The sequence below is a fragment of the Pseudomonas sp. LJDD11 genome, assembly GCF_024584215.1.
GTDB lineage: Bacteria > Pseudomonadota > Gammaproteobacteria > Pseudomonadales > Pseudomonadaceae > Aquipseudomonas.
Genome location: NZ_JANJFL010000037.1, coordinates 1 through 45,105, shown reverse-complemented (window position 1 = coordinate 45,105; position 45,105 = coordinate 1). Strand labels below are relative to the sequence as shown.

General features: G+C 61.1%; 32 protein-coding genes and 5 pseudogenes. 29 read left to right on the top strand and 8 right to left on the bottom strand.

The window, feature by feature from the left end; all coding sequences use genetic code 11:
- Positions 1-462 (bottom strand): helix-turn-helix domain-containing protein (locus NRB16_RS27120; protein ID WP_257107371.1); only part of this gene is annotated, 462 nt, incomplete at its 3' end.
- A 357-nt stretch (positions 463-819) separates the two neighbouring features.
- Between NRB16_RS27120 and xerD the strand changes: the two genes are divergently transcribed.
- From xerD to NRB16_RS27085, 6 genes and pseudogenes are all read left to right on the top strand, one after another.
- Positions 820-1,716 (top strand): site-specific tyrosine recombinase XerD, encoded by an 897-nt coding sequence (gene xerD / locus NRB16_RS27110; RefSeq protein ID WP_045481337.1) that lies wholly within the window; start codon positions 820-822, stop codon positions 1,714-1,716.
- Positions 1,717-1,839: 123 nt separating this feature from the next.
- Positions 1,840-2,580, top strand: a complete 741-nt coding sequence (dsbC, locus tag NRB16_RS27105; RefSeq protein ID WP_045481334.1) for a bifunctional protein-disulfide isomerase/oxidoreductase DsbC — start codon at positions 1,840-1,842, stop codon at positions 2,578-2,580.
- A gap of 81 nt (positions 2,581-2,661) precedes the next feature.
- Positions 2,662-3,966: a homoserine dehydrogenase gene (locus tag NRB16_RS27100; protein ID WP_045481331.1), complete on the top strand. Its 1,305-nt coding sequence runs from the start codon at positions 2,662-2,664 to the stop codon at positions 3,964-3,966.
- A 105-nt stretch (positions 3,967-4,071) separates the two neighbouring features.
- On the top strand, positions 4,072-5,481 hold the full coding sequence (gene thrC, locus NRB16_RS27095) for a threonine synthase (RefSeq protein WP_045481328.1): 1,410 nt from the start codon (positions 4,072-4,074) through the stop codon (positions 5,479-5,481).
- A gap of 173 nt (positions 5,482-5,654) precedes the next feature.
- Positions 5,655-7,727 (top strand): annotated as a pseudogene (locus NRB16_RS27090) (transporter substrate-binding domain-containing protein); the annotation flags it as partial.
- 239 nt (positions 7,728-7,966) lie between these two features.
- On the top strand, positions 7,967-8,263 hold the full coding sequence (locus NRB16_RS27085; RefSeq protein WP_253142780.1) for a DUF3509 domain-containing protein: 297 nt from the start codon (positions 7,967-7,969) through the stop codon (positions 8,261-8,263).
- Between the two features lie 154 nt (positions 8,264-8,417).
- Here the strand turns inward: NRB16_RS27085 and NRB16_RS27080 are convergent, their stop codons facing one another.
- Positions 8,418-9,254: a TIGR02285 family protein gene (locus NRB16_RS27080; protein WP_373568517.1), complete on the bottom strand. Its 837-nt coding sequence runs from the start codon at positions 9,252-9,254 to the stop codon at positions 8,418-8,420.
- Positions 9,255-9,472: 218 nt separating this feature from the next.
- Between NRB16_RS27080 and NRB16_RS27075 the strand changes: the two genes are divergently transcribed.
- From NRB16_RS27075 to NRB16_RS27060, 4 genes are all read left to right on the top strand, one after another.
- Positions 9,473-10,015, top strand: coding sequence for a YaeQ family protein (locus NRB16_RS27075; protein WP_045481325.1), 543 nt, complete (start codon positions 9,473-9,475; stop codon positions 10,013-10,015).
- Between the two features lie 37 nt (positions 10,016-10,052).
- A complete protein-coding gene (gene recJ / locus NRB16_RS27070; protein ID WP_257107370.1) occupies positions 10,053-11,762 on the top strand; it encodes a single-stranded-DNA-specific exonuclease RecJ in 1,710 nt (569 codons plus the stop codon).
- A 289-nt stretch (positions 11,763-12,051) separates the two neighbouring features.
- Positions 12,052-13,158: an NADH:flavin oxidoreductase/NADH oxidase gene (locus tag NRB16_RS27065; RefSeq protein WP_045481318.1), complete on the top strand. Its 1,107-nt coding sequence runs from the start codon at positions 12,052-12,054 to the stop codon at positions 13,156-13,158.
- Positions 13,159-13,300: 142 nt separating this feature from the next.
- Positions 13,301-13,645 (top strand): MerR family transcriptional regulator, encoded by a 345-nt coding sequence (locus NRB16_RS27060; RefSeq protein ID WP_045481314.1) that lies wholly within the window; start codon positions 13,301-13,303, stop codon positions 13,643-13,645.
- A gap of 32 nt (positions 13,646-13,677) precedes the next feature.
- On the opposite strand, the gene NRB16_RS27055 is transcribed toward NRB16_RS27060, so the two are convergent.
- Positions 13,678-14,742, bottom strand: a complete 1,065-nt coding sequence (locus tag NRB16_RS27055) for a beta-ketoacyl synthase N-terminal-like domain-containing protein (RefSeq protein ID WP_045481310.1) — start codon at positions 14,740-14,742, stop codon at positions 13,678-13,680.
- A gap of 506 nt (positions 14,743-15,248) precedes the next feature.
- On the opposite strand from NRB16_RS27055, the gene NRB16_RS27050 reads away from it, so the two are divergent.
- Complete coding sequence (locus NRB16_RS27050; protein ID WP_045481307.1) at positions 15,249-15,953, top strand: tellurite resistance TerB family protein; 705 nt, start codon at positions 15,249-15,251, stop codon at positions 15,951-15,953.
- Here NRB16_RS27050 and NRB16_RS27045 read toward each other — a convergent pair.
- The gene (locus NRB16_RS27045; RefSeq protein ID WP_257107369.1) at positions 15,916-21,558 is read right to left on the bottom strand and encodes an NEL domain-containing protein; all 5,643 of its coding nucleotides are present in this window, start codon (positions 21,556-21,558) and stop codon (positions 15,916-15,918) included. The genes NRB16_RS27050 and NRB16_RS27045 overlap by 38 nt on opposite strands.
- A 324-nt stretch (positions 21,559-21,882) precedes the next feature.
- Between NRB16_RS27045 and NRB16_RS29890 the strand changes: the two are divergent.
- From NRB16_RS29890 to NRB16_RS26970, 17 genes and pseudogenes are all read left to right on the top strand, one after another.
- Positions 21,883-22,368: pseudogene (locus NRB16_RS29890) on the top strand (MCP four helix bundle domain-containing protein); the annotation flags it as partial.
- Positions 22,342-23,511, top strand: a pseudogene (locus NRB16_RS27040) (methyl-accepting chemotaxis protein); the annotation flags it as partial. The pseudogenes NRB16_RS29890 and NRB16_RS27040, both read left to right, overlap by 27 nt.
- 9 nt (positions 23,512-23,520) lie before the next feature.
- Complete coding sequence (locus NRB16_RS27035; protein ID WP_257107368.1) at positions 23,521-24,045, top strand: chemotaxis protein CheW; 525 nt, start codon at positions 23,521-23,523, stop codon at positions 24,043-24,045.
- A complete protein-coding gene (locus tag NRB16_RS27030; protein ID WP_045481300.1) occupies positions 24,042-25,346 on the top strand; it encodes a CheR family methyltransferase in 1,305 nt (434 codons plus the stop codon). Before NRB16_RS27035 ends, NRB16_RS27030 begins: the two co-directional genes overlap by 4 nt.
- Positions 25,346-26,032, top strand: coding sequence for a chemotaxis protein CheW (locus NRB16_RS27025; protein WP_045481297.1), 687 nt, complete (start codon positions 25,346-25,348; stop codon positions 26,030-26,032). The genes NRB16_RS27030 and NRB16_RS27025 overlap by 1 nt, the downstream gene beginning before the upstream one ends.
- Positions 26,029-26,437 (top strand): annotated as a pseudogene (locus tag NRB16_RS29885) (Hpt domain-containing protein); the annotation flags it as partial. The gene NRB16_RS27025 and the pseudogene NRB16_RS29885, both read left to right, overlap by 4 nt.
- A 77-nt stretch (positions 26,438-26,514) precedes the next feature.
- A pseudogene (locus NRB16_RS27020) lies at positions 26,515-28,449 on the top strand (hybrid sensor histidine kinase/response regulator); the annotation flags it as partial.
- Positions 28,446-29,453, top strand: a complete 1,008-nt coding sequence (locus tag NRB16_RS27015; protein WP_253142775.1) for a chemotaxis response regulator protein-glutamate methylesterase — start codon at positions 28,446-28,448, stop codon at positions 29,451-29,453. The pseudogene NRB16_RS27020 and the gene NRB16_RS27015, both read left to right, overlap by 4 nt.
- Positions 29,454-29,501: 48 nt before the next feature.
- Entirely contained in the window at positions 29,502-30,512 is a 1,011-nt protein-coding gene (locus NRB16_RS27010) for a PleD family two-component system response regulator (protein WP_045481288.1), read from the top strand.
- 215 nt (positions 30,513-30,727) lie between these two features.
- Positions 30,728-31,823 (top strand): peptide chain release factor 2 gene (gene prfB, locus NRB16_RS27005; RefSeq protein ID WP_144403170.1). Its coding sequence is split into 2 segments (ribosomal slippage): positions 30,728-30,799 and positions 30,801-31,823, totalling 1,095 coding nucleotides; the frame shifts between segments, so codons are not numbered across the junction.
- A gap of 90 nt (positions 31,824-31,913) precedes the next feature.
- Positions 31,914-33,416, top strand: a complete 1,503-nt coding sequence (lysS, locus tag NRB16_RS27000) for a lysine--tRNA ligase (protein WP_253115510.1) — start codon at positions 31,914-31,916, stop codon at positions 33,414-33,416.
- Positions 33,417-33,477: 61 nt separating this feature from the next.
- Positions 33,478-34,230, top strand: coding sequence for a TetR/AcrR family transcriptional regulator (locus NRB16_RS26995; RefSeq protein ID WP_373568516.1), 753 nt, complete (start codon positions 33,478-33,480; stop codon positions 34,228-34,230).
- A gap of 102 nt (positions 34,231-34,332) precedes the next feature.
- Positions 34,333-35,610: a flavohemoglobin expression-modulating QEGLA motif protein gene (locus NRB16_RS26990; protein WP_253115514.1), complete on the top strand. Its 1,278-nt coding sequence runs from the start codon at positions 34,333-34,335 to the stop codon at positions 35,608-35,610.
- 53 nt (positions 35,611-35,663) lie between these two features.
- Positions 35,664-36,563 carry an alpha/beta hydrolase gene (locus tag NRB16_RS26985; protein WP_373568515.1) on the top strand — a complete coding sequence of 300 codons (900 nt, stop codon included), beginning with the start codon at positions 35,664-35,666 and terminating at the stop codon, positions 36,561-36,563.
- A gap of 208 nt (positions 36,564-36,771) precedes the next feature.
- Positions 36,772-37,080: a hypothetical protein gene (locus NRB16_RS26980; protein ID WP_045481275.1), complete on the top strand. Its 309-nt coding sequence runs from the start codon at positions 36,772-36,774 to the stop codon at positions 37,078-37,080.
- A gap of 160 nt (positions 37,081-37,240) precedes the next feature.
- The gene (locus tag NRB16_RS26975; protein WP_257107366.1) at positions 37,241-39,760 is read left to right on the top strand and encodes an excinuclease ABC subunit UvrA; all 2,520 of its coding nucleotides are present in this window, start codon (positions 37,241-37,243) and stop codon (positions 39,758-39,760) included.
- 125 nt (positions 39,761-39,885) lie between these two features.
- Entirely contained in the window at positions 39,886-40,143 is a 258-nt protein-coding gene (locus NRB16_RS26970) for a hypothetical protein (protein ID WP_253142770.1), read from the top strand.
- A gap of 83 nt (positions 40,144-40,226) precedes the next feature.
- Here the strand turns inward: NRB16_RS26970 and NRB16_RS26965 are convergent, their stop codons facing one another.
- The 3 genes from NRB16_RS26965 to NRB16_RS26955 form a co-directional block, all read right to left on the bottom strand.
- Positions 40,227-42,575: a TonB-dependent receptor gene (locus tag NRB16_RS26965; protein WP_257107365.1), complete on the bottom strand. Its 2,349-nt coding sequence runs from the start codon at positions 42,573-42,575 to the stop codon at positions 40,227-40,229.
- A 100-nt stretch (positions 42,576-42,675) separates the two neighbouring features.
- Positions 42,676-43,647, bottom strand: coding sequence for a FecR domain-containing protein (locus tag NRB16_RS26960; protein WP_257107364.1), 972 nt, complete (start codon positions 43,645-43,647; stop codon positions 42,676-42,678).
- The gene (locus NRB16_RS26955; RefSeq protein ID WP_257107363.1) at positions 43,631-44,161 is read right to left on the bottom strand and encodes a sigma-70 family RNA polymerase sigma factor; all 531 of its coding nucleotides are present in this window, start codon (positions 44,159-44,161) and stop codon (positions 43,631-43,633) included. The genes NRB16_RS26960 and NRB16_RS26955 overlap by 17 nt, the downstream gene beginning before the upstream one ends.
- Positions 44,162-44,292: 131 nt before the next feature.
- Here NRB16_RS26955 and NRB16_RS26950 point away from each other — a divergent pair, with 131 nt between their 5' ends.
- Positions 44,293-44,754: an Sbal_3080 family lipoprotein gene (locus NRB16_RS26950; protein WP_045481258.1), complete on the top strand. Its 462-nt coding sequence runs from the start codon at positions 44,293-44,295 to the stop codon at positions 44,752-44,754.
- Positions 44,755-44,943: 189 nt separating this feature from the next.
- On the opposite strand, the gene NRB16_RS26945 is transcribed toward NRB16_RS26950, so the two are convergent.
- Complete coding sequence (locus NRB16_RS26945; protein ID WP_257107372.1) at positions 44,944-45,099, bottom strand: transposase; 156 nt, start codon at positions 45,097-45,099, stop codon at positions 44,944-44,946.
- Positions 45,100-45,105 lie beyond the last annotated feature (6 nt).

Below are 45,105 nucleotides of genomic sequence, written 5' to 3'. Positions count from 1 at the left end.
CACGGTGATGTTCTTCACCGTGCCAGGCACCTCGCGGCTGTTGCGGTAGCGCAGCCAGCCCAGCTTGGGCAAGAACAGGCGGCTGTTGGTCTGGTCGAGCTTGATCTGTTTCGGGTCGGGGTAGCGGAAACTGTCGCGCTGCCCCTTCTTCTTGAGTCGGGGAAAGTCGGCTCGTCTGGCGAAGAAGTTGGTGTAGGCCCGTTCCAGATCCTTGAGGCTCTGTTGCAACGGGTGAACAGGCGCATCGGCCAGCCATGCGGTTTGCGGGCTATTGCGCCATTCGGTCAGCAACTTGCACAGGCCCGCATAGCCGAGCTTCTTCTCGCCTTGCTCGTGGCGCTCCTTCTGCAACGCCAGCGCCTTGTTGAAGACGAAGCGACAGGAGCCGGCAAAGCGGCGCATTTGCCGCTCCTGCCGGCCGTCTGGCATGAGTTCGTACTTGAAGGCTTGAAGTCGTTGCATGCTGCTCTTGAGCCATGAGCAATGAAGACGCCATTAGGCGCGGACGGCACGGTGTTTTCAAGGTGCATGACCATGGGGTCTTTGTAACGAAATACCGCCGTATAAGGGCATCTGTGTCGCCGTATTACGTCGCATCATCCTGTGGCGGTGCATCCATCGAACAGCAGCAGACACCCCACGGCAACCAAGGACGGCTACGCCGTCCGCGCTATCCTTCCCCGCCCTGAACGGCGGGGCTTGTCGCGCCCCGATGGTCAGGCAGTCCCATGGCTGCGGGATCTTTTTGGTGCCTGGCGTTTATCTGCCGAAAGTCTTGTAGTAGGGTCTGTCATCCTCTTCTGTGTGCCTCGAACCGCAATGCCTGCCTTGGATCACCCTCTGATTGACCGCTTTCTCGATGCCCTGTGGCTGGAGAAAGGCCTCTCTGATAACACCCGCGAGTCCTATCGCAGTGATTTGACGCTGTTCAATGGCTGGTTGAGCGAGCGCAATGTGCAGTTGTCCGAGGCTGGCCGCGAGGTGATTCTCGATCATCTGGCCTGGCGCGTGGATAACGGCTACAAGCCGCGTTCCACGGCGCGCCTGCTTTCAGGATTGCGTGGTTTTTATCGCTATCTGTTGCGCGAAAAGCTGATCGCCGTCGACCCGACCCTGCAAGTCGAGATGCCGCAGTTGGGCAAGCCATTGCCCAAGTCGCTGTCCGAAGCCGACGTCGAAGCCTTGCTGGCCGCGCCGGACCTGGGCGAGCCGATTGGTGAGCGCGACCGGGCGATGCTCGAAGTGCTGTACGCCTGCGGGTTGCGAGTCAGTGAGCTGATCGGCCTGACTCTGGAGCAGGTCAATCTGCGTCAGGGCGTGCTGCGGGTCATGGGCAAGGGCAGTAAAGAGCGGCTGGTGCCGATGGGCGAAGAAGCCATTGTCTGGGTCGAGCGTTATTTGCGCGGTGCCCGTATCGAGTTGCTCAACGGGCGTCCCAGCGACGTGCTGTTTCCCAGCCTGCGCGGCGAGCAGATGACCCGCCAGACGTTCTGGCACCGGATCAAGCAACATGCGCTGGTGGCAGGCATCAACAAGTCATTGTCGCCGCACACCTTGCGGCATGCTTTTGCGACTCATTTGCTCAATCACGGTGCCGACCTGCGGGTGGTGCAGATGCTGCTGGGCCATAGTGACTTGTCCACCACCCAGATCTATACCCATATCGCCCGGGCACGCCTGCAGGAGCTGCATGCGACCCATCATCCGCGTGGATAATTTGCCCGACAGTCCGGGTCCGTCTTGCCGGGGTAATGTGGTAGGCTTTGGCGGTTCCGCGGAACGAGGCACGATCCGCAGTGTCGGATGCCCTCGATTCTGTCCGCCGTTATAGGAGTTTTCATGCGTTTGCCTTCCTTTTTTGCTGTCGCCGCCGCAGTACTGCTCAGTACTTTCAGCTTTTTCGCCCAGGCAGACGCTGGCGCTGAAAAGGCCATTCGCAAGACCCTGGACTCCCTCGAACTTGAACTGCCGGTCGAAAGCATTGCCAGCAGCCCTTTCAATGGCCTCTATGAAGTCAAGCTCAAGGGCGGACGTGTGCTGTATGCCAGTGGCGACGGCCAGTTCGTGGTCCAGGGTTACCTGTTCCAGATCCAGGACGGTAAACCGGTCAACCTGACCGAGAAGACCGAGCGCAAGGCCATCGCCCAGACCATCAACGGTATTCCGGCAGCCGACATGGTGGTCTATCCGGCTGTGGGTGAAGCCAAATCGCACATCACTGTCTTTACCGACACCACGTGCCCGTACTGCCACAAGCTTCATGAAGAAGTCGGCCAGTTGAACAAGCTGGGTGTCGAAGTTCGCTACGTGGCCTTCCCGCGTCAGGGGCTGGGTTCGCCGGGTGACCAGCAATTGCAGGCGGTCTGGTGCTCCAAGGACCGCAAGCTGGCCATGGACCAGATGGTCGAAGGCAAGAATATCAAGGCAGCCAAGTGCGATAATCCGGTCGGCAAACAGTTCCAGATCGGTCAGTCGATTGGTGTGAACGGTACCCCGGCCATCGTTCTGGCTGACGGCCAGGTGATTCCGGGTTACCAGCCGGCGGCCCAGGTGGCCAAGCTGGCGCTGGGCGCCAAATAATTCAAATTTTTTCAGCTGCAGTGCATGCAGTTGTTCTGTGCGGTTGCCCGAGGGGGCGACCGCTTTACGGGGAGTTCATCAGTGAAACCGGTCAAAGTAGGCATTTGTGGGCTGGGTACCGTCGGTGGCGGTACCTTTAACGTACTTCAGCGCAACGCCGAGGAGATCGCCCGCCGTGCCGGGCGTGGTATTGAGGTCGCGCAGATTGCGGTTCGTACACCCAACCCCAATTGCCAGCTTGCCGGTACCCCGACCACCAGCGACGTGTTCGAGGTGGTCAGCAACCCTGAGATCGACGTGGTTGTCGAACTGATCGGCGGCTACACCGTTGCCCGTGAACTGGTGCTCAAGGCCATCGACAATGGCAAGCACGTCGTCACCGCCAACAAGGCACTGATTGCTGTACACGGCAACGAGATCTTCGCCCGCGCCCGCGAGAAGGGTGTGATCGTGGCCTTTGAAGCTGCTGTCGCCGGTGGTATTCCGGTGATCAAGGCGATCCGTGAAGGCCTGTCGGCCAACCGCATCAACTGGGTGGCCGGTATCATCAACGGCACCGGTAACTTCATCCTCACCGAAATGCGTGAAAAAGGCCGTACCTTCCCGGACGTTCTGGCTGAAGCCCAGGCCCTCGGTTATGCCGAAGCCGACCCGACCTTCGACGTCGAAGGCATCGATGCGGCGCACAAGCTGACCATTCTGGCGTCCATCGCCTTTGGCATTCCGCTGCAGTTCGACAAGGCCTACACCGAAGGCATCACCAAACTGACCACCGCTGACGTCAACTACGCCGAAGCGCTGGGCTACCGGATCAAGCACCTGGGCGTGGCGCGTAGCACCGAGCAGGGCATTGAACTGCGCGTGCACCCGACCCTGATTCCGGCTGACCGTCTGCTGGCCAACGTCAATGGCGTGATGAATGCCGTAATGGTCAACGGCGACGCGTCGGGCTCTACCCTGTTCTACGGCGCCGGCGCCGGCATGGAGCCGACTGCATCGTCGGTGGTAGCCGACCTGGTGGACGTGGTGCGTGCCATGACTTCCGATCCGACCAATCGCGTGCCGCACCTGGCCTTCCAGCCTGACTCGTTGTCGACCCATCCGATCCTGCCGATCGAGGCCTGTGAAAGCGCCTACTACCTGCGGATCCAGGCCAAGGACCATCCGGGCGTACTGGCTCAGGTGGCGAGCATCCTGTCCGAGCGCGGTATCAATATCGAATCGATCATGCAAAAAGAGGTCGAGGAACAGGATGGCCTGGTGCCGATGATCCTGCTGACCCACGAAGTCGTGGAGCAGCGTATCAACGATGCCATCGAAGCCCTGGAAGCCTTGCAGGATGTCGTCGGCCCTGTGGTCCGCATCCGCGTCGAACACCTTAACTAAGAGCAGCTTCAAGCCGTAAGCTGCAAGCTGCAAGATGAAGCCGGTCACGTTTCGGCTTGCAGCTTGAGGCTTGGAGCTTGCAGCTCAAACCAAAGGTTTGCACCCATGCGTTATATCAGTACTCGCGGCAAAGCCCCGGCGTTGAATTTCGAAGACGTATTGCTGGCCGGTCTGGCCAGTGATGGCGGTCTGTATGTCCCGGAAAACCTGCCACGCTTCACTCAGGAAGAAATTGCCTCCTGGGCCGGCCTGCCGTACCACGAACTGGCGTTCCGGGTGATGCGCCCGTTCGTCGAAGGCAGCATCGCCGATGCCGACTTCAAAAAAATTCTCGAAGAAACCTACGGTGTGTTCGCGCACAGCGCGGTGGCACCGCTGCGTCAGCTCGACAGCAACGAATGGGTGTTGGAGCTGTTCCATGGCCCGACCCTGGCGTTCAAGGATTTCGCCCTGCAGTTGCTCGGCCGCCTGCTCGATCACGTGCTGGTCAAGCGTGGTGAGCGCGTGGTGATTGTCGGTGCGACCAGCGGTGATACCGGTTCTGCGGCCATTGAAGGTTGCCGCCGTTGCGACAACGTCGACATCTTCATCCTGCACCCCAATAACCGGGTGTCGGACGTGCAGCGCCGGCAGATGACCACCATCCTGGGCGATAACATCCACAACATCGCTATCGACGGCAACTTCGACGACTGCCAGGAAATGGTCAAGGCCAGCTTCGCTGACCAGGACTTCCTCAAAGGTACGCGGCTGGTCGCGGTCAACTCGATCAACTGGGCGCGGATCATGGCCCAGATCGTCTACTACTTCCATGCAGCACTGCAATTGGGCGGCCCGGCGCGTTCGGTGTCGTTCTCGGTGCCAACCGGTAACTTCGGCGATATCTTCGCCGGCTACCTGGCGCGCAACATGGGTCTGCCGGTCAACCAGTTGATCGTCGCCACCAACCGCAACGATATCCTGCACCGCTTCATGAGCGGCAATCAGTACGTCAAGGATGCCTTGCATCCGACCCTGTCGCCGTCGATGGACATCATGGTCTCGTCGAACTTCGAGCGTCTGCTGTTCGACATGCACGGCCGCAATGGTGCCGCCATTGCCGAACTGATGGACACCTTCAAGCAAGGTGGCGGGTTCAGCGTCGAACAGGATCGCTGGACTGAAACCCGCAAGCTGTTCGACTCGCTGGCGGTCAGCGACGAGCAGACCTGTGAGACCATCGCTGAGGTCTTCGCCCGTACCGGTGAAGTCCTTGATCCGCACACTGCCATCGGTGTTCGTGCGGCCCGCGAGTGCCGTCGCAGCCTGGACATCCCAATGGTCGTGCTGGGTACAGCACACCCGGTGAAATTCCCTGAAGCGGTAGAGAAGGCCGGTGTCGGCAAGGCGCTTGAGTTGCCTGCCCACCTGTCTGACCTGTTCCAGCGTGAAGAGCGCTGCACAGTGTTGCCCAACGACCTGAAAGCGGTACAGGCGTTTGTCAGCCAGCACGGCAACCGTGGCAAGCCACTCTGACGGTATCGTTGTGTAACACTTGGGGCCCGCCATCTGGCGGGCCTTCTTGTTTGCGCATGCCAAACTCTGCCTTTCGAGTGATCCGGCAAGAGTGAGCGGCAGTGAAGCAGGTGAGCAGACAAGGACCGGTCGTTGTGACGGTCAGCGAAGCGCAGCGCCACAGGTGGCCAGCCATGTTACTGGTGCTGCTGGCGCTGCTGCTGTTCAGCACGGTAGCGGGTGCCGGGCAGAGTTTACCGTTCACCCTGGCCGCGCCGTTTGAACCCGTTCAGCCGCTGGTGCTCAACGCCAGTGACCGACAGTGGCTTGACCTGCGTAAGACGCTACGGGTCGGCATCGTCGTTGCTGATAACGAACCGATCGATATCACCACGGATGGCAACCGCTATCAGGGCGTCAGCGCAGACTACCTGAGCCTGCTCGGTGGCAAGCTGAATATGCCTGTTCAGCTCAAGGGTTTCAGCCAGCGTGACGATGCCATTGATGCCCTGCGTGATGGCAGCATCGACCTGCTCAGCAGCGCCAGCTCCTTTGAGCGTGGGCAGGCCGGGCTAGCCTTTTCACGTGCTTACATGCCTGACCGCGCGGTGGTGGTCGGGCACCGCAGCGCACTGCCGCCCGCCCGAGGGTTAGCCGGCAAAAAGATCGTAGTGCTGGACGATTATGCCGATCCGCAAGCACTCCAGAGGCTCTACCCGGACAGCCAGATCATTCTGGCTCCCGGCCTGTATAGCGCCATGGAGGCACTGAGGCAGCAAGAGGTGGATGTACTTATCGGCAATGACGTCGTGGTTCGTTCCTACCTGAGCATGCGTCCCTATCTGGCGTTGCAGGTGCATTTTGAAAGCGCGTTGGCACCCCATGGCTTTGCTTTTGCGTTGCGCGCTGATGAGCGACGTCTGAAGGGGCTTGTGGACCAGGCGCTGGCGAGCCTGGATGTACACCTTGAGCGTGAGGTGCAGGCGCGCTGGACTGCCGGGCTGAATGCGTACCTCGGTGAGCAGCGTATCGCCCTGAGCAGCCTTGAGCGCAGTTGGTTGGCCAGGCACCCGCGCATCACCGTGGCGACCACCGAACACCCGCCCTATATCTATCGTGACGAACAGGGCCGCTGGGTGGGGCTCAATGCTGATGTTCTGGCGCGGATCTCGCGGATGACCGGCTTGCAGTTCGTTCACCAGAGCATGCCGTCTACCCTGGCCAGCCTGGAAGCCCTGAATCGTGGCGAGGCCGAGTTGAACACCACTTTGGCGGAGAACCCGGAGCGTAAAGTGTTTCTCAACTTTACCTACTCATTTGGTGGGAACAATTGGGTATTTGTGGTCCGGCGCGGCGATGCTTCACCTGCCGGCCTCGCGCAGTTGGGTAACCGCATTCTGGCCTTGCCCGCCCGGCATGCGCTGGAAAGCGAGATTCGGCAAAACTACCCCAATATCCAGCTACGCCTGGTAGAGACCTACGCCCAGGCCCGGGAGCTGGTCGAGAAGGGCCAGGCCCATGCCACGATTCAGAACGAGGCCGGGGCGTATCTGTTCAGTTCCGAGAAGCTCAAGGTTGGCCGCAGCGTCGATGGCAAGTGGTCGCCGGATCGCTTCGCGGTGGTCAAATCGCATCCTGAGCTGTTGAGCATCCTCAATAAGGCTCTGGAGGCTTTTCCGGTGACCGAGATGCGGACGATCCGCATGAAATGGCTGAGTGCCGGCCTGCCGCAGCCGTCACTCTGGAGTCGCATTCCTCAATGGCTGGTCTGGAGCGTTGTCCTGACCCTGCTGCTGGGTCTGGTTTTGCTGGCCTGTAATAGCCGTTTGCGCATTCAGGCCGCTCAGCGTCGCCAGGTTGAGGCGCAACTCAATGACCAACTGGCGTTCAAGCAAGCGTTGTTCGATGCCATGCCCATGCCGGTCTATGTGCGTGACCTGCAGGGCCGCCTGGTATCGTGCAATCGCAGCTACGAGCAGTTTTTCGAGATCAGCGTCGAGCATATGCAGGGACGACGGCTGATTGATATCGAGCTGTTGCCGCGCCAGCTCGCTGAACGAATGCACGCCGACTACCTGCAGTTGCTTGAGAGTCGCCAGCCGGTGTTCGTCGAACGGACCTTCGAACTCAATGGCCGCCGCGTGGATGCCTGGCAATGGAGCGTGCCGTTCTACGCAGCAGACGGTCGCTTGCAGGGGCTGTTGGGTGGCTGGGTGGACATCAGCGACCGTAAACACCTGGAGCGTGAGCTTGAGCAACTGCGCCGGCAGTATGAGCAGCACACAGGTCACGCCCAGCAGCGACCGGGCCAGGCGTGCGCGTGTGACCCGGTGGCGGGGCGATGCTGATCAATGTTGATCGGCGGCCGCGGTTTTTTCCCTGTCACATTTCACAGGCATGCTCGATTGACGGGGGATGGAGTCCTGCTTGGCATTAGAACTTTCTGTACTGAACGCTGGTCATTGATAAGCATCTTTTGCATTCAAATAATCGAGGGGTGATCAAGATGGAAAATATCAGTTTGCTGCTAAGCGAAGCGCTGGCCCCTTATCAGGTCAGCATCGGCACGGCTGGCCTGCGGGGCGAGCGGCTGGTGACCCTCAAGGATGTCTGCGGCACCGTGGTAATCGAGCGCAGTTTCAGCGCCGACCAGTTGCGTGACAGACTGTTGCTGACTGACGTGGTCGATGGCCTGCATCGTGATTTGCTGGTGGCCGAGGGGCGTATCGAGCCGTGTGTGATTGCTGCCATGCGCAATGCCAATGCAAACCGTCCACTGGTCGGTGCACCGGTTTTTGCCTGATCGGCCGGCAGGAACCTTCTGCCCGGATCGGGTTCTGATCAGGTATGGCAGGAACGATCATTGTGCTCCGGTGATTGCTACCTGCCGTCTGGCCCTTTACAGGTCCAAGGTTTACCCCGACCAGTCATCCCCGCTGCTCGGGGTTTCTTTTTGACTATTTATCGATGAAGAACGTCTTGGCGTCTTGCAGGTATTCTTCACGCCGTTTCGGGTCCAGCCACTCTGCATACAGCTCGATCAGCTTTTCTTCGCGCAATACGCGCATTTCCCGGTTGATGATCGCCATGGCTTCGCGCCCTTGCTCGGTATCGGAGCAGCCAATGTGAGTGAACTGATACTTGGGAGCATCCTTGACCGGTAGAAACACCAGTTCGGTTTCGCGAATCCCTTGTTGCAGCGCCTGATAGCGAGCTTCCGGCCAATAACTGATCATCGCCTGGATCCGGCTCAGGCGCTGCATCTGCAGCATGCTGCCAATTGCATCGTTACCGTAATGCGACGAGAGCTCTTCTTCGGGCACTTGACTCAGGATCTGATCGATCACCGGACCGTAGCTGCGGCCTGCGACCACCCCGATTTTGGCGGTCTTGCTGGCCAGCAGGGCCTTCAGATCAATTTGCCGGTTGGCAATGAAGGGCGTGAAACGCGCCAGATCGTCCTTGCGCACGGTCAGGCCATTGGCAAATACGGCATAGGTGGGGATGGAATAGATGATTTTCTTCGCCCGCTCAGCGGTCCACAGCAAGGTGGGGTCGCAGGTGAAGCTGGGTTCGTTGAGCATCTGCAGGCCGCGCGCGCGGTTGACGCGCATTAACAGATGATCGTACTGGGGCATACGCGCGATCAGCAGCGGCATGAGCTTGTCGATAGCGCCCTGACCCTGATCAGGGCCGCTAAAAATGGTCACCGGAGGCATATCGCGCATCAGCCAGATCAGCGTGTCTTTGGCCTGGCTGGTTCCAGGCAGTGTGCCAAGACCCAACAGCAACAGGCAGACAGCCAGACGCAAGCGTGCAAAGGGTGCGGCGCCAAGACACATGCGTGAAACTCAACCTCCAGGAAAGTAATTCAAATTGCATCAACCATGCGGATTAAGCCAGTGGATTTTGCAGTTTTTGTCTGACAACTTTGAGTCCGCCCGGATGTGGTCGTTCACCGCCTGCGCATCGGGTAGACTTGTCGGCTTTCTCCTGCTCCGGAAGCCCGTCCATGGCCCAGCCGTCGACCACCTATAAATTCGAACTCAACCTCACCGACATCGATCGCAATATTTACCAGAGCGTCAAACAGACCATCGCCCGTCATCCGTCCGAGACCGAAGAGCGCATGGCCGTCCGCTTGCTGGCCTACGCCCTGTGGTACAACGAACAACTGGCCTTTGGTCGTGGCCTGTCTGAAGTAGACGAACCCGCGCTGTGGGAAAAAAGCCTGGATGACCGCGTCCTGCACTGGATCGAAGTCGGCCAGCCTGATCTGGAGCGCCTGACCTGGTGTTCACGGCGTACCGAGCGCACCAGCCTGTTGGCCTATGGCAGCTTGCGTGTCTGGGAAACAAAAGTAGTCGCTGGAGCGAAAAGCCTCAAGAACGTCAGCATCGCTGCGGTGCCGCAGGACGTTCTGGAAGTTCTGGCCAAAGACATGCCGCGGGTCATCAAGTGGGACGTCATGATCTCTGATGGCGAGGTGTTTGTGACCGACGACCGGGGCCAGCATGAAGTGAAATTGCAATGGCTGGCCGGCGAGCGCGGTTGATCACCCCGTATCACTTTGAAAAGAGACATCAGTACCCATGCGTATCGAACACCGTCCCATGCCCAGCCCCTTGCCGGTTCTTGGCGATCTGCCGCCGCTGCTGACCCGCCTGTATGCGTCGCGTGGCGTGGTCTCGGCCGAGGAACTGGACAAGAGCCTGGCGCGGCTGATTGCGTATCAACAGCTCAAGGGCATCGATGCGGCGGTGGACCTGCTGGTCGAGGCCTTGCAGCAACGTCAGCGCATCCTGATCGTTGGTGACTTCGATGCTGACGGTGCGACTGCCAGCACCGTGGGCGTGCTCGGGCTGCGCCTGATGGGCGCTGCGCATGTCGACTATCTGGTGCCCAACCGTTTCGAGTACGGCTATGGCCTGACCCCGGAAATTGTCGACGTGGCGCTGCAGCGCTCACCAGACTTGTTGATGACCGTCGATAACGGTATCTCCAGTGTCGACGGCGTGGCCGCTGCCAAGGCCGCCGGGCTCAGAGTGCTGGTCACCGACCACCACTTGCCTGGCCATCAATTGCCGGCCGCCGATGCGATCGTCAATCCCAACCAGCCAGGCTGCAGCTTTCCGAGCAAATCGCTGGCCGGCGTCGGGGTGATGTTCTACGTACTGATGGCCCTGCGCGCCCGCCTGCGTGAGATCGGCTGGTTCGATCAGCGCGCCCAGCCGAACCTCGGTGAGTTGCTCGATCTGGTGGCGCTGGGCAGTGTCGCTGACGTGGTGCCGCTGGATGCCAATAACCGCATTCTGGTCCACCAGGGCCTGATGCGGATTCGCGCCGGTCGCGCCCGTCCGGGCCTGCGTGCCATTCTTGAGGTCGCTCGGCGTGATCCTTCACGCATTACCTCTACCGACCTGGGGTTTATCCTGGGGCCGCGTCTGAATGCTGCCGGGCGGCTGGACGATATGAGCCTGGGGATCGAATGCCTGCTGTGTGATGACCCGGATCGGGCCCGGGAAATGGCGGTGCAGCTCGATGAGCTGAACCAGGACCGCAAGAGCATTGAGCAGGGCATGCAGCGCGAAGCCTTGGCGCAGCTCAAGGACTTGCCGCAAGAGTCCATGCCATTCGGGCTGTGTCTGTTCGAGCCGGACTGGCATCAAGGGGTGATCGGCATCCTCGCTTCACGGCTCAAGGAGCGTTACCACCGGCCCACCATCGCCTTTGCCAGCGCCGGTGACGGGGTGCTAAAAGGTTCGGCGCGTTCGGTGCCAGGTTTTCATATCCGCGACGCGCTCGATGCGGTAGCGGCCCGATATCCCGAGCTGATCAGCAAATTTGGCGGCCACGCCATGGCCGCAGGCCTGTCGCTGCCAGAGCAAAACTTCCCGGCATTCTGCGCCGCATTCGACCACGAAGTACGCCGCCAGCTGAACGAAGACGACCTCACTGGCCGGTTGTTATCCGACGGCACCCTGGCCGTCGAAGAGTTTCATCTGGAACTGGCCCGCGCCCTGCGTAACGCCGGCCCATGGGGACAACACTTCCCCGAGCCGCTGTTTCACGGCATCTTCCAGTTGGCCGAGCAACGGGTGGTCGGTGAACGGCACCTGAAAATGGTGCTCAAGACCGAATGCGGCAGTGTGCGCCTGGACGGCATCGCCTTCGGCGTAGATCGCGACATCTGGCCCAACCCGAACATCCGCTGGGTAGAACTGGCCTACCGTCTGGACCTCAACGAGTTTCGTGGTAATGAAACCGTCCAACTGCTGGTGACCCATATCGCCCCGCGTTGAAAAGAGTCGGTTGAGACAGGTTTCGCCCAGCAGGGCGAAACCTGACGAATAGACAACCGCAGCAAAGACTCTTACACCACGCGAATGGCTTTCGCGGCTCAAGCCGCTCCTACGACGTGCAAAGCGATGAACCCTGTGCCCATGGCAATTGTCGACTAGGCTCCTATATAGAAAAAGGAGAAGCCGCCACGCATCGTCGATAACGGCCTGGATTGGTCACGACCTGCGCGGCCGGCACTGCTCCTTCCTGCGAAGTGCTGCACGCCTGACTGTCACAAGAGAGGTCGCCATGAGTCTGCTGCTAGAACCCTATACCCTGCGCCAACTGCAACTGCCGAACCGCATCGCGGTGTCGCCGATGTGTCAGTACTCAAGTGTCGACGGGCTGGCCAACGACTGGCATCTGGTCCACCTCGGCAGTCGCGCAGTCGGCGGCGCCGGGTTGATCTTTACCGAGGCCACCGCCGTCACCGCTGATGGTCGTATCACCCCTCAGGACCTGGGTCTCTGGAACGACGAGCAAATTGCCCCGCTGCAGCGCATCACCCGTTTCATTACAGCCCAGGGCGCCGTTCCGGCCATCCAGCTGGCCCACGCCGGCCGCAAGGCCAGTACCTGGCGGCCCTGGTTGGGCAAGCATGGCAACGTACCGCTCGAAGAGGGCGGCTGGCAGCCATGGGGGCCATCGGCGGTTGCCTTTGACCCTGAACACGTCGCCCCGCAGCCCTTGAGCCCGGACCAGATCAACGAGGTCATTGATGCCTTTGTGGCCTCGACCCGACGGGCGCTGGCCGCAGGCTTCAAGGTTGTCGAAGTCCATGCAGCACATGGTTATCTGTTGCATCAGTTCCTGTCGCCGCTGAGCAACCGGCGCAATGACCGCTACGGTGGTTCGTTTGAAAATCGCATCCGGCTGGTCTGCCAGGTCACTGAAGCGGTGCGCGAAGTCTGGCCCGCCGAGTTGCCGCTGTTCGTGCGAGTGTCGGCCACCGATTGGGTAGAGGATGGCTGGAACCCTGATGAAACCGTCGAGCTGGCGCGGCGGTTGAAGACACTGGGGGCTGACCTGATCGATGTATCGTCCGGGGGGACTTCAGTGCATGCCGAAATACCGGTCGGGCCGGGTTACCAGACCCGCTTTGCCGAGCGCATCCGCAAGGAGGCAGACATTGCCACCGGCACTGTCGGCATGATTACCGAACCGGCCCAGGCCGAACACATTCTGCGCACCGGCCAGGCCGATATCATTCTGCTGGCCCGTGAACTGCTGCGCGACCCCTACTGGGCGCTGCATGCCGATGACGACCTGGGCAGCCGGCAGGCGGTATGGCCCGCTCAGTATCAACGGGCAACCCATCGCGACCAGCCCATCCACGAATCTGACCTGCGCGATTGACGGCCATCCGCACCGCAATACGCGCAAGGCTCTATTGCGGTGCTTTCATTGACCTTGAGCGGTTTCCGAGGCACTCCGGCATGTCACAATTGGCGCTTATGCTGGCGCGAGTGTGTCAAAAGGCCATGGAGTTCAGTTGCTCATGTTTATCGGCAAAGTCGCCCGCCTGGCGGGCACTACGGTCAAATGCATTCGCCATTACGAGGCGATTGGCCTGCTACCCGAGCCACTGCGCGAAGGAAAGTATCGGATTTATACCCATGAAACGGTTGAGCGCCTGAGTTTTATCAAAGGCGCTCAACAGTTGGGCTTCAAGCTCAAGGAAATGCAGGCCATCCTGCAGGGCCAGCAGGTCGGAGAACTGCCACGGCAATTGATGCTTGATGCCATTATTGCGAAAAAGCTCGAACTCACTAACCAGATGGCTCACTTGCAGCAGATGCTCGATGGCTTGCTGGCTTTCGAGCGCCGACTGACCAGCGCCTGAGTCTGATTGCACGACCATCCCGGCATGATCACTCAGCCACGACCAAGTACCAGAGAACTGCTGGTGCCGTTACGGCTGAACGAGTTGGACAGCACCGCATCGATGGTCTGTTGCTGTAGCGAATCAGGGAAGTTCATGGTGGTATGTGGCGACCTGGCTGCGCCGTCGTCTGGCGTCGGCAGCAGCACGCCCAATTGCAGCGACATCAATGACAGGACGGCTTCGATGGCGCCGCTACCGGCCAGGGCGTGTCCGACGGCGAACTTGTTGGCGGCGAATGTCGTGTCGGGCAGGGCGGTGCCGAATACCTGTTTGACAGCCTGGGCTTCGTGGTTGTCCATGCTCAGCGGCGAGGGGCTGTGGACATTGACATGCTGAACCTGGCGCGGCGCCAGCCCCGCGTCATGTAACGCGGCCTGCATGCACTGCACATAAAGTGCACCGGGCTCGGCAGTGTCTTGATACCGATCGGCGTAGCCCAGTACCCGGCCCAAGGCCCGCGCGCCACGGCGTTGCGCGTGGCTGGCCGATTCCAGCACGATCAGCGCTGCCCCTTCGCTGGGGATGAACGGGCTGGGTGCCTGGGCACTGGAGGCGAAGCTGCCCTCAGGCAGCAGTTCAATACCGCCGCACAGCGCCAGTTCCAGCTCGCCGTTGGCAACCGCGCGATACGCGTTACCGATGGCAACGGTGCCGGCGGCACAGGCGTCCGAATGGCTCGACACATACTCATGCACCCCCAGCCACTGAGCCAGGCAGCGGGTCTGCCGATACTGCCCCGGTTGGCACCCGAGAAACAATCCGCTGCGGGCGGCACTGAAGTCTTCGGCGCGCAAGGCTGCCTGGCCGAGTGCCTGTTCGGCAACATAGCGACTAAGCAGGGTGTGGCGCGACTGGTTGGCAGACTCATCGGTAATCGCCTCGTCGATCAGTTGCCACTGCTGCTCGTCGATAAAGCCTGCAGGGCCGCTGGGCTGGTCTGGATGTTCGCGCAGGCACGAGCCATGTTGGCCCAGCAGGGCAAATAAACCTCTGGCATCCATGACCGTCGGTGCGACCAGACCGTAGCCGGTTACCAGTACGTCGGCTTTTTCCATGGTGTTACTCCAGAGCTTTTCCATAAACAGAGGGCATCCGGGCATGATCACAGACCAGGCAGATGCTGCGTTCTGCAGGCGTTGGGCAGGGCCTGTTGAAGGCTCTGGCCCCGGCAGATACGGCGCGCAGTCTAAACTCTCCCGTAAAGGGGAGAGTCAATGATTCTGCCCGTGCAAGTGCGCAACTTTTATGGGGAGGTCGTAGGGCACAAATCGTAGGTCAGCGGTAGTTGAAATAAATCCGCCATGCGGCGACCGATCAACGATTTTATAAGGGGCTCAGCAGCGTCTGTATCGGGATCAATAGGGCGATTCGTATGAGTGGAGTTTATTCAAATGAATATCAACTTTTGTACCTGCTGATACGGCGGCCCCCTTAGTTGCCGATGAGTCGGGCATCAGTGGCCGATGAAATATCTGGAATTATTAGTAACAACCGTACATGGGTGACTTCGCCTTACTGTGTGGGTCAATTGAACATCCCATCAAGGTCGAGGAACACATTCATGAATACTCGAGGTCTGCTCGATCAACTGCTGCGCTCCGGTCAGCAGATGCTGCAGGACAAGGTCAGCGGCACATCGGGCAAGCGTCCCAAGGCGGGCGGCCTGTTGCCCGGCGCTGCGGCTGGCGGGCTGGGCGGTTTGTTGTCAGGTGCTGGCGGCGGTGCGCTGGCCGCCGGGGCCATGAGCCTGCTCAAAGGCAAGAAAGGCCGCGGCATGGGCGGCAAGGTGCTGACCTACGGCGGCCTGGCGGCGCTGGGCGTGATTGCCTACAAGGCTTACAACAACTGGCAGGCCAGCCAGGGCCAGGCCGGTCTGCGTGAACCGCAGACCATTGACCGGCTGCCCGCCGATCAGGCCGAGGAACACAGCCAGGCGATCCTGCGTGCGCTGGTGGCCGCTGCCAAGGCCGATGGGCATGTGGACCAGCGCGAGCGTGAGTTGATCGAGGGCGAGTTCGTCAAGCTTCATGACGACCGGCAGTTCCGCCAGTGGCTGCATGCCGAACTGGACAAGCCGCTGGACCCGGCAGACGTGGCGCGCGCCGCACGCACCCCGGAAATTGCCGCCGAAATGTACATTGCCAGCCTGATTCTCGTTGATGAGGAGCACTTCATGGAGCGTGCCTACCTTGACGAACTGGCCCGTCAGCTCAACCTGGCACCGACGCTCAAGGCTGAGCTGGAGGCTCAGGTGCGTCAGGCATAAGCGCTCCAGACGCCGGTGGTTCAGCCAGCGCCGCTGGCTGATCCGGGGAGGGTCCTGAAACGACCGCATCTACGGTCAGCGCCCTCAGCAAGGTCAGTTGGTCGTCCTGATACTGCTGGTCCAGCGTGCGAGCCTCGGCCTCGAATTGTGCACTGCTCAGGCTCAGGCCAAGCTGCTCGTAACGATCGGTCAGGCGATTGAGATTGTCGCGATAGATTCTTTGCAAGCCGTTGAAGCCTGTCGCGTACTCTTCGCGCAGGTAAGTGACCCACGGCATCTGGGTAATCGCAAACGCCAGGAATGAATCACCCCGTTCACCGGCCTGCACCCGCGCCAGCGCCGCGTTCAGCTCGTCAGGCTGCAAGCGGGCGTGGGCTTCATAAAGCATGCGCTGCGGCGGGACCGGCAGGTCCAGCTCTTGCGCCCAACGCAACCGGTAGGCCAGACGCACCTCCGCTTCATCCCGACCATTGGCCCGCTCGCGGGCAATGCGATCAAGCTCATGCAGGCGATACAGGCGTCGGGTCAGGTTCAATAATGCCGCGCCCCTGCTGGTGGCAGGCAGGTCCTGCAACGACTGCTGAGTGAAAACCATGACTTCCATCTGGTTGAATTCCACCATGACCCCGTCGGGGCAGGTGTCCTGTTCTCTGATCATTTGCAGCGGTTGCTCGGCGATGCCGTCCAGGGTGGCCCGCAACTCTGGCGATCGCGCCGCAGCCTCCAGAACCTGCCAGACTCGCTCGACCAGTTGCGCACGGCTGGACTGATTGCGGTAGTCGGCGCTTTGTTGCAGGTAGTCGATCAGCGCCAGCAAGTGGCGGGCATCGGCATCCTGTTCCAGTTGTCGCCAGACTTCAGGACGCTCGGCGTTATTGTCCAGCCAGGGTTCGATGCCCGATAGCTCCAGGGTCGACGAGGTGGCCGGGCTATGGGTGTGCATTGAGTAGTCGGACTCGGTCATGGTCGAGTCGGAGTCGTGGGACTCGTACCAGGCGATTTCGCGGATTTGCGGCGGCAAGTCCATTTCAAAGCTGTACGAGCGCCCGTAACGTTGTGAGGTATGGGCGCGCTGCATCGCTTCGTGGGACAACGGATTGCCGCGCAGGCTTATTTCAGTGTGCCCCCACTGGCGGCGCGGGTTGGCCAGCAGTTGTTCGGGAATGTCCTGCAACTGGTTGTTATCCAGAATCAGTGTCTCCAGAGTAGGGGGCAACCTGTCGGTCATCCAGGCAGGCCAGCTTTGAAGTCCGGTATTGCGCAGCGACAGCCAGCGCAGCCTCAGGTGCCCCAGGCTGGATACTTCCTGCACGTCGCCGAGAAAGTTGCCGTCGAGCTCCAGGCTTTCCAATCGCACCATACGAGCGAAAAAATCGGTCCAGCGCCGGTCGATGCGCAAGTTTGTGTCAATCAGGCTCAGGTTGCTGAAACTCGAAAGCCCCAGCAGCGCCTGAGGTGGCGAAAGCAGCGGGGTCATCTCGCCACTTATGCGCAAGCTGCCGAGGTTGATCATGAACCTGAGCAGGTTGCCCAATTGCTCATCTGTGGTTGTGATCCGGTGCAAGCGCATCGAGCGCACCCGTAAATAAAAGAAACCCGGCAGGCGTCTTGGAAACTGCGCCAGATCCATATCTTCCAGATGCAGGGCCGTCTGCGATTCACCACGGGCATAAGCGCGCCAGTGATCCATCAGGGCCACGCCGATCCGGCGGCGCTGGGCGATGGTCTGCGGCGACAGGGTTACACTGGAGGTGCTGGCTTCGTTCCAGTCTTCGATGGCTTGCGTGAGTGCGTTACGCTCGCTGATCAGGACCCCCAGGTTGACTTCCATGGCGGCCGGGGTATCGATCCGGTAGCTGAATGAGCGATCGGCCAGTGCGTCGTCCAGGCGCGCACGCAAGATGGTGCCCATTGATAACGGATTGCCCCGCACGTCGATCACGCTATGGTTGTCCGGGCTGTGCGGGTTATCGAGAATGTAGCCAGGCAATTCGGTCAGGTGGTTCCCGGCCAGTGACAACTCGCGAATGGGGCCAGGCACCCGGCTGTCGAGCCAGGTCGGCCAATGCCGCAGCTCGGTGTGCTCCAGCACCAGCCGTTGGGGCCGCAGCCACTCCAGCGACAGTGGCTGGTGCTGGCTGAAGCGGTTGCCGGACAACTCCAGGTTGCGCAACTGCAGCAGCGGCAGCAAACCGTCCATTTCCGCCTGGTTGAGCAACAGTTGCAGATTGATCAGGCGCAAGTCGGTCAGGTTCGGCAGGCTGCTGGACACCGTACCCAGTAAGCCGGGGTAATAGCGGGTAAGCAGGCCGGACCCGGGATTGTTGCGCAGGCCCAGCGAGCGGGCATTGCCCCAGCGCGACAGAAACTGTTGCAGGGTCTGGTTGTCGACAGACAGCAGGTCAGCGGGCCGCCCATGCGCGGCAGAAGGGCGCAGGTCATCGAGTTGCAGAGCGGTGACACGCTGCTCAAAGAACGCCGGCAACTGCGGCGCAAAGTCTTGCAGGGCAAAATTTTCCAGGTGCAGTGGCTCGGGTGCCAGGCCCAGTTCGGGCAGGCTGTGCCGCGTCCAGTGCCTCCAGATGGCGGTGCTCAGGCGAGCGTTGACTGACTGTGCCTCCTCCGTCTGCAGCGGCTCAAGGCCGCGCCAGGTTTCGAGGCTTTCGCGCAACAGGCGTTGTTCTTCGAGCACCGCGTCAAGCCGTGCATCAATTCTTTCCAGGCTCATGCCAAAGTCTTGCAGGCGCTGGAGCATTTCATCCGGCCAGAGCATGTCGAACTCCAGCAGGCTCAACCGGTCGAGCAGATAGTGGCGGCTGACTGTCCAGTGTGTGCCCGGCCGGCCGCTGAGCAGATAACCGATTCGCCCGTCGGCCAAGCGCATCGGCGAGCGAAACCCAGGCCGGATCTCAGGCATTGCCAACACCCGGCGCAATTGATGACGCGCCAGTGGCTGGTATTGAATCAGGCGTTGCAGCACCGCGCGTTGGCCGGTATGCGGTATGCCCAATGCCTGGCGCTCGGCGTCGGGCAAGGCATGCAGGATCGAGGCATACAGGTCAGCACGGTCATTGAGGTGACGGTCCTGGGCATCGCGAGCGCTATAGCCGCCTTGCTCCTTGATCAGCACCTTGCGCTTGGGCGCATCGACGGGGCCGACGCTGTCGAGCAGTGCACCGTTGAATGACCCATCGCGAATTTCAAGGCGCAGTTCGCTGGACCAGCCGACCAGTGACTCCAGGCTGTGCAGGATCAACTGGTCGGTATCAGGGTTGTGCGACGATTGCCGGTACAGACCTTCATAGGCACGTGTCAGGCGTAGCTGCTGACGATAGTGACGGGCTTCTTCGGCCAACTGGATTGGCAGTTTGTGCTCGTTGAGCAATTGCTGTTGTTGCGCGGTGGACGCATGACTCCACAGCTCCTGCGCGACGCTGGCGGGCAGGCGTGACGGCAAGGCCTGCTGCAAGGCTTCTACGCCTGCGACCGGCGACGCTTGGCGGGCCTGATAGCGAGTGTCGAACAGCTCGGGCTGGCCGGCCTGGCTCAGCTCCCGATCCAGTTGCAGGCGCTGTATGGTGTCGACCAACAGCGCCGGGGGGCGCCCCAGTTCGGTCAGGGCGTGGCGCAGCACCGCTTCAGAGGTATTGCTGGCTTGCAGGGCTTGCCGGGCCATGGCATCGGGCAGGCTGGCGGTGTCATAACCCAAGCGGCGCAGGAGTTTCAGGCCGTGCATCTGGCGCGGGTTATCCAGCGGGTGCAGCCAGGCGCCCGCGCCATTGTGACGCAACGGCGGCTCGAAGTGCTGGCCGGTATCGGGATGCTCGATGACAAAGTCGCCGTGGCTGTCGGCCTTGACTGAGTAGGTGCCCTCATCGAGTACCAGCCATTGCTTGCCTTGATGCTCGTACAGGCCCAGCGCATTGGGCTTGAGGTCAGCTGGCAGCAGAATGTCGTGGGCAAACGGTGCAAGGTCCGGCTTCCATAGACGTTGCTGGCCACTGGGCAGCCGCACCGGCGCCAATGTCTCGACAAACCCCGGAGCTTCGATGGCGGGCAGCGGAGCAGTGTGAGCGGCGAGCTTGCCAATGGCCGCCATCAGGGCGATATTTTCCACGACATCCAGCAAATAGCTCAAAGCCTGCTGGCGCTCGTCATGCTCCCAGCTCTCGATACTTTCATAGACTTCATAACACAACTGAACGGCGGTCACTCCCAGCATGACCGCGCCCAGGGCCGGCACGGCAAAGGCGGCAATGTTCAGAACGTTGAGCGCCTTGTCACGCCACCAGGCCATGCGCTGCTCATGGCTGCGTTGATCCTGTTCGGCAGTGGGTACGCCATTGAATCGTGCATCGTCCTTGATGACCGTCAGCTTGCGGTGTACCAGGGTTTCGAATAGCGGTTGGGCAAGATGGTTTTCGCCGAGCTTGAGACGGGCGTTGTGATCGGCCTCATGTTCCAGCCAGCGCTGCCCATACCACGGGCCTTTCTTGACCTTGGGGTACAGGTGCTTGTACAGGGTATTCATGACATGGCTGCGCTGGCGCGCGGGAAGCAGCCCGCTGAAAAAGTCTGCATAACGCTTATTGAACAGGCGTTCTCGCAGCGCTTTATGTAGCGCTTGTGCCGAGGCATGGAGTTGCAGCGGTGCAACCGGGTCTTCAGGGATGTACAGCATCACCGGCTGGACGCTGGTGCTGGCGTCGCGGTCGGTACTGATCAGCACGACCCCGGTCAGCTCGACGTCCCACAGGGTCAGGGCACTGCAGTACAGCTCTTGGCCATTGAGCTGTGCGCCGGGCCGGCCGTTGAGCAGATTCAACAGGGCCGTGTGCGCAGGCGCATCGATGCGTTGCTTGAGCAACGCCAGGTGAACCTGCAATAACAGTGTCGAGCGCTCGAACGCCTGGAGGTCGCCGATCGTTACCCGGTCGAACACGCTGTCGATGTGTTTCTGGTATTCACCCCCCAGGTCCAGCCCCCTGGACAAGGCGGCAAATTCGTGGGCCGGCAGGGCGACGGGCGTGCCTTGCAGGTAAGGCCCCAGCACCTGGTGGTTGGCAAAGATCCCGGCTTTGAAATGCTGATCGCGGTCCATTGCACCCGGTACAGTCTCTTCGGCCTGGAAGTTTTGCAAAGCGGCTTCAAGCAGCGGCCGGATGGCTGCACGCAAGGTGCTATTGGCTTGGACAATTGGATCTTTCGCCGCATTAACGAAAGTGTCTTCGGTACGGGTGTGGCTGGCGTGAAACAAATGCGCCGCGCGCACATCCAGATCCAGGTCGAACTGTTGCTTGATAGCCTGGGTCAGGCGCGGCGCGGCAAAGTCTTCAAGTGTGCCCAGCCGCTGCAGGCTGGGGGCAATACGTTGTTGCAGATGATGGTGTTCAGCGTACAGCGCTTGTAACTGCTCAACAATGGCGGGGGTATCGTCGCGGGCCTTGGTCAGCCAAGGCTGCTTCAGTGCCTGGCTGGCGGCCTTGCGCAGCGCTGTATGAGTGTCCGGGCCGGCGTTGGCCAGCCAGGCGGGCGTACGCCGTTCGATGATTGCCCGGTGCGTCTGGAGCCTTGTCGGGAGCCCATCAGAAAGAGAGATATCCATAGTGAAGCAAGCCTTGTTGCGGTTGAGAAAATAACAAAGCTTACGGGTAGGGTATTGGGCCAAAGGTGGTAACTATCTATTAAACATGGCGCCGCCAAATACTGTTGAATGGGCCGCAGGGACGGCGCCAGCCTGCGTCGCAGAGCGGTTTTCGCGATTTTTCCGACGGCTTGGGGGCACACTCAAATGCTTGTTCTGGCAGTTGTTATTTACTTGCCCATGGACGCGCTACTGGATTAATGGCTGGGCTATACTCAGCGCGCCTGGGCCGGCGTTCGGTCCAACTTCATGAACACCGCCCGGCCGGTGTTGAACGCTTGAGGGATGACTGTGAAAAACTGGACCTTGCGCCAACGGATCCTGGCGAGTTTTGCCGTAATCATCACGATCATGTTGTTAATGGTGGTGGCGTCTTACTCGCGCTTGTTGAAGATCGAGTCCAGCGAAGAGGTGGTTCGCCTGGACGCGTTGCCGGGGGTTTATTACAGCACCCTGGTGCGTAGCACCTGGGGCGAGAGTTATATCCGTACCCTTGAACTGATCGGTGAAGGCCAGGGGCGACCGCTGACCCAGTCCGAGCGCGAGCAGTTCAAGGGCTTCGAAGATGCTCTGCAAAAGCAGATCGACGGCTATAAGCAGTCGATTTTCGATAACTCCGACAAAGCCACTTTCCAGCAGTTCGAAACCCAGCGTGAACTCTACTCGCGGCTGCTCAAGGAAACCCATGCCGCCTATGAGCGGGGTGAATACGCCAAGGCCAGGGCCGAATTCTACGACCAGGTCAATCCGGTGTGGACGCTGGGGCGCAAGCAGCTCAACGACATTATCGTGGCCAACAAGCAGTTGGCCGATCAGGCCACCGACAACATTGTCGACGCCGTGCTGACCGCCAAAGTGAGCATGGTGATTTCTCTGTTGATCGCCATTGCCGCGGCCGGTGCCTGCGGCTTGCTGCTGATGCGCTCGATCATCGCGCCGATGCAGCGGCTGGTCGACATCCTTGAAGTCATGCGCACCGGTGACCTCAGCCAGCGCCTGAATCTGGACCGCAACGACGAATTCAATGTCGTGCAGACCGGCTTCAACGACATGATGACCGAGCTGACCGCATTGGTGGCCCAGGCCCAGCGTTCCTCGGTGCAGGTCACTACCTCGGTGACCGAAATCGCCGCCACTTCCAAGCAGCAACAGGCCACCGCGACTGAAACCGCAGCCACGACCACTGAAATTGGCGCGACGTCGCGAGAGATCGCCGCCACGTCACGGGACCTGGTGCGCACCATGAACGAGGTGACTTCGGCCGCCGACCAGGCTTCGGTGCTGGCCGGCTCCGGCCAGCAAGGTCTGGCGCGGATGGAAGAAACCATGCATCAGGTCATGGGCGCGGCCAACCTGGTCAATGCCAAGCTGGCGATCCTCAACGAGAAGGCCGGCAATATCAATCAGGTGGTGGTGACCATCGTCAAGGTCGCCGACCAGACCAACCTGCTGTCGCTCAATGCGGCCATCGAGGCCGAAAAGGCCGGTGAATATGGCCGCGGTTTTGCTGTGGTGGCGACCGAGGTGCGGCGCCTGGCCGACCAGACCGCCGTCGCAACCTACGATATCGAGCAGATGGTGCGCGAAATCCAGTCTGCGGTCTCGGCCGGTGTCATGGGCATGGACAAGTTTTCCGAAGAAGTCCGCCGCGGCATGTTTGAGGTCACCCAGGTCGGTGAGCAACTGTCGCAGATCATTCATCAGGTCCAGGCGCTGGCGCCACGCGTGCTGATGGTCAACGACGGCATGCAGGCCCAGGCCAGTGGTGCCGAGCAGATTAACCAGGCATTGGTGCAACTGGCCGATGCCAGCAGCCAGACTGTCGAGTCCCTGCGCCAGGCCAGCTTCGCGATTGACGAGTTGAGTCAGGTTGCGGTGGGGCTGCGCAGCGGCGTTTCGCGTTTCAAGGTTTGAGACCCGGTCATGGTTGAGCAATCACCCAAGCGGTCCGTGCGCGATACGCTGTTTCTGCTGTTTCGCATCGGCGAAGAACGCTACGCGCTGCAGGCCCGGGAGATCGCCGAGGTACTGCCACGCCTGAAACTCAAGGTGATTCCCAAGGCGCCGGCCTGGGTGGCAGGGATCTTCGCCCACCGTGGCGAAATCGTCCCGGTTATTGATATCAGTGCCTTGAGTTTTGGCACTCCGGCCCGCGCCCGCACCAGCACCCGTATGGTGCTGGTGCACTACCGCCACGACGATCAGCACCCGGCGCAGTTGCTGGGCCTGATTCTGGAGCAGGCCACCGAGACCTTGCGCTGTCCGGCTGCGCAGTTCAAGGAGTACGGCCTGGAAAATCGCCTGTCGCCCTATTTGGGGCCGGTGCGCGAAGATGAGCTGGGGCTGTTGCAGTGGATCCGCGTCGAGGAGTTGCTCAGTGAGCCGGTGCGCGAACTGCTGTATCCGGTGGTCGCGCCGGACATCGAGCTGCTGGAGGATGCGCCATGAGTAATGACGCGCGGTTCTTCGCGTTTCTCAAAGAGCGCATCGGCCTGGATGTCACCTCCGTGGGCGAGGCCATCGTCGAGCGGGCATTGCGCCAGCGCACCACTTCGTCCGGCGCCGCCGACAGCGACGCCTATTGGGCTTTGCTGCAGACCTCAGCGGCTGAGCAGCAGGCACTGATCGAAGCGGTGATCGTTCCTGAAACCTGGTTTTTCCGTTACCCAGAGTCTTTCGCCACGCTTGGCAAACTGGCGCTGGCGCGGGTCCAGGCACTGGCGGGTGCGCGGCCATTGCGTATTCTCAGCCTGCCATGCTCGACCGGCGAAGAACCTTATTCGATCGCCATGGCGTTGTTTGACGCAGGCCTGGCGGCGCAGCAGTTTCGCGTCGATGCGATCGATATCAGCCCGTTGTCGATCCAGCGCGCCAAGCGCGCGATCTATGGCAAGAACTCGTTCAGGGGCACCGACCTGAGCTTTCGTGAACGTTACTTCAGCCAGCTGGCCGATGGCTGGCAGGTGGCTGAGCGGGTACGTGACTGTGTCGATTTTCGACCCGGCAACCTGCTTGATCCGGCACTGGCCAACCAGCCGGCCTGCGATTTTGTGTTCTGTCGCAACCTGGTGATCTACTTTGACCGGCCGACCCAGGCTCATGTATTCGAGGTGCTCAAGCGCCTGACCCTGGAAGACGGCGTACTGTTTATCGGCCCGGCCGAGGGCAATCTGTTGGCGCAGATCGGCATGCGCTCGATCAACGTTGCGCAGTCGTTCGCGTTTCGCCATGCACGGGCTGATGATCCGCGGCCGGTGGTACTCGGTGCCCCGGCGGTGCCGGCACCCGCTCCAGTGGCGCCGGTGCTCGTCCAGCCTGCGGTACGCAGCGTGCCGAGCAGCACCCCACGGCCATTTGCGCCGGGCACCGCGGCGCGGGTGGCGGGCAGCGCGTTTGGCTCATCTGGCAGCCAGGCCCCGGCAGCGGCGCAGCCCGATGCCGAGCTGGCGGCTATTGCCAGCCTGGCCAATGAGGGCAAAAGCAGTGAGGCGCGAGCGGCCTGCCAGCGGTATCTGGCCCGGCACGAGCCGGTGGCCCAGGTGTTCTACTGGCTGGGCTTGCTCAGTGAAGTGGAAGGCAAGGTCCAGCAAGCGCAGGAGCATTACCGCAAAGCGTTGTATCTGCAACCCCAGCACCCCGAAGCCCTGGCGCAACTGGCTGCTGTACTGGCCGCACAAGGCGATAGCAGCGGTGCCCGGCGCTTGCTCGAACGAGCAGCACGTGGCGCCAATAAACAAGGAAACAGCTGATGAGCGGGGTCAGCCTTGCAAGCCTTACCCAGGATGACGGTCAGGACATCGACGATTGCTGGAATCGCATCGGTATTCATGGTGACCGCTCTTGCCCCTTGCTGGCCGGGCACATCCATTGCCGTAATTGCGAAGTCTATTCGGCAGCGGCGACGCGCTTGCTCGATCGCTACAGCCTGGCGCAGGACTATCACGACCGCTCGCGCAGCGCCGAGCAGCAGGGCAGGGCCAACACCCGTTCGGTAGTGGTGTTTCGCCTGGGTGATGAATGGCTGGCCCTGGCCACCCGCAGCCTGGTTGAGGTGTCGCCGATGCAAGCGATCCATTCGCTGCCGCACCAACGTTCGCGGGCATTGCTGGGGGTTGCCAATGTCCGTGGCGCCCTGGTGGCGTGTATCTCGCTGGTCGAGTTGCTGGGCCTGGAAACCGGCGCCTGTTCGCCGGCCAATAACCGGATCATGCCGCGCATGCTCATCGTCGCGGCCGAGGGCGGTCCGGTGGTGGTGCCGGTGGATGAGGTCGATGGCATTCATGCCATGGAGCAGGCGCTGCTTGAGTCGGCGTCGGCATCCGGTACTCATGCCAACGCCCGCTTTACCCGGGGCGTGCTGCACTGGAAGGATCGCAGCCTGCGTTTGCTTGATGAACAAGAGCTGCTGGTGGCAGTGCATCGGAGCCTGACATGACCCCGGACCAGATGCGCGACGCCTCGTTGTTCGAACTGTTTACCCTGGAAGCCGAGGCGCAGACCCAGGTACTGAGCGCCGGCCTGCTGGAACTGGAACGTAACCCGACCCAGGCCGATCATCTCGAAGCCTGTATGCGCGCCGCCCATTCGCTCAAGGGCGCGGCACGCATCGTGGGCGTGGACTTCGGCGTCAGCGTTGCCCATGTCATGGAGGACTGCCTGGTTGCCGGCCAGGAGGGGCGTCTGGTGCTGCAGCCGGAGCATATCGATGCGTTGCTGTCGGGCACCGACATGCTCATGCGCATCGCCACGCCAGGCGATGGCAGCGTCGATCAGTCGGCCGTGGACGCCTATGTACAGCGCATGAATGAGCTGATGAGCTCTGGGGTCGGCAGCGGGCGCAGCGTCAGCCGTCCGCCAGAGCCTGCGCCCGCCGACAGTGCGGCGCTGGCCGGGCCCGGCTTGCCTGACTCATTGGTGTTGGGGCTGTCGCCCGAAGCCCAGGCCGACTTGTCGGCGTTGCTGGCCGCCGAAGCGCCAGCGCCGGTCCCCCAGCCGCCTGCCGCGCCTGTCGAGCCTGTTGTCGATGTCGACAGCGGGCCGCTTGCCACGGCGCAAGCCGATTCTGCGCCACGCCCGTTGCGTGACCGACGGGTTGCCGAGGGTGGCGAGCGGGTATTGCGCGTCACTGCCGAGCGCCTCAACGGGTTGCTTGATCTGTCCAGCAAATCGCTGGTCGAAAGTCAGCGCATCAAACCCCTGTTGACCGGCATGCAGCGTCTCAAGCGTCTGCAGTTGGGCAGTGACCGGGCGTTGCAGGTGCTTGAGGCCAGTCTCAACCAGAGCCAGATCAGCCCCGAGGCGCAAAAAGCACTGGAGGACGCGCGGCAATTGCTGTCGCAGGCGCAAAACATGCTGATTGAGCAGGCGGCAGAACTTGATGAGTTCGGCTGGCAGTCTGCACAGCGTGCCCAGTCGCTGTATGACAGCGCCCTGGCCTGCCGGATGCGGCCGTTTGCCGATGTGCTGGGTGGTCAGGCGCGGATGGTCCGCGACCTGGGCCGTGAGCTCGGCAAACCGGTGCGCCTGGATATCGATGGCGAAAAGACCCAGGTCGACCGTGAAGTGCTGGAAAAGCTTGAGGCGCCGCTGACTCACTTGCTGCGCAACGCGGTCGATCACGGTATTGAATCGCCAGAGCGACGTCAGGCGCTGGGTAAGGACAGCGAAGGTTCGATTCGCCTGCGCGCCTCTCACCAGGCGGGCATGTTGGTGGTCGAGCTCACCGACGACGGCGGTGGTGTGGACCTCGAAAAGCTGCGCAATGCCATCGTCGCCCGCAAGCTCTCGCCGGCTGAAACGGCGGCGCAGATGAGCGAAGAAGAACTGCTGAGTTTCCTGTTCCTGCCTGGCTTCAGCATGCGCGACAAGGTCACCCAGATTTCCGGGCGCGGCGTGGGCCTGGACGCGGTGCAGCATATGGTGCGCCAGTTGCACGGTGCCGTGACGCTGGAGCAGCAGGCCGGGCAGGGCAGTCGCTTTCGGATCGAAGTGCCGCTGACCTTATCGGTGGTGCGCAGCCTGGTGGTGGATGTCGGCGGCGAAGCCTATGCCTTCCCATTGGCGCACATCGAGCGCATGCGTGACCTCGAAGCCGAGGACATCGTGCAACTGGAAGGCCGCCAGCATTTCTGGCATGAAGGCCGCCACGTTGGCTTGGTTGCGGCCAGCCAGTTGCTCAACCGGCCACCGAGCGCCAACGCCCAGGACAATCTCAAGGTGGTGGTGATCCGCGAGCGTGACGCGGTGTATGGCGTGGCGGTCGAGCGTTTTATCGGTGAGCGGACCCTGGTGGTCATGCCGCTGGATGCGCGTCTGGGCAAGGTTCAGGATGTCTCGGCCGGTGCATTGCTGGACGATGGCTCGGTGGTCCTGATCATCGATGTCGAAGATTTGCTGCGCTCGGTGGAAAAACTCCTGAATACCGGAAGACTGGAGCGCGTTGATCGCCAGAACCGCCATAATGGCAATGTGACCCGCAAACGGGTTCTGGTCGTCGATGACTCGTTGACGGTACGTGAGCTGGAGCGCAAGTTACTGGTCAGTCGCGGTTATGAAGTGGCCGTGGCGGTCGATGGCATGGATGGCTGGAACGCCTTGCGCGCCGAAGACTTTGACCTGCTGATTACCGATATCGACATGCCGCGCATGGACGGTATCGAGCTGGTTACGCTGGTGCGCCGTGATACCCGGCTGCAATCTCTGCCTGTGATGGTGGTCTCCTACAAGGACCGTGAGGAAGATCGCCGTCGGGGGCTGGATGCCGGGGCCGATTATTACCTGGCCAAAGCCAGTTTCCATGACGACGCCTTGCTTGATGTTGTGGTGGAACTGATAGGAGACGCGCAGGGATGAAGATCGCTATCGTCAACGATATGCCCATGGCCATTGAAGCCCTGCGGCGCGCCCTGGCCTTCGAGCCCGAGCACCAGATCGTCTGGGTCGCCCGCAATGGCGCCGAGGCCGTGCAGATGTGCGCGGCAAACACCCCTGACTTGATCCTCATGGACCTGATCATGCCGGTGATGGACGGCGTCGAGGCCACAAGAAGGATCATGGCCGACTCTCCATGCGCTATCGTTCTGGTCACGGTCGATCGTGAACAGAACGTCCATCGCGTTTTCGAAGCCATGGGCCACGGTGCGCTGGATGTGGTGGACACCCCGGCTGTTGGTGCGGGCGATCCGAAAGAAGCTGCCGCGCCGTTACTGCGCAAGATATTCAACATTGGCTGGCTGATCGGCCAGCGCAGCGCACGCGAACGCAGCGCCGGGACTGTCTTGCAGGGCGCGGTGCGCCGCGGCGGTCTGGTTGCCATCGGCTCCTCGGCAGGTGGGCCGGCAGCGCTGGAAGAATTGCTCAAAGGCCTGCCGGTGAGCTTTCCTGCGGCGGTGGTGCTGGTGCAACATGTCGATCAGGTGTTCGCTGCCGGCATGGCCGAGTGGCTGAGCAGTGCCTCAGGCATGCCGGTGCGCCTGGCCCGCGAGGGCGAGCCGCCGCAACCGGGTCAGGTGGTGCTGGCCGGAACCAACCACCATATCCGTCTGTTGCAGGACGGGACGCTCGCCTACACGGCCGAGCCGGTAAACGAAATCTACAGGCCCTCGATTGATGTTTTTTTCGAAAGTGTGGCCCGCTATTGGAGTGGTGATGCAGTGGGAGTGTTACTGACCGGCATGGGTCGCGATGGTGCTCAAGGACTCAAGGCCATGCGCCAGAAAGGATTTCTGACCATCGCTCAGGATCAGGCCAGCAGCGCTGTATATGGCATGCCCAAGGCGGCTGCCGCCATCGATGCCGCCGTCGAGATCCGCCCGCTGCGCACTATTGCTCCACGTTTGGTTGAGGTATTCGCATAATGATTTTCCAGGTGAAATCACCTTCAGCCGGTGACCAGGAGATGCTTCATGCATGACTTGCAGACAGAAGATATCAAGGCTCCGGACGAAAACTCCGCCATGGTCCTGTTGGTCGATGACCAGGCCATGATCGGCGAGGCGGTACGTCGTGGCCTGGCCAATGAAGAGCTGATCGACTTCCATTTCTGTGCCGACCCGCATCAGGCCATTGCCCAGGCGGTGCAGATCAAACCCACGGTGATCCTTCAGGACCTGGTGATGCCGGGGCTGGACGGCCTGACCCTGGTGCGTGAGTACCGCAACAACCCGTTGACCAAGGACATCCCGATCATCGTCCTGTCGACCAAGGAGGACCCGCTGATCAAGAGCGCGGCCTTCGCGGCCGGGGCCAACGATTACCTGGTCAAGTTGCCCGATACCATCGAACTGGTGGCGCGCATCCGCTACCACTCGCGTTCCTACCTGACCCTGTTGCAGCGCGACGAGGCCTACCGCGCCTTGCGGGTCAGCCAGCAGCAACTGCTCGACACCAACCTGGTACTGCAGCGGCTGATGAACTCCGACGGCCTGACCGGGCTGTCCAACCGTCGTCACTTCGACGAATACCTGGAGCTTGAGTGGCGCCGCGCCACCCGTGAGCAAAGCCAGCTGTCACTGATGATGATCGATGTGGACTATTTCAAGGCCTACAACGACAGCTTTGGTCATCTGGAGGGCGACGAAGCCTTGCGCCAGGTGGCCAAGGCAATCCGTGCCAACTGCAGCCGCCCCTCGGACCTGCCGGCCCGCTACGGCGGCGAAGAATTCGCCATGGTATTGCCCAACACCACCCCCGGCGGCGCCCGATTGCTGGCCGAAAAACTGCGCCAGAGTGTCGCCAGCATGAACATCCCGCACATCGCACCGGCACCGGGTTCACACCTGACGGTCAGCATCGGCATCGCCACCGTGATCCCGCAGCCCGGCGGCAACAGCCGACAGTTGATTCTGGACGCTGACAAGGGGCTGTATGCGGCCAAGCATAATGGGCGTAATCAGGTGCAGGTGGGCGGGGCCTGACGGCAATGGGGTCGCCGGATCAGTCTCCTGCGGCTCGGGCATGATGCTGGGTCGGTGGGAGTCAGCTTGCTGACGAAGGCGGCATCACAGGCATCGTGGGTTCACCCGCCGTTGAAGTGAATGCGCGGCGTCCCCGTCCGACGGGGCTGCTTTCGCCACTACGCCTAAGGTATACTCACCGGCTTTGTAATTTTCGCCTGCGAGTGCTGCCGACCATGGAAATCAACCCGATTCTGAACAGCATCAAGGACCTCTCCGAGCGTTCCGAAACCATTCGGGGGTATCTTTGACTACGATCACAAACATGATCGTCTGGTTGAAGTCACCCGCGAGCTCGAAGACCCTAACGTCTGGAACAAGCCTGAATACGCCCAGAGCCTGGGCCGCGAACGCTCCCAGCTGGAGCAGATCGTCACCACTCTCGATGACCTTGGCAGCGGCCTGACCGACGCCAAAGACCTGCTTGAGATGGCTGCCGAAGAAGAAGACGAAGGCGCTGTCGCCGACGTCGTCGCGGAAGTCGAGCGCCTGCGCGAAGCGCTGGAGAAGCTCGAATTCCGGCGCATGTTCAGTGGCGAGATGGACCCCAACAACGCCTACCTCGACATCCAGGCCGGTTCCGGCGGCACCGAGGCTCAGGACTGGGCCAACATTCTGCTGCGCATGTACCTGCGCTGGGCCGACAAGCGCGGCTTTGACGCGACCATCATGGAATTGTCCGAGGGTGAAGTCGCCGGTATCAAGGGCGCCACTGTGCACATCAAGGGCGAGTACGCCTTCGGCTGGCTGCGCACCGAGATCGGTGTCCACCGTCTGGTGCGCAAGAGCCCGTTCGACTCCGGTGCACGTCGCCACACCTCGTTCTCGGCGGTGTTCGTGTCGCCCGAGATCGACGACAAGGTCGAGATCGAGATCAACCCGTCGGACCTGCGTATCGACACCTACCGTTCCTCCGGTGCCGGTGGTCAGCACGTAAACACCACCGACTCGGCGGTGCGGATCACCCACGTGCCGACCAATACCGTGGTCAGTTGCCAGAACGAACGCTCCCAGCACGCCAACAAAGACACCGCCATGAAAATGCTGCGGGCCAAGTTGTACGAGCTGGAAATGCAAAAGCGCAACGCCGCTTCGCAGGCCCTCGAAGACAGCAAGTCGGACATCGGCTGGGGTCACCAGATCCGCTCGTATGTGCTTGATGACTCGCGCATCAAAGACCTGCGCACCGGCGTCGAGCGCAGCGACTGCCAGAAAGTCCTGGACGGCGACCTCGACCAGTACCTGGAAGCGAGCCTCAAGCAGGGGCTGTAAGCCGCACACCACCGCCGCGATACCAGGCTGTGCCGGTATCGCGTGCCCTGCCCGCAGGGGCAACGAACACCTGATGGAAAGAATTACGACATGAGCGACCTCAAGACCGAATCGCAAGACCTGCAACAGGAAGAAAACACCCTGATCGCACTGCGCAAGGAAAAGCTTGCCGCAGCCCGCGCCAAGGGCCAGGCCTTCCCCAACGACTTCCGCCGTGACAACTACTGCAACGACCTGCAGAAACAGTATGTCGACAAGACCAAGGAAGAACTGGCCGAGGCTGCGATTCCCGTCAAGGTTGCCGGTCGCATCATGCTCAACCGTGGCGCGTTCATGGTGATCCAGGACATGACCGGGCGCATCCAGGTCTATGTCAACCGCAAGACCCTGTCCGAAGAAACCCTGGCCGAGGTCAAGACCTGGGACCTGGGCGATATCATTGCTGCCGAAGGCACCCTGGCGCGTTCCGGCAAGGGCGACCTGTACGTCGAGATGACCAGCGTGCGTCTGCTGACCAAGTCGCTGCGCCCGCTGCCCGACAAGCACCACGGCCTGACCGACACCGAGCAGCGCTATCGCCAGCGCTACGTTGACCTGATCGTCAACGACGAAACCCGTAACACCTTCCGGGTGCGCTCGCAGGTGATCTCGCACATCCGCAGCTTCCTGGCCAAGCGCGACTTCCTGGAAGTCGAAACGCCGATGCTGCAGACCATTCCTGGCGGTGCGGCGGCCAAGCCGTTCGAAACCCACCACAATGCCCTGGACATGGCCATGTTCCTGCGCATCGCGCCGGAGCTGTACCTCAAGCGGCTGGTGGTTGGTGGCTTTGAGAAAGTCTTCGAGATCAACCGCAACTTCCGTAACGAAGGCGTCTCGACCCGGCACAACCCTGAATTCACCATGCTTGAGTTCTACCAGGCCTACGCCGACTACGAAGACAACATGGACCTCACCGAAGAGCTGTTCCGCGAGCTGGCGCAGCTGGTACTGGGGACTACCGACGTGCCGTATGGTGACAAGGTGTTCCACTTCGGCGAGCCGTTCGTGCGCCTGTCGGTGTTCGACTCGATCCTCAAGTACAACCCTGAGCTGACCGCAGGCGACCTGCAAGACGTCGATAAAGCCCGCGCCATCGCCAAAAAGGCCGGTGCCAAGGTGCTGGGCCACGAAGGTCTGGGCAAGCTGCAGGTGATGATTTTCGAAGAGCTGGTCGAGCACAAGCTGGAGCAGCCGCATTTCATCACTGAATACCCGTTCGAGGTGTCGCCACTGGCGCGCCGCAACAACAACAACCCGAACGTCACCGACCGTTTCGAGCTGTTCATCGGCGGCCGCGAAATCGCCAACGCCTACTCCGAGCTCAACGACGCTGAAGACCAGGCTGACCGCTTCCAGGCCCAGGTGGCCGAGAAGGACGCTGGCGACGACGAAGCCATGCACTTTGACGCCGACTTTGTACGTGCGCTGGAGTACGGCATGCCGCCGACCGCCGGTGAAGGCATTGGCATCGACCGTCTGGTCATGCTGCTGACCAACTCGCCGTCGATCCGCGACGTGATCCTGTTCCCGCACATGCGTCCACAGGCATAAGTCGGTTTCGCGGCTAAAGCCGCTCCTACCTCATACGCCGTAGGAGCGGCTTTAGCCGCGAATGGCACCAAGGCCGCCGCGCTACGATTCAAGGAGAACCGTGGTGAATGACGCCACCCAAGGACCTGCCAACGTCGCCAGCGCCGTCGCTCAGAACGTCCGCTATCAGGGCCGCAAGGCCAGTCGGCGGGGTAGCGAGCAGCGGCGCCAGGACATTCTTGATGCTGCCATGCGTATCGTCATCCGTGACGGTGTACGTGGGGTCAGGCATCGTGCGGTGGCCGCAGAGGCCGATGTGCCGCTGTCAGCCACCACCTACTACTTCAAAGACATCGATGACCTGCTCAACGATGCCTTCGCGCAATATGTGCAACGCAGTGCCGCCTACCTGGCGCGGCTGTGGCAAAACACCGAAGTGATCCTGCGCGATTTGCTCGCCGGCAACGACGGCAGCCCTCACGACCGGCAGCGTGTAGCCGACGTGATCGCCCGCATGATCCACGACTACATCGACCATCAATTACAGACCCGCCGCGATCAACTGATCGCTGAGCATGCCTTTTACCTTGAAGCCCTGATCAACCCGCGCCTGGCGCTGTTGGTCGCTGATCACCAGCAGATCCTGTTTCGCGGTGCCTGCCAGTTTCTTCAGGTGCTGGGTTCAGAGCAGCCGCAGCAGGACGCCGAAGTGTTGACGGGCATGATCCGGCGGATGGAATATCAGGGCCTGTTGCACGGTCTCAATGACCCGCCGAACGGGCAGCGACTGGCTATTCTGACTCGTCAGATGCGTCTGTTTCTCGCAATGGCTTAGCAGAAACTTAAAAACGTTGGCGAGGCAGCCTGTTTTTTACGCAGCAATGGCGCTCAGCCAGCAGGTAGTTTTTAAGTCAACATCAGGATCAAGGAGTACCGGGTGGACGAATACCAGCAGACTATTCGTGGCTTATCGGACCGGATCGTCACGGCGCAGACGCCGATCCGTGTGCTCGATGCGGTGAAGTGGGACGACAGTGTGCGCAAGGGCTTTCTGGCCGCCAAGGGCAAAGAGCTGCCCGCAGTCGATCGCGCTTATTACGAAGGCCGGCCACTGGGCTTCGACTCTGCTGCGCTGAAGCAGGAATTCCAGAACATCGAGCGCGATGTCACCCGCCAGTTGGGGCAATTCAACCCGGTGGGGCAGATCATGCGCCGCATGTGCCGCGAATACCGCATGGTCATTCGTATGCTTGAAGCGCGTGGTACGGCGGATTTCGGCCTGATCTCCCAAGAGCTGTATGGCGCGGCGTCCGACGCATTTCATGCCGGCGACCCGACCCTGTCCGACCTGGGGGTGATGCTCTCCGGTTATCTGAACAACATTGCCGGGCGCGGCGACCTCAAAGACGAACCCAAGACCCTGACCGCCAAGGACGCCGTGGAGATTCTCCAAGAGCGCCTGAACCGGGTATTTGGCGGGGGCGAAGAGACCGTGCGGGTGTTCGAGTCCGACGGCATCGTGGCCGACGCCGCTGCCGGCGCCGACTACATCAAGATCCGATCCGATGCGATGTTCAACCAGCGCGATGTCCGCGCCCTGGAAGTCCACGAGGGGCTGGTGCATGTCGGCACCACCCTCAATGGCCAGAACCAGCCGATCTGCACCTTTTTGTCCAAAGGCCCGCCCTCGTCGACCGTGACCCAGGAGGGCCTGGCGATTCTCATGGAGGTGATCGCTTTTGCCTCCTACCCCAGCCGCTTGCGCAAGCTGACCAATCGCACCCGCGCCATTCACATGGCCGAGGAGGGCGCGGACTTCCTGCAGGTGTACGACTTCTACCGTGAACAGGGCTTCAGTCAGGCCGACAGCTATGGCAACGCCAGCCGGGTGTTCCGTGGCTCGACGCCAAACGGGCTGCCATTCACCAAGGATCTGTCCTACCTCAAGGGCTTCATCATGATTTACAACTACATTCAGCTGGCCGTACGAAAAGGCAAGCTCGAACAGGTGCCCTTGCTGTTTTGCGGCAAGACGACCCTTGAAGACATGCGTACCTTGCGCCAACTGGTGGATGAAGGTCTGGTGGTCGCGCCCAAATACCTGCCTGATCAGTTCCGTGACATGAATGCCCTGTCAGCCTGGATGTGCTTCTCCAACTTCCTGAACCATTTGAGCCTGGACCGGATCGAAGCAGATTATTCCAACATCCTCTGAGCGGGAGGGGGTCGGGACTTGCTTCGCGGATAAATCCGCTCCTACGACAAAGGATGGTGAGTTTGAAAGCGATCGGCATTGTGGTCCTGCTGCTGTGCCTGGGCGGTTGCAGCGGCATGCTGTTTTACCCTGAGCGTGGCCTGCCGTTCACCCCCGACAAGGCCCGCCTCGAATACCGTGACCTGACCCTCACCACCGCCGACGGCACGCGCCTGCACGGCTGGTGGCTGCCGGCCAAACCGGGTGTGCCGGTCAAGGGCACGGTGCTGCACCTGCATGGCAATGGCGGCAATCTGGCCTGGCACCTGGGTGGCAGCTGGTGGCTGCCGGAGCAGGGCTATCAGGTGCTGATGCTCGACTATCGCGGCTATGGTTTGTCTGAAGGCGAGCCGAGCCTGCCGGCCATTTATCAGGATCTCGATGCCGCCTTTGCCTGGCTGGATAAGGCGCCAGAAACCCAGGGCCAGCCGCGTATCGTATTGGGCCAAAGCATCGGCGGGGCGCTGGCCGTGCATTATCTGGCGCAGCATCCAGAGCAACGCAGCGGCCTCAAGGCGCTGATTCTCGATGGCGTCCCGGCCAGCTACCGTGAAGTGGCCCGCCATGCCCTTGGCACCTCCTGGCTGACCTGGCCATTCAAGCGGCCGTTGTCGTGGTTCATCCCTGACGGCGACAGCGCCATCCACAGCATCGCCCGGCTTAAAGGCACACCGATGCTGCTGTTTCACAGCATGGACGACGATATCGTGCCGCTGAATAACGGCTTGGCCCTTTACAAAGCCGCGCCCTTGCCCCGGGTGCTGCAATTGACCCGCGGCGGCCACGTCCAGACCTTCGCCGACCCGACCTGGCGCCAAGTGCTGCTGCGCTACCTCGACGACCCCCAGCATTTCAACGGCCTGCGCCGGCTGGGGGAAATCCCCAACTATCCGCCCGCACCTGCGACGCCGTGACCTGCCCAAGCATTGATGTCGCTCACGGATGTTCAGATTAAACACTGTCATTGTGGGAGAGAGCGATTATCCGCATTCGCCATGGCCCGGCATCCCGGCAGGGCTGCCTCCCACCGCAACTGTGGCGTGCACAAGAGCCAGGTACGACGTGGATCTGTGGGAGGCCGCTCTGCTGGCAACAGAAGTTACCTCATTTTCGAGCACACTCATGACCCAGGAACGCAACCTCATCCCCATCATCCTGACTGGCGTTGCCAGCATCGCCGGCACCGTCGCCTGCCTCGGGTACTACGGCTACCTGCACTTCGCCAAGCCTGAAGATGCGCTGCTGCTCAACGACTACACCATGCTCAAAACCATTCCCGGCGAGCAATATTCCGCCAGCCTGGCCCCGGCCAACCAGATCGCTCAATGCATCGATGGCGTGCTGGTGCTGTTCGACACCCAGCAAAAGGGCCTGAGCGGCGTGTTGGTGGATAACCGTAAACGTTTGGTAAGGTGCAGTGGTCCACAGTAACGTTCAGCCTTCGAATCAATACCGCTCGAATAACCACCACAACTTTTGTGGGAGCCACCGTGGGAACGAGCTTGCTCGTGAAGGGGCCATGCCAGACGCAGCCTTTGGGCGCCTGACTGAACAGTACTGTTTTTAAATTCCGTCGCAGTAAGGACCTCCGATGCCCGCTTCTCCATCGACCGCTTTTTCAGGCTTCGTCCGGGTGCGTGGCGCCCGCGAGCACAACCTCAAGAACGTCGATGTCGACATTCCCCGCGATGCGCTGGTGGTGTTCACCGGGGTCTCCGGGTCGGGCAAGTCGTCACTGGCGTTCTCGACCCTGTATGCCGAGGCCCAGCGCCGTTACTTCGAGTCGGTAGCCCCTTACGCACGTCGGCTGATCGACCAGGTCGGCGTCCCGGATGTCGATGCCATCGACGGTCTGCCGCCGGCGGTGGCTCTGCAACAGCAGCGCGGCACACCCAGTGCGCGGTCGTCGGTGGGCAGCGTCACGACCTTGTCGAGCCTGATCCGCATGCTCTACTCGCGGGCCGGCCGTTACCCGGCCGGCCAGCCTTTGTTGTACGCCGAAGATTTTTCGGCCAACACCCCGCAAGGCGCCTGCCCGCAGTGCCATGGCTTGGGCCGGGTGCATGAGGTCACGGAACAGTCGATGGTGCCTGATCCGTCGTTGACCATTCGTGAGCGGGCGGTCGCGGCCTGGCCGCTGGCCTGGCAAGGCCAGAACCTGCGCGACATCCTGGTGACTCTGGGCTACGACGTCGATGTTCCCTGGCGTGACCTGCCCAGGCAGCAGCGCGAGTGGATTCTGTTCACCGACGAAACCCCGACCGTGCCGGTGTACGCCGGCCTGACTCCGGCGCAGACCCGTGAGGCCCTCAAGCGCAAGCTCGAACCCAGTTACCAGGGCACCTTCAGCGGCGCCCGGCGTTATCTGTTGCACACCTTCATGCATTCGCAGAGTGCCCAGATGCGCAAGCGCGTGGCGCAATACATGCGCGCCAGCCCGTGCCCGTCCTGTGGGGGCAAACGCCTCAAACCGCAAGCGCTGAGCGTGACCTTCGCCGGGCTGGATATCGCGGCGCTGTCGCAGCTGCCGTTACAGCAACTGGCCGCGCTGCTGCAGCGGGTCGCCGCGCCGGACTGGCTGGAACAGGACGAGCCGGATTCTTCGATGGAAAAACGCCTGGCCGCGCAGCGCATCGCTGTGGAACTGCTTGAACGCATCACCACCCTGATCGACCTGGGGCTGGGCTACCTGGCGCTGGAGCGCAGCACGCCGACGCTGTCGTCCGGTGAACTGCAACGCCTGCGCCTGGCCACCCAGCTCAACTCACAGCTGTTCGGGGTGATCTACGTGCTCGACGAGCCCTCAGCCGGTCTGCACCCGGCCGACAGTGAAGCGCTGTTCGAAGCCCTGCAACGCCTCAAAGCGGCGGGCAACTCGGTGTACGTGGTCGAACATGACCTGGACACCATGCGCCGTGCCGACTGGCTGATTGATGTCGGCCCGGCCGCCGGCGAGCAGGGCGGCCAGGTGCTGTACAGCGGCCCGCCAGCGGGCCTTGCGCAGGTCGAGGCCTCCAGCACCCGGCATTACCTGTTCAGCCCTGCCGTCCAGGCTGGGCACACGCCGCGCGTGGGCAAAGACTGGCTGCGCCTGGAAGGCGTCACCCGCAACAACCTCAATGACCTGAGTGCCGCATTTCCACTGGGCTGCTTCACCTCGGTCACCGGTATTTCCGGCTCCGGCAAATCCAGCCTGGTCAGCCATGCGCTGCTGGAGCTGGTCGGTGCGCACTTGGGTCACAGCGAAGCGCCGACCGACGCTGCCGAGCAGAGCCTGGAGGACGAACCGCAACAGACCACTGGCGGCCGGATCAGCGCCGGGCTCGACGGCCTCAAGCGTCTGGTACAGGTTGACCAGAAACCCATCGGCCGCACGCCACGCTCGAATCTTGCGACCTATACCGGGCTGTTCGACCACGTTCGCAAACTGTTTGCCGCCACCGAGCAAGCCAAAACGCTGGGTTTCGATGCCGGGCAGTTCTCGTTCAACGTCGCCAAGGGCCGCTGCGAAAAGTGCGAAGGCGAGGGCTTCGTCAGTGTCGAGCTGCTGTTCATGCCCAGCGTCTACGCGCCATGCCCGACCTGCCACGGCGCCCGCTACAACCCGCAGACCCTGACCGTCAGCTGGAATGGCCTGAACATCGCGCAAGTGCTGCAACTGACCGTCGACCAGGCCTACGAGGTGTTTGCCGAGCAGGCCGCACCACGTCGTGCGCTGCAAGTGCTCAAGGACATCGGCCTGGGCTATCTGCGCCTCGGCCAGCCGGCCACCGAGCTATCGGGTGGTGAAGCACAACGCATCAAACTCGCCACCGAACTGCAACGAAGCGCCCGCGGCGCGACCCTCTACGTCCTCGACGAACCCACCAACGGCCTGCACCCGCAAGACATCGACCGCCTGCTGGTGCAACTTAACCGGCTGGTGGATGCCGGGCATACCGTGGTGGTGGTCGAACACGACATGCGGGTGGTGGCCCAGAGTGACTGGGTGATCGATATCGGTCCCGGTGCCGGGGATGCTGGCGGCAAGGTGGTGGTAAGTGGTGTGCCGGGGGAGGTGGCGCGGTGTGCTGAAAGCCGGACTGCGGGGTTTTTGGGCAGAGCGTTGTAGCAGGCCGTTGGCTCATTAGTGTGATGTGGCACTCCGCTTTCATCTGTTACCAGAACCATGAATGATGGGTTTATGCTGTGGTCAGCGTTGTGATCAGAGCGCACATCACGCCAAGGAGATAGTAGATGTCAGACCTGAAAGAGATTCGCTTCGTCAAGCGCATAGTGATCGGAGCGGCAGAAACATCCGGTCCTCAGATCGACGAGGCCAGTGAACAGCAGATTGAGCTGCTCAATCGTTGTTTGAGCGACTCGCCCAGAGGCTGGATTATCGGTCTGGAGAAAACCTTGTCGATGGTGGATGTCGCAGGGCGGCAGGAATCTGTGCAAGGGCTGGTCTATCACATCGGTTTTCCTCGCAAACCGCATTGGTTGAGTGAGTGAATGGCTGACGGTTTTTTCGTCACAGGTTTCCCATGCCGACTGACGGCATGAGAAATCTGTAAAGGTAGCGCGGGTGTTGCAAGTCAGTAGGTGTATTTCAGCGAGGTCATGAAATTGCGTGGCATGCCGTACGAGCCGCGCACACCGGCCGAGATGATGTACTCCTTGTCAAACAAGTTGTTGATGTTGGCGGAGACCGAAAGATGCTGGTTGATCTCGTAACGGCCCATCAGATTGACCAAGGTATAACTGCCTTGATGCATGACCTTCAGGTCATCGCCGGTCTTGCTTTCCCAGTTGAATCCACCGCCGACGGTAAACTTGCTCAGGTCTCCCGGTAGGCGATAAGTCGTGAACGTCTTGAAACTGTGTCGTGGTGCACGGGTGATAATCCGCTGGTCTTCATCGTTGCGGGTCACACTGTAGACATAGCCGCTACTGAAGTTCCAACCCTCTGCGAGTGCGCCGTTGAATTCGAGTTCGGCACCTTCGGTTGCCGTGTTGTTGTACATTTCGTAGCCGTTGCTGGCGTTGTTCCATACCGCCAGATTGTCCTGATTGGTGCGGAACAGCGAAAGGCTGGAATTGAGCCGGCCATCTTGAAAGCTGGCCTTGATACCGGCCTCGATGCTGGTACCGTCCTCCGGCTCTGGAGAAGTTACATATTGGCTGACCAGCGAATCCTGAGGCTGGAAGATCTTGGTGTAGCTGCCATAGAGCGACCACGTGTCATTCAAAGCATGCACAAGGCCAAGGTAGGGGGTGAAGATTCCTGTTTCCCGGCTGCGGCTCTTGGTTACTCGGCCTGTCGACAGGGTCAGGGTGTCATTGTTGTTTTTCCAGTCTGTCAGGCGTCCGCCGACCAGTAGGCTTGTGCTATCGGTGAGGTGGAAGCGGGAACTCATGTAGGCATTGTACTGATGCTCGTGGCGGTCAGTTTTCCCTGTCTTGTTATAGTGCGGTTTTGGTGTGTCATCGGCCCATGTGAAAATAGTGGGAATCAGGTAGGTCGAAGGGACCATGGTGTAGTTGCTGCCATCGGCGTGGATGTTTGTCAGGGTTACACCACCAATGAATTCATGCTCGCGTCCGAGCAGTGAAAACGGACCGGTCAGATAAGTGTCCAGGTTTTCCTGTTCTGTCGTATTGACCCAATAGGGGCTTAGCAGGCGTCCACCGGCTCCCGTGCTCTTGTTGATAGCCCCCGTAGAGGTAGCATAGAGGCTTTCGTATTCATACCGTGCGTGGGACAGCTCGCTTTTGATACTCCATCCCGAGCCGAACGTGTGCTCTATGGAAGCAAAGAAACTGGTGAGGTCGTGATCGTAAAATGCCCAGTCTGGCGTTTTTATATCTGAAGGCTTTAAATCGATCTTGCTGCCGTCGCTATAGAGCATTGGCATTAACGCGGCCTGGGAATTGGTTTTCTTGGCAATGTTGCTAAAGCCGAGCGTGAGCAGCGTGTCATCACTCAAATCGATTTCGCTGATGCCGTACAACGTGATCCTTTCTTGTTCATAGTTGTCGGTCCAGCCGTGCTGATGCTTATAGTCGGCAACCAGGCGTCCTCGCACATTACCGCTGTCTGTCATCGGACCGGAGACATCAACGCCACTGCCATAGCGGTCCCAATTGCCGGCTTCGGCGGTAAAGGATACCTGGGGGTCGAAGGTTGGCCGCTTGCGGACCATATTAATGGTCGCCGACGGTTTGCCCAGACCACTCATGATACCTGTGGCACCCCGCACCACTTCAATCCGGTCATACATGGCAGTGGCTTGCAGGTAGTTGCCCATTGCCGAGGAGGTGGGCACACCATCAATCTGGAAGTTGTTGATGCTTGAACCTCTGGAAAGAATTTGGGGTGCATCGCCACCGTAAACCAGAGGTTTGACCACAATGCCGGTTGTGGCATCCAGCGCATCGGCCAAGTCATCCAGCTTCTGATCTTCCATCCGCTGCCGTGTAATCACCGTCACCGATTGCGGCGTTTCCTGCGGTGTCAGGTTCAAGCGCGTCGAACTACTCGTAGACCCGGTCGTATAAGAGCCGGTCCCCTCGGTAATCGACCCCGGTGCCTTGCCTGAAATGCTCACTGCCGACAGCTCAAGCCCGGTACTGTTTGCCCGTGGCCGTACCTCGTAACGCTTCTCCCCGGTCTTCACCGCCTCCAGCCCGCTGCCTTCGAGCAGGATCGCCAGCGCCTGTTCCACGCTGTAGCTGCCGTCCAGCACCCGGCTCTGTTGGCCTTCGGTCAGGCTGCCGTCGCTGACCAGGAAGATTCCGGCCTGGGCAGCGAAGCGGTTGAGTTGGGTCGACAACGGCCCGGATTCCAGGCGGTACTGCTCGGCGGCGTGGCTGAGCGGGCTGAGCACAGCCAGGGCGATGGCCAGGCTCAGGGGGCGTAACGAGGCGGCGGGCAAGCGGTACATGGGTGGTCCTGTTAGCTGATGGTGTGTGGGTTGTTTTCAGCTAATTCGGATGAGCCGCCGAAAGAGGAACACCTGAATGAAAATAATTTTCAAATGACGTTCAATGTCTGGCTTCCAGACTGATCCACCAAGGCAAGGTTTGCTCCACGCGGATTGGCAGCGCGCTGCTCAACATGCTCAGGGTCTGCGGCAGGTCGTCCTGCGGGAAGGTGCCCACTAACTTGAGCCCGGCGACTTCTGGTGCGACGCCGATATGCCCGTGGTGATAGCGCCGCAGTTCGGCGATGACGTCGGCCAGCGGCTGGTTGTCGGCTTGCAGAATGCCACGGCTCCAGCTTTGCCGGCCGGCGTTGACCGGTTGTTCGGTGCCCAGTTGTTCGCGATTGAAGCGTCGTTCATGACCAGCGTTGACCACAGCGGCAATGCTGGCGCTGTTGCCCATATGAATCGCTACCGCGCCGTCGAACACACTCAGCCGGGTGTCGGTGGTTTCCTGCTGCACACTGAAGCGCGTGCCGAGTGCCTGCAAGCGGCCTTCGGCAGTGTCGACGAAAAACGGCCGAGCATCCTTGGCAGTGTCGATCAGCACTTCGCCGCGCACCAGTTGCAACACCCGCTGCTGGGCGGTGTAAGCGATGTTCAGGGCGCTGTCGCTGTTGAGCCACAGGCGCGTGCCGTCATCCAGGCGCAGCGCGCGCACTTCGCCCACCGCCGTACGCTGATCGGCACGCCAGGCCAGCAGGTTCTGTTCCAGCGGTCGCCAGCCGAGCCGCGCCAGCAGCGCTGCACCGCCGAACAGAGCCAGGCCCAGCAATACATTGCGCCGGCTCTGGCGCACTTGCCGCGCCCCGGTCAACGTGGCCCGTGCGGTGTCGCGCTCGCCTTGCAGGGGCGAGAAGCGCGCACTGATCCGCTCGACATACTGCCAGGCACGTTGATGACTGTCGTGCTGGTCATGCCAGCGTTGCCAGTCAGCGTGCAGGTGCGGGTCGTTCTCGGTCTGCAGCCGCGCGTACCAGTGCGCTGCCTGCTTGAGGACGGCGTGGTCCAGTGATTCAGACGAGGGCTTCATCCAGCTCCACTTCCAGCAACAGGCATTGGAACATGGCCTGGGCCAGGTACTTGGTCACTGTGCGTTGCGAGACGCCCAGTTGCTCGGCGATCTTGCGGTAGGTCAGGCCATCGAGCTGCGCCAGCAAGAAAGCCTCGGCCACTCGGGGCGGCAGCTTGGCGAGCATGGTGTGGACCTGTTGCAGCGCTTCGAGAATCACCGCCCGATGCTCTTCCGAGGGCGCGTAGCTTTCCGGTCTGCTGGCCAGCACCTCGAACCATGCATGCTCTACCTCGCGGCGCCGCCAGAAGTCCACGCATACATGCCGCGACATGGTGTGCAAATAGGCCCGTGCATGGCTGTCGCTGTCGAACTGCCGTGGCCGGGCCAGCAAGCGCACGAACACATCATGGGCCAGGTCCGCCGCATCGCTGGCATTGCCCAGGCGCTTGTTCAGCCAGGCATGAATCCAGCCGTGATGAGCGGTGTAATAGCCCAGCACCTGCTGTGAGTAGGCGTCGTCCAAGGTTGACATGAGAGCAAGTACTCTTTGGGAACTGTTCGCATCTTATGCGCGCCAGGGCGGGTGGAGCAAATGCTCGTTGTGCGGCAGTGGTCAGCCTGCCGTGTTAACCTCGCGCCCCTCAATTTCGGCATGGAGGTCGTATGCGCTGTTTGTCCCTGTCCCTGACCCTTTTTGCAGCTTTGCTGGTGAGCGGTTGCAGCATCAAGCAGACCGTGACCCCGGTGTCCTTGTCTGCGGCAATGGAGCCGGTGATCTGCATGATTCCGGCAGAAGGCCTGCGCCCAGGTTTTCAGGCCAGCTATGAGCGCCTGCTGCGCGAGAAAGGTTTCCAGATCCGTCAACTCGCTGCCAACAGCAACCCTGCGGTTTGCCCGCTGTCGACGACCTATATCGGTCGCTGGAGTTGGGATTTCACGATCTACATGAGTTATGCCGACATCCGCGTGTTTCAGCACGGCGTACAAGTGGGGCAGGCTGAATACGACTCGCGCAGTGGCGGCATGGCCTTCTCGAAGTTCATCAATGCCGAGGCCAAGATTGGTGAACTGACTCACCAGTTGTTTCCGAATGGGGCGGCTGGGATGTCGGCTGCGCGGCTGTAGATGAGCATGGCTTATGGTCCGCTTGGTCGGCGGGTCATGGCAGACCGGTCAGGCGCGGCCGATACTTGAGTCCTGCGCAAGCCGTGACTTTTCGTGAGCCTTGGCGATTTCCTGAAAAACTCTGAAGAGTACGTCAGGGTTTGGATCTTCCAGGAACATGCTCAGAAACTCGTTGACATCCTCCCCGTCCTAAAGGGCCGGGATTCCCACAATTGGACGCTCATGCCCGAGCGCGAGAATGTTCTTTGCGGCGTTGACGTCGCGGTCGTGGGTGGCACCACACCCACAACAAGTCCATTCCCTTATTCCAAGCCCTGCGATACCTCTGGGCCTCGAGTCCGGCAATTGCTT

What these genes read in the sequence shown, in the direction of transcription:
- NRB16_RS27010 (WP_045481288.1), top strand. Translation starts at nt 29,502, where the DNA reads ATGCATGACTTGCAGACAGAAGATATCAAGGCTCCGGACGAAAACTCC.
- NRB16_RS27045 (WP_257107369.1), bottom strand. Translation starts at nt 21,558, where the DNA reads ATGGATATCTCTCTTTCTGATGGGCTCCCGACAAGGCTCCAGACGCAC.
- NRB16_RS26965 (WP_257107365.1), bottom strand. Translation starts at nt 42,575, where the DNA reads ATGTACCGCTTGCCCGCCGCCTCGTTACGCCCCCTGAGCCTGGCCATC.
- NRB16_RS26960 (WP_257107364.1), bottom strand. Translation starts at nt 43,647, where the DNA reads ATGAAGCCCTCGTCTGAATCACTGGACCACGCCGTCCTCAAGCAGGCA.
- NRB16_RS27030 (WP_045481300.1), top strand. Translation starts at nt 24,042, where the DNA reads ATGAGTAATGACGCGCGGTTCTTCGCGTTTCTCAAAGAGCGCATCGGC.
- NRB16_RS27015 (WP_253142775.1), top strand. Translation starts at nt 28,446, where the DNA reads ATGAAGATCGCTATCGTCAACGATATGCCCATGGCCATTGAAGCCCTG.
- xerD (WP_045481337.1), top strand. Translation starts at nt 820, where the DNA reads ATGCCTGCCTTGGATCACCCTCTGATTGACCGCTTTCTCGATGCCCTG.
- recJ (WP_257107370.1), top strand. Translation starts at nt 10,053, where the DNA reads ATGCGTATCGAACACCGTCCCATGCCCAGCCCCTTGCCGGTTCTTGGC.
- NRB16_RS27060 (WP_045481314.1), top strand. Translation starts at nt 13,301, where the DNA reads ATGTTTATCGGCAAAGTCGCCCGCCTGGCGGGCACTACGGTCAAATGC.
- NRB16_RS27085 (WP_253142780.1), top strand. Translation starts at nt 7,967, where the DNA reads ATGGAAAATATCAGTTTGCTGCTAAGCGAAGCGCTGGCCCCTTATCAG.
- NRB16_RS27075 (WP_045481325.1), top strand. Translation starts at nt 9,473, where the DNA reads ATGGCCCAGCCGTCGACCACCTATAAATTCGAACTCAACCTCACCGAC.
- dsbC (WP_045481334.1), top strand. Translation starts at nt 1,840, where the DNA reads ATGCGTTTGCCTTCCTTTTTTGCTGTCGCCGCCGCAGTACTGCTCAGT.
- NRB16_RS26975 (WP_257107366.1), top strand. Translation starts at nt 37,241, where the DNA reads ATGCCCGCTTCTCCATCGACCGCTTTTTCAGGCTTCGTCCGGGTGCGT.
- NRB16_RS27055 (WP_045481310.1), bottom strand. Translation starts at nt 14,742, where the DNA reads ATGGAAAAAGCCGACGTACTGGTAACCGGCTACGGTCTGGTCGCACCG.
- NRB16_RS26985 (WP_373568515.1), top strand. Translation starts at nt 35,664, where the DNA reads ATGGTGAGTTTGAAAGCGATCGGCATTGTGGTCCTGCTGCTGTGCCTG.
- NRB16_RS26955 (WP_257107363.1), bottom strand. Translation starts at nt 44,161, where the DNA reads ATGTCAACCTTGGACGACGCCTACTCACAGCAGGTGCTGGGCTATTAC.
- NRB16_RS27065 (WP_045481318.1), top strand. Translation starts at nt 12,052, where the DNA reads ATGAGTCTGCTGCTAGAACCCTATACCCTGCGCCAACTGCAACTGCCG.
- lysS (WP_253115510.1), top strand. Translation starts at nt 31,914, where the DNA reads ATGAGCGACCTCAAGACCGAATCGCAAGACCTGCAACAGGAAGAAAAC.
- NRB16_RS26995 (WP_373568516.1), top strand. Translation starts at nt 33,478, where the DNA reads ATGGCACCAAGGCCGCCGCGCTACGATTCAAGGAGAACCGTGGTGAAT.
- NRB16_RS27025 (WP_045481297.1), top strand. Translation starts at nt 25,346, where the DNA reads ATGAGCGGGGTCAGCCTTGCAAGCCTTACCCAGGATGACGGTCAGGAC.
- NRB16_RS26980 (WP_045481275.1), top strand. Translation starts at nt 36,772, where the DNA reads ATGACCCAGGAACGCAACCTCATCCCCATCATCCTGACTGGCGTTGCC.
- NRB16_RS26950 (WP_045481258.1), top strand. Translation starts at nt 44,293, where the DNA reads ATGCGCTGTTTGTCCCTGTCCCTGACCCTTTTTGCAGCTTTGCTGGTG.
- thrC (WP_045481328.1), top strand. Translation starts at nt 4,072, where the DNA reads ATGCGTTATATCAGTACTCGCGGCAAAGCCCCGGCGTTGAATTTCGAA.
- NRB16_RS27035 (WP_257107368.1), top strand. Translation starts at nt 23,521, where the DNA reads ATGGTTGAGCAATCACCCAAGCGGTCCGTGCGCGATACGCTGTTTCTG.
- NRB16_RS26970 (WP_253142770.1), top strand. Translation starts at nt 39,886, where the DNA reads ATGTCAGACCTGAAAGAGATTCGCTTCGTCAAGCGCATAGTGATCGGA.
- NRB16_RS27050 (WP_045481307.1), top strand. Translation starts at nt 15,249, where the DNA reads ATGAATACTCGAGGTCTGCTCGATCAACTGCTGCGCTCCGGTCAGCAG.